The organism is Actinoplanes sp. NPDC023714, assembly GCF_040639855.1.
GTDB lineage: Bacteria > Actinomycetota > Actinomycetes > Mycobacteriales > Micromonosporaceae > Actinoplanes.
This window is the reverse complement of record NZ_JBFAAR010000012.1, coordinates 120,120-177,790: the sequence shown is the minus strand read 5'-3', so window position 1 is coordinate 177,790 and position 57,671 is coordinate 120,120. Positions and strand designations below refer to the sequence as shown.

Here is a 57,671-nt window from a genome sequence, read left to right as displayed (position 1 = left end):
GTGTGGCTGCCCACCAACTCACCGGGTTCGACGGTGCGGCGCAGCCTCGGCGTCACCGCCGGCGCGGTGGTCCGGCTCGAGGCCGGGGTTCCGGGTCCGATCCTCGCTGAGGGAGCAGCTCGATGAACGCGATTCTGGCGGCGCACGCCGTCGATCCCACCCTCGAGACGTTCGAGAACGACATCTGGTGGATCACGCTGATCAAGCTGTTCGGCGTCTTCGTGCTCCTCCTGCTGCTGACGCTGTTCACGATCAACTACGAGCGCAAGGTCGTGGCCCGGATGGCGGTCCGGCCCGGCCCCAACCAGGTCGGCCCGAAGGGGTGGCTGCAGAGCCTCACCGACGGCCTGAAGCTGCCGTTCAAGGAAGAGATCATCCCGAAGACCGCCGACAAGGTGGTCTACTTCATCGCCCCGGTGATCTCGGCGACCACGGCCTTCACCGCGTTCTCGGTGATCCCGTTCGGCGGGGTCGTGAACATGTTCGGCCAGCAGACGGCGCTGCAGCTCACCGACGTGCCGGTCTCGGTGCTGGTGCTGCTCGCCTGCTCCTCGATGAGCGTGTACGGCGTGGTGCTCGCGGGCTGGGCGTCCGGCTCGACCTACCCGCTGCTCGGCGGTCTCCGGTCCAGCGCGCAGATGATCTCGTACGAGGTCGCGATGGGCCTCTCCATCGTGGCGGTGTTCATGACCGCCGGCACGATGAGCACCTCGCAGATCGTCGCGGCCCAGGCCTCCGGCGAGCCGGTGAACATCTTCGGCGCCGACCTGACCGCCCCCGGCTGGTACGCCCTCCAGCTGCTCCCGAGCTTCGTGATCTACATGATCGCGGCGGTCGGCGAGACCAACCGGGCCCCGTTCGACCTCCCCGAGGCGGAGTCCGAGCTGGTCGGCGGCTTCCACACGGAGTACTCGTCGTTCAAGTTCGCGCTCTTCTTCCTCGCCGAGTACATCAACATGATCACCGTCTCGGCCTTCTGCACGACGCTGTTCCTCGGAGGCTGGCGGGCGCCCGCGCCGATCACCACGGTCTGGGAGGGCGCCAACTCCGGCTACTGGCCCCTGCTCTGGTTCTTCGGCAAGGTGCTGATCCTGCTCTTCGGCTTCATCTGGCTGCGGGCCACGCTGCCGCGGCTCCGCTACGACCAGTTCATGCGCTTCGGCTGGAAGGTCCTCATCCCGGTCAACCTGGTGTGGATCCTCGCGCTGGCGTACTTCAAGGTCGCCCGCAGCGGTGAGCTCTCCAGCGAGGTCCGGTGGATCTCCACCGGCGCCATCGCGCTCGTCGTGCTGCTGGTCGCCTGGGGCTGGCCGGCGCCGAAGAAGCCGAAGCCGGTCCCGATCGAGGAGCAACTGGCCGCCCGCCCGCCGGGCAGCTTCCCGGTCCCCCCGATGGACCTCCAGGTGCCGCCGAGCCCCCGCGCCCGCCGAGCCGTGGCCGAGCGTGCCCCGGCCACCGTCGGCGGCGACTCCGAGACGAAGGAGGTGTGACGTGGCCACACTGACCGGCTCCTTCAAGGGATTCGGTGTGACCTTCGCGCACATGTTCCGCAAGGTGATCACGACCGACTACCCGTTCTCGCCGCCGAAGCCGGCGCCCCGGTACCACGGCCGGCACATCCTCAACCGTCACCCGGACGGCCTGGAGAAGTGCATCGGCTGTGAGCTCTGCGCCTGGGCCTGCCCGGCCGACGCGATCTACGTCGAGGGCGGCGACAACACCGACGAGCAGCGCTTCTCGCCCGGCGAGCGGTACGCGAAGATCTACCAGATCAACTACGCCCGGTGCATCTTCTGCGGGCTGTGCATCGAGGCCTGCCCGACCCGGTCGCTCACCATGAGCAACGAGTACGAGCTGGCCCGGGACAACCGCCAGGACCTGATCTTCACGAAGAAGGAGCTCCTGGCGCCGCTGCTGCCCGGCATGGAGCAGCCGCCGCACCCGATGCGGCTCGGCGAGACCGACAAGGACTACTACGTCGGCGCGCTCACCAACCCCGGCACGTCGGTCGGCGCCGAGAAGGCGCCGTGGTCGGCGGACGAGGACGAGAAGGAGGCCGTGTGATGGACGCGGTCTCCACCGGCGAGCAGTTCGCCTTCTGGATCCTCGGCACGATCGCGGTGATCGGGGCGCTCGGCATGGTGCTGGCCCGCAATGCGGTGCACTCCGCGCTCTGGCTCGTCGTGACGATGCTCTGCCTGGGCTTCCTCTACGTGGTCAACGCGGCGCCGTTCCTCGGCATGGTGCAGATCATCGTCTACACCGGCGCGATCATGATGCTGTTCCTGTTCGTGCTCATGCTGGTGGGCCGGGACGCGTCGGACTCGCTGATCGAGACGCTGCGCGGGCAGCGGGTCGCCGCGATCCTTCTCGGCGTCGGCTTCGCCGCGCTGATCGCCACCGGCCTGGCCCGCTCGATCGGCGACATCGACGTGGTCGGCCTGACCGAGGCGAACCAGAACGGCAACGTCCAGGGCCTCGCCGCGCTGCTCTTCACCAACTACGTCTTCGCGTTCGAGGTCACCTCGGCGCTGCTCATCACGGCAGCGGTCGGCGCCATGGTGCTGGCTCACGTGGAGCGGGCGAAGGAGGAGAAGCTCGACCAGGTCACCCGGATGAAGGAGCGCTTCCGCCCGGGCAACTACCCCGGCCCGAAGCCCGGTCCCGGCATCTACGCGAACACCATGTCGGTGGCCGCGCCGGCCCGGCTCCCGGACGGCAACGGCGCCGAGCGGAGCATCTCGCCGATCCTCCCGGTCCGCGAGCTGACCGACTCGGAGGTCGCACCGAAGGGAACCGAGAAGTGACTCCCGACTACTACCTGGTGCTGTCGGTCATCCTCTTCACCATCGGTGCGGTCGGGGTGCTGATCAGGCGTAACGCGATCGTCCTGTTCATGTGCATCGAGCTGATGCTGAACGCGGCGAACCTCGCGCTGATCACCTTCAGCCGGATCAACGGTGGCCTGGACGGCCAGATCATCTCGTTCTTCGTGATGGTCGTCGCGGCGGCCGAGGTCGTGGTCGGCCTCGCCATCATCATGTCGATCTTCCGCACGCGACGCTCGGCGAGCGTCGACGACGCGAACCTCCTCAAGTACTGAAGGGCCTTCACATGGAACGAACTGTGGAGTTCGCCCCAGCGACGGGAGTGCTGAGCAGCATCTGGCTGCTCGTCGCGATCCCGCTCGCCAGTGCGGCCATCCTGTTGCTGCTCGGCAGGCGGGCCGACAAGTGGGGTCATTGGCTCGGCGTCCTGTCGGTCGCCGCTTCGTTCGTACTCGGTCTGGTCTTCTTCTTCGAACTCGGCGGTCTCGACGGGGACCGGCGATCGGCCGAGCTCAACCTCTGGGACTTCATCGTGGTCGGCGGCCTGCACGTCGACTTCGGCCTGCTCTTCGACCCGCTCTCCGGCGTCTTCGTCCTGTTGATCACGGGGGTCGGTTCGCTGATCCACCTGTACGCGGTCGGATACATGGAGCACGACCCGGGCCGGCGGAAGTTCTTCGCCTACTTCAACCTCTTCGTCTCGGCGATGTTGCTGCTGGTCCTGGGCAACAACTACGTGATGCTCTACTTCGGCTGGGAGGGCGTCGGCCTGGCGTCCTACCTGCTGATCTCCTTCTGGTACACCCGCCCCTCGGCCGCGACGGCCGGCAAGAAGGCGTTCCTGATGAACCGGGTCGGCGACGCCGGCCTCGCGATCGCCATCTTCATGATGTTCGCCTACCTGGGCACCACGAACTACGCCGAGGTCTTCAACGGCGTCGGCTCGCTCGCCGCCGGAACCGTCCTGGTGATGGGCATCCTGCTGCTGCTCGGTGCGGCCGGCAAGTCCGGTCAGTTCCCGCTGCAGGCCTGGTTGCCGGACGCCATGGAGGGCCCGACCCCGGTCTCCGCGCTCATCCACGCGGCGACCATGGTCACCGCCGGCGTCTACCTGATCGCCCGGTCCAACCCGGTCTTCTCGGCGAACACCACGCTGCAGTTGATCGTGGTGAGCGTCGGCGCGCTCACCCTGCTGATGGGCTGCATCATCGGCGCGGCGAAGGACGACATCAAGCGTGTCCTGGCCTGGTCGACGGTCTCGCAGATCGGCTACATGTTCCTCGGCGTGGGGCTCGGCGGCGCGGCGTACGCGCTCGCCATCGTGCACCTGCTGGCGCACGGCTTCTTCAAGGCGAACATGTTCCTGGGGGCCGGCTCGGTCATGCACGGGATGCACGACCAGGTCGACATCAGGCGGTTCGGCGCCCTGTCGAAGCACATGAGGATCACCTGGATCACGTTCGCCACCGGCTGGCTCGCGATCATCGGCATCCCGCCGCTCTCCGGCTTCTTCTCCAAGGAGCCGATCATCGCGGCCGCCTTCGAGCGGGACGTGACCTGGGAGTCCTGGGTGTTCGGCATGGCCGCGCTGATCGGCGCCGGGCTCACCGCGTTCTACATGACCCGGCTCTTCGTGCTGACGTTCCACGGCCCGGCCCGCTGGACCGACGACATCAAGCACCCGCACGAGTCGCCGCCGATCATGACGATTCCGCTGATCCTGCTGGCGGTGGGATCGGTCGCGGCCGGCTGGCTGATGAGCACCAGCGTGCCGGACTGGCTCACCCCGGTCTTCGGCGAGGAGCAGGCGGAGGCGCACGGCGTGCTCTCGCACACCGTCATCACCATCCTGTCGCTGCTCGTCACGGTGCTCGGCGCGGGCCTGGCCTGGGCGCTGTTCCGGAAGGGGACGGCGACCGAGCCGCAGCCCGCGGGCGTGCTGGTCACGGCCGCGCGGCGCAACCTCTACACCGACGCGTTCAACGAGGCGGTGTTCGAGCGGCCCGGCATCTACCTCACCCGGGCCCTGGTCTACCTCGACAACAAGGGCATCGACGGCGTCGTGAACGGCCTGGCGGCCGGGATCGGCGGGGGCTCCGCGCGCCTGCGGCGGCTTCAGACCGGATTCGTACGGTCCTACGCGCTCTCGATGCTCACCGGCGCGATGCTGGTCGTCGGCGCCTTCATCGCGATCCAGCTGGGGTGGTTGGCGTGACGGACTTTCCTTACCTGAGCGTTCTCACCTTGCTCCCGCTCGTCGGGGCCGCGGTGGTGGCGTTCATCCCGAGGGCCAAGGCCGAACTGGCCAAGATGATCGCCCTGGTCTGGTCGCTGATCGTTCTCGGACTCAGCATCGTGATGTGGGCCGCCTTCACCATCGACGGCGAGCGGTTCCAGTTCCGCGAGTCGTACGCGTGGATCCCGTCCTGGGACGCCCGTTTCACCTTCGCGGCCGACGGCATCGCGCTCGTCATGCTGATGCTGATCGCCGTCCTGTTCCCGGTCGTCATCCTGGCGTCCTGGCACGACGTCGACCAGAGCCGGCGGTCCGCCCCGGCGTACTTCGCCCTTCTGCTCACCTTCGAGTGCACGATGATCGGCGTGTTCGCCGCGGCGGACATCTTCCTCTTCTACGTGTTCTTCGAGGTCATGCTGATTCCGATGTACTTCATCATCGGGTCCTTCGGCTCCGGCCAGAAGCAGTACGCGGCGGTGAAGTTCTTCCTCTACAGCCTGGTCGGCGGCCTCTTCATGCTGGCCTCGGTGATCGGCCTCTGGGTCGTCGCGGGTCACACCTTCGACTTCACGAAGCTGGTCGAGGCGACCGGCTCGGTGGAGACGGAGACGGCGCGGTGGCTGTTCCTCGGCTTCTTCGTGGCGTTCGCGATCAAGGCGCCGTTCTTCCCGTTCCACACCTGGCTGCCGGACTCCGGTGGCGCCGCCCCGGCCGGCGCGGCCGCGCTGCTCGTCGGCGTGATGGACAAGGTCGGCACGTTCGGCATCCTGCGGTACTGCCTCTCGCTCTTCCCGGAGGCGTCCCGCTGGTTCGCGCCGGCCGCGATGGTCCTCGCCGTGATCGGCATCGTGTACGCGTCTCTGCTCGCGGTCGGCCAGAACGACCTGAAGCGGCTGGTCTCGTACACGTCGATCGCGCACTTCGGCTTCATCGGCATCGGGATCTTCGCGTTCACCACGCAGGCCGGCACCGGCGCGGTGCTCTACATGGTCAACCACGGCCTCGCGACCGGCCTGCTCTTCATCGTGGTCGGGATGTTCGTGGCCCGGCGCGGCTCGGCCCTGGTCAGCGACTTCGGCGGCGCCGGCAAGCTGGTCCCGGTGCTGGCCGGCGTGCTCTTCTTCGCCGGCCTCGCCTCGCTGGCGCTGCCCGGCACCGCGCCGTTCGTCAGCGAGTTCCTGGTGCTGATCGGCACGTTCAGCACCCACAAGGGATTCGCCGTGGTGGCGACCCTCGGCATCATCCTGGCCGCGGCGTACGTGCTATGGATGATTCAGCGGACCACGCAGGGCACGCTCAACCCGGCGCTGGAGGAGGTCCCGGCCATGCGCAAGGACCTCAGCCTGCGCGAGAAGTTCGTGGTCGCCCCGCTGATCCTGCTCATCGTGGTGCTCGGCTTCTACCCGAAACCGGTCACCGATGTGATCAACCCGGCGGTGCAGGCGACCCTGCAGGACGTCGGCACCACCGACCCGGCCCCGGCAGTGGTCGCGGATGGAAAGGCAGGCGGCTGAGCCATGGGAGAACTGCAACTGCCCGCGATCGACTACGGCGCGCTGCTGCCCATGTTGATCCTCTTCGGAGCGGCGTGCGCCGGCGTGCTGGTCGAGGTCCTCGTACCCCGGAAGGCGCGCAACGGGGTCCAGCTCTCGCTGTCCCTGCTCGCCGTGGTCGCGGCGCTGGTGGCCGTGGTGCTCCAGCGGGACACCCGGGTCACCACGATCGGCGGCGCCGTGGCGATCGACGGCCCGTCGCTCTTCCTCCAGGGCGCGATCCTGGTGCTCGGCGCGGTCTCGCTGCTGCTGATCGGTGAGCGGTCGATCGAGAAGGGCGGCGCGTTCGTGTCGCAGGCCGCGATCACCGTCGGCTCCGACAAGGACCTGCGGCAGGCCGGCGGCGCTCCCGGCGCCACCGAGGTCTACCCGCTCACCTCGTTCGCGCTCGGCGGCATGATGCTCTTCGTCGCGGCGAACGACCTGCTCACCATGTTCGTGGCGCTCGAGGTCTTCTCGCTGCCGCTCTACCTGCTCTGCGCGCTGGCCCGCCGCCGGCGTCTGCTCAGCCAGGAGGCGGCGCTGAAGTACTTCCTGCTCGGCTCGTACGCCTCGGCCTTCTTCCTGTTCGGCGTGGCCTTCATCTACGGCTTCGCCGGCGGGATCCAGCTCGAGACCGTGCAGGCCGCGGTGGCGAACCCGCAGCGCAGCCAGGTGCTGCTCTACGCCGGCTTCGGACTGATCGCGATCGGTCTGCTCTTCAAGGCGGCGCTCGCCCCGTTCCACGTCTGGACGCCGGACGTCTACCAGGGCGCCCCGACGCCGGTCACCGCGTTCATGGCGGCCGTCACCAAGGTCGCGGCGTTCGGCGCGCTGCTGCGCATCCTGTACGTCGCGTTCGCCGGCGTGCAGTGGGACTTCCAGCCGGTCCTCGGCGCGATCGCGGTACTGACCATGTTCGTCGGCGCGATCCTGGCCGTCACCCAGACCGACCTGAAGCGCCTGCTGGCCTACTCGTCGATCGCGAACGCCGGATACCTGCTGGTGGGCGTGCTCGCGATGAACGAGGAGGGCCTCTCCAGCACGCTCTTCTACCTGGTCGCGTACGGGTTCTCGGTGCTCGCGGCCTTCGCGATCATCAGCCTGGTGCGGGACGCCGACGGCGAGGCCACCCACCTGTCCCGGTGGGCCGGCATCGGCCGGAAGAGCCCGCTGCTCGCCGCCACGTTCACGTTCATCCTGCTGGCCTTCGCCGGCATCCCGCTGACCAGCGGCTTCATGAGCAAGTTCGCGGTCTTCGGGGCGGCGATCGAGGGCGGGCAGACCTGGCTCGTCATCTTCGGCGTCATCTCCAGCATGCTGCTGGCGTTCCCGTACCTGCGGGTCGTCGTGCTCATGTGGCTGTCCGAGCCGGGGGAGACGACGCCTGCCGTCTCCATCCCGGGCTTCCTCACCGCCACGGCGCTGGGGCTCGGTGTGATCGCCACGGTGGCGCTGGGCGTGGTCCCGGCGCCGCTGCTGGATCTGACCGAGCAGGCGGGCCAGTTCGTCCGCTGACCGGTTTCAGTCAGAGGGGCCCCGGCGACGTGCCGGGGCCTCTTTGTCATTCCGATGTCAATCGATTCGCCTGGATCGCGACCGGGTGGCCGGCGGGCGTGCGGGGGTGGCCGGGAGATGCCGCTTCCACCCGTACAAATGCTGTCGGATTTTGGATCTTGTCGCACGCCACCCTGGGACTGATTCCGTCGGACCGGTATGGCATCGTGAGATGCGTGGTGAGCACCGGTGATATGACGCTGTCGTCGCTGGGCCTCGACGTCGATCCCGCGATGGACGCGTCGGTGTCGGCGACGCTGGTCGCCGTGGAGGAAGCGCTGCGTGGCCATGTCGCCAGCGCCGACCCGCTGGTGGCCGAGGCCGCGCGCCATCTCGCCGACGCCGGGGGCAAGCGGTTCCGGCCGCTGCTGGTGGCGCTCGGGGCGCAGTTCGGCGACCCCTCGTCGCCGCAGATCGTGGACGCCGCCAACGTGGTCGAGCTGACCCACCTGGCGACGCTCTACCACGACGACGTCATGGACGAGGCCGCCGTGCGCCGGGGCGCGCCGAGCGCGAACGCGCGCTGGGGCAACTCGGTGGCGATCCTCGTCGGCGACTACCTCTTCGCCCAGGCCGCCGACCTGGCGGCCCAGCTCGGCGTGGAGGCGGTGCACCTGCAGGCGCAGACGTTCGCGCGGCTCGTGCACGGCCAGATCGCCGAGACCGTCGGGCCGCGCGACCGCGACCCGATCGAGCACTACCTGCACGTCATCTCGGAGAAGACCGGGTCGCTGATCGCCACGGCGGCGCGGTTCGGCGGTCTCTTCTCCGGAGCGCCGGCCGAGCATGTCGAGGCGCTCGCGCAATACGGCGAGACCATCGGCATCGCCTTCCAGCTCTCCGACGACCTGCTCGACATCGCCTCCGAGTCGGTGCAGTCGGGCAAGACGCCCGGCACCGACCTGCGCGAGGGCGTGCCGACGCTGCCGGTGCTCTACGCGCTGGCCGGCGACGACACCGACGCCTCCGCGGTCCGGCTGCGCGAGCTGCTCTCGGCCGGCCCGATCACCGACGACGCGCTGCACGCCGAGGCGCTCACGCTGCTGCGCGAGTCGGCCGCGATGAAGCAGGCGCGCGAGACGGTGCGGACCTACGCCGAGGAGGCGCGGGCGCGGCTGGCGCCGCTCCCGGCCGGCGAGCCGAAGAGGGCCATGGAAGCCCTCTGCGACGTCATCGCCGACCGGACGAACTGAGCCGGGCCCTCACGCGGTCGTGTGCTGCCGCAGCAGACGGCTTCCCAGCAGCATGAGGGCGGCCGCGCTCAGCATCGCTGCCGCTCCGGCCGTCCACATCGCCGGGTAACCGGCGTAGTGGGCCACCGCGCCCAGGCCCAGCGGTCCGACGCAGCCGCCCGCGTAGACGCCGGTCTGGGTGATCGAGGTGGCGGCGGCCGGGGCCTGCGGGTGCAGCCGGACCACCGCGAAGTTCATCAGGCCGGGCCAGGCCCAGCCGAAACCGAAGCCCAGCACGATCCCGGTGACCAGCGCCACCGGTCCCGGCACGGCGAGCAGGGCGAGGCCGCCGGCGCCGGTCGCGAGCAGGGCCGCGATCACGCCGACCTGGCGGTCCGGGTTCCGGTCGGCCTGCCAGCCGCCGGCGATCCGGGAGATCGCGCAGACCGCGCCGCCGAGGGTGAGCGCGAGGCCCGCCGGGCCGGGTTCGATGCCCCGGTCCACGGCCGAGGCCACCACGAAGGTGCCGAGGGCGTTCGCCGAGCCGGCCGCCAGGGTCGCGGCCACGCCGATGACGACGAGCGCCGAGGTGGCCTGCCCGGTCTCGGCCGTGCGCCGCCGGTGCCCGGAGTCGTGGGGGACCAGCGGGATGGCGGCCGCGGCGGCCAGCGCGGCAGCGACGAACGCCCACCGCCAGCCGACGGTCAATGCCACCACCGGCACGGCCGCGCCGGCCAGCAGCGTGCTGACCGGGATGGCGGCCTGCTTGATGCCGAACGTCAGCCCCTGCCGCCGGGCCGGCACGTGCCGGGACAGGCTGGTGTTGCTTGCCAGCTGGCCCATGGCGTTCGCGGCGGCGCCGAGGGCGAGGATCGCCACGAGCGTCCACAGTGAGCGAGCGAGGCCCGCGACGGCGATCAGCGAGAGGGCGGCGAGGGCGATGCCGGCCCGGGCGATCCGGGTGGATCCGTACCGTTCGACCAGAGCGCCGGCCGGGACCGAGGCGAGCGCGCTCGCTCCGAAGTAGGCGGAGACGGCGAGACCGAGGCCCGCCGGCGAGAAATGAAGCTCGTCGCCGACCTGAACGGCGAGGCCTCCCACCAGGAAGACGGGTATCGAAACAGCGATCGTCGTGGTAAGTGCACCGGCCGTGGCCCGCCCCGCATTCACGCTGGTTAAACCGGTTCCGTTCGGTTCGATCTTCGCCTTTCGCACTCGACGCAGACTAAGCCAGCGACCGCGCGTCCGGCTGCGGACAGTCCTATTGATCACACCCGCTGTGCAAATCGATCGTGATCCACATGGTTTTGGCATTCCGTCGACGAACGTTTCTTCATATGGTGTAAGTCCCTGGCCTCGGAGGTAGCTGTGCGTGACCCCCTAGCGGAGCCGTCAGATCTCATCCGGAGCGTGTCGCGTGCCCTGCGCGTGCTGGAGTCGGTCGGTCGTGCCCCGCGTGGACTCACCGTCAAGCAGATCGCCCGGCGATGCGAGCTGACCGTCGCGACGACCTATCACCTCGTGCGAACCCTGGCCTACGAGGGCTACGTGATCCGTCGGGAGGACGGGACGTACATCGTGGGACTGGAGATCGCCGATCGGTACCGCGAGCTGGTCTCCGCGTTCCGGGGCCCGCCCGCCGTCGGAGAGGCGCTGCGCCGGGCCGCGCTGGACACCGGGTACAGCCACTACCTCGGCCGCTTCGTCGGCGGACGGATCGCCGTGACCGCGTCGGCCGAGGGCGCGCGGTCGCCGTTCCTCGACGACATCGCGCCCGGCTTCGACGAGGGCGGCCACGCCACCGCGCTCGGCAAGGCGCTGCTCGCCACGCTGACGCCGGACCAGCGCTCGCGCTATCTGCGGGACTACGGCATGCGCGGCTTCACGCCGGCGACGCTGACCACCCCGGAGGCGCTCGAGGCCGATCTGGCGGCTGGCGAACGACGCGGCATGCAGATTGAAATGGGACAGTTCCGTCAAGGTCTGGCCTCCGCCGCCGTGGTCGTCGTCGCCGATCGGGACATGGAACGGCGGCTCGTGCTGGCCTGCTCGATGCCCGCCGCCGAGATGCTGACCTCGGCACGAGTGGTCCGGGCGAAGCTGACCGCGGCGGCCCGCAACGTCGCCGAAGCCCTGTCCGGAGGCGAGTCCGCGACCGCCTGACTCTCCGCATCGAGGCCGCCACGGCCTGACCGGCGACTCTAAGGAATCGTTGAACCTTCCTGCTGCATACCGCGTACCAGAGACCGGACGGACGATCCGGCTGGAGGCGGTGCGAGATGCGATGCGAGGACGGGCACGATGACGCCGCCTATGTCCTCGGCGCGCTGTCGCCGGCGGAGCGGGCCGCGTACGAACGTCATCTGGCGACGTGCTCGTTCTGCCGGGAAGCGGTCGCCGACCTCGCGGCGGTACCGGACATGCTCGACCGCCTGGACGCCGACGAGTTCGCGAAACTGCTCGACCCGACACTCACCGGGCCGCCGCCCCGGGTCGCCTTCAACCCGGCGATCTCGTCGTCCCCGCCCCGGCCCTCGCGACGCCGGAACTTCTCGATCCGCCTCGCCAGCACGGCGGCTGCCTTCGTACTCGTGCTGTTGATCGGTGGTGGGGTCGCGGCCTGGACCCTCGGCCAGGAGGCGCCCGGGACGCCGCCACCGGGCCCGGCCGTCGCGATGAAGCCGGTCGAGGACGTCTCCCCGATCACCGCGACGGTCCGGCTCACCAGCACCGCGGGCGGTACGAAGGTCGAGATGAACTGCGCCTACAGCGAGTCGGCGGACCAGGCCTACACGTTCCGGCTGATCGCCTACGGCCCGGACGAGGAGAAGGAGCAGCTCGGCTCCTGGCTGGCCCAGCCCGGCACCGAGTTCCGGATGCCCGGCGCCACGCATTTCGGCGAGGGCAGCCTCTCCCGGCTGGAGATAGTCCGCTTCGACGGCAAGGCGATGCTGACTTACGAGCCGCCCGGATTCGACTAGCTCCCCCCGACCTTGCTCCCCCTGCCCCGATCTTGCTCCCCCCTGCCGCGATCTTGTGAAATCCCGCAGCGACGGGCCTGCACGATTCCACAAGATCGCGGTGAAAGAGACTCCTTCCGCGATCAGCGATCAGCGGGAGGGTAGGGCGGCGGTGGCCGGCCCGGCGGTGGCGGCCGCCGCGCCGGCCGCCGCACGTTCCCGGGCCAGCGACCGGGCGTTCCGGATGCCGTCCACCGTGAAGACGATCAGCGCGATCCAGACCAGCCCGAAGCCGGCGATCCGGGCCGGCGGCATCGGCTCGTGGTAGATCAGGATTCCGCAGGCGAGCTGCAGGATCGGCGCGACGTACTGGAGGATGCCGAGGCCGACGAGCGGCACCCGGTTCGCCGCGCCCGCGAAGAGCAGCAGCGGCACCGCGGTCGCGATCCCGGAGAGCAGCATGAGGGCCGTGTGCGTGCCGGAGACGTGCCCGAACTCGGCGCCACCGGCGAGGTTGAGCCAGGTCAGGTATCCGAGGGCGGGCAGTGCCAGGACACCCGACTCGACGAACAGGCCCTCGGCCGGCGGCAGCGACATGCGCTTCTTGATCAGGCCGTAGCAGCCGAACGAGGCCGCCAGGGTCAGTGCGACGTACGGCAGGTGGCCGTAGTCGACGGTGAGGATGCCGACCGCCAGCGCGCCGAGGCCGACCGCCACCCACTGCCACACCCGGACCCGCTCGCGGAGCACGGTGACGCCGAGCAGGATGCTGACCAGCGGTGTGATGAAGTAGCCGAGCGCGGTCTCGACGACCCGGGACGAGTTCACCGCCGCGATGTAGGTGCCCCAGTTGATGCCGATCAGCACCGCGGCCAGGGTGATCCCGCCGAGCAGCCGGGGCGTGCGCAGCAGCCGGCCGAGGAACGACCAGTTGCGGACCACGGTGAGCAGCAGCGCCACGAAGAGCACCGACCAGACGATCCGGTGCGCGAGGATCTCCAGGGGCGGGGACGGCTGCAACATCTTGAAATAGATGGGGAAGAAACCCCAGAGCGTGTACGCCGTCAGGCCGTACAGATATCCACGCCGCTCGTCGCTCATAGCCCTCACCGTAAGGTCGGCCAAGGGGAGCGGTCCTTGCTTTTATGGGCCAGGCCACAAGGCCAATTCCGGGTGGCTGGCCTGCTCCGAGTGTCGAAGGGCGCCCGAATGGGCGCCCTTCGTCAACGTCTCGGTTCGGGCGTCCTAGTCGTCGCCGTCTGGGACGAGCATGTTGAGCACCCAGCTCACGACGCCGACCAGCAGCGCGCCGAGCAGCGCGGCCGGCCAGAAGCCGTCGACGTGGAAGCCGAGCCCCAGCTCGCCGGCGATCCAGCTGGTGAGCATGAAGAGAAGGCCGTTCACGACGAGCGCGATCAGGCCGAGCGTGAGGACGTAGAGACCGCAACCGAGGACCTTGATGATCGGCCGCAGAATCGCGTTGACCACACCGAAGATCACCGCGACGGCGATCAGCGTGCCGGCCTTACCGGCCGTGGTGTCGGAGGTCAGGTCGATTCCGTCGATCACCAGGGTCGCGATCCACAGCGAGACGGCCGTGATCAACAGCCTGATGAGGATGCCCATGGCAGGGGATCGTGCCACGCCGGTGCCAGGGTTGGGAGCGACACCCCGCGATCTTCATCCAGGCGCGATCAAGGAATGCGGTCAAATTGAGATTTGTCGCTTATTTTGCTGTAGGGCCATGTGGCGCGCGGGGTTTCCGATCAGGACTTTCTCGACGGAGGTCGGTGTCAGCACGGCCCAGCGGATCGCCCGACCGGTGACGACGGCGATCATGTCGGACGGCATTTCGGTCAGTGCCCTGGCGGTCTCTTCGGATTTGAGGGCCGGGCCGAGCGTCGCGGCCTCGACCGGGCCGAGGGTCTGCAGGAGGAGAAGGTCGGCGGCGCCGGCCGAGGCCGCATCGGCCTGGTCGAGAACGGTCAGCGTGCTGGTCCACGGATCGGTCACGTCCGCCGCTCTGTCCGCGGCCTTCCCCGATCTGTCCGCGGACTTCGCCGATCCGCCTGCGGCCTCCCCGGATTCGTCCCGGACCAGCAGGGTGGGCCGCAGCGGCGATCCGGGTGGGACGTCCCGGAAGCCCGGCGGGTGCAGGGTGAGTTCCTCGTCGCCGGCGCCGTGCCGCATCGTCGCCCAGGCGGCCGGGCGATCCGTGCTGACCAGCACCCGCACCCCAACGCCGAGGGCCCGGAAGGCGATCAGCTGGGCGCACCGGGCGCTGCCGACCAGGACCACCCGGCACGGGCCGTCCCGGAACGGGCGGATCAGCACGGCTCGTCCGCGAGGACTGTGCCCGAGCGGCAGGCCGTGGTCGATCGGGGGCAGGGTGAGCTCCGCGGCGAACGTCGCCGGCGCAGTCCGGCCGGCGCCCGTCCGGCCGAGCGCCGGGGAGAGGCCGTGCGCCGGGGAGAGGCCGTGCGCCGAGGAGAGAGCCGAGGAGGGCTGAGCCCGCCCGGAGAACGCCGGGGAAGCCGGCCGGGGGATGCCGAGGGGCAGTGTCGCGGCCAGCGCCGGCAGCTGCTCGCCGTCGCACCGGTCGGCGGTGATCCGCTCACTCGCCAGCAGGCGGCGCAGGGCCAGGACCGTCGGTTCACTGGCCGGCCGGCCTCGTCTCCGGCCCTGCTCCGGACCCGGATCGGCCGGCACTGTCAGCCGGACCAGCATCGTGACCGGGTCGAGGGTGAGGGCGATCGTCGTCACGGTGGCGGGCAGGTGCAGCAACCGGTGGAGCAGGCGTGCGGAGACCGCGGCGCCGGGCTGCGGGCGGCACCGGAACGTCACCGTGGTCAGGCCGCCGGCGGTCACCCCACTCCACGACTCGTGCAGAACGTCATCGTGGTCGAGGTGGGCGAGGTCGGCGGTCACGCGTACGGTCGCTGTCTCCTCCAACGGCCCGGCGGCATGATCACGCAGGTCTCGCCGCAGCGTGCGGGTCGCGGCCGCGAGGTGGCGACGCAGATCGTCCTCGGACACGGCCCTCTCGCGCAGCGGCCGGATCGCCAGCACCGCGCGGAAGTGCACGAGCGGGACGTCGCGGTCTTCGGAACTCGGCGGCGCAGGCACCCCGGTCAGCACGAGTTGCAGGTGAACGGGCTGATCGACACGCAGCAGATCCGCTGGAGGCAGCGTGTGCAGATCGAGGAGCGTGAACGGGCCCGGGTCGTCGAGCATCGCGGCGACGGTGAGGCCGGCGAGTCTGGTGGTGCGCCGGCGGAGGGTGAAACCGGTCAGGGTGGCGAGCCACTCGTAGGCCCATCGATCGCGGACCCGGACCCAGGTGATCGCCAGCAAGCCGGCGGCCGCGCAGGCGGCGATCATTCCGCCGCCTGCGGCGCCGAGCAACATCAGTGCGGCGGCGGCTTGGGTCGCCACGAGCTGATTCAGATGTACGCCGAAAGGCAGTCCACTGCGCACAAGCGGATGGTAGGTCGCGCCCGGCTTTGTCCACAGGTGTTGTCCACAGGCCGCAATTCGCGAACCCGGCACCGGCCGGAATGTCGCTAGCGTCGGGCCGGCGATTGACACCTAGTGATCTGCGTCAATGCCGTGCGACAGTCCACAAGTGAGAAAGGGGTAATCGGACATGACCGGAACGCAGGCCGAAATGGCGATCATGGCGCGTACCGCGGCGCGGTTCGAGCAGGTGAACGACGGGCTTCAGGGCACCCTGCAGAGGTTGATGTCCGAGCTGTCGGTGCTGCAGGAGGCCTGGCGCGGGCAGGGTGCCCTGGCGTTCGAGCGGGTCAAGACGGAATACGCGGCCGATCTGCGCCGCCTCGGCGAGGCGCTGACCGAGACCGCCGCCGCGATCCGGGCCACGGGCGAGGGCTACCGGGCCGCCGACGCCGGCGCCGCCGCCCGGGTCGGCCGGGCCGGCTCCGCGGCCGTGCCGCCGTCATGAGCTACGACGGCGTGCTCCGGGTCAGCTTCGGGGCGCTGATGCAGGCCGGGGCCGACATCGACCGCGCGCTCGCGGCCCTGCGGAGCCAGCTCGACCAGCTCGAGCGGGATGCCGGGCCGCTCGTCGCCACCTGGTCCGGCGAGGCCCGTGAGGCCTACGAGCAGCGGCAGGCCCGGTGGCGTGCCGCCTCCGAGGATCTTCAAGGTCATCTGCGCCGGATCAGGCTCGCGCTGGAGGACTCGGCCATCGATTACGCCGAGACCGAGCGGGCCGCGACCGAGCGGTTCCGATGACCGTTTCGTCCGGTGCTGAAGGGTCGCCCGTTCGCGTTATGGACCTGGCCACTTGCGCAGCTACCATCGGTGGTTGGATGATCGCGCCCGGCGATCAATAGTGGCTTGCGAGGTCCGCCGGATCTCGTGCCGGGAACGCTGCGAATACGTGTCCAGCAGTCAGCCTGCCGCCGCCCATTGTGATTGCGGCCTGACCTTGTAGGTTATACGCGTTGAGTTGGCCCGTTCGCAGCGTGGGGAGAGGTGGACGTGTCCGAGTGGGAACCGGCTACGGACGCCGAGGTCGCGATGCGCGATGCGTTGCGCACCGACGACCAGGAGTCCTACTTCCGCATTCTCGCCGGTGTCGACCTCCTGTTACCGGTCTCCGCCGACGCGCTCGCGGGTCTGGCGCCACTGGGCTGGGGGACGTGGAGCACCGGTGGGCGTACTCATGTGCTCGCCTTCACCTCCCAGGCCGCGCTGAAGTCCTGCCTCGCTGACTACAGCGGCTCGGCGCGCCGCGTGCCCTACGCCGAGCTCGCCAACACCTGGCCGAACCTCGAGTGGTGGCTCGCCGTCAACCCCGGCCTGCCCATCGAGGGATACCTCCCCGCCTGGTTCGTGGCCCAGCTCGCCCGCGGCGACCTGCGCCTGCCGACGCGCGGCCCGGGCCGCGAGGCCCAGGGCAGCACCTCGAAGATCCAGGAACTCGGCGCGGCGGCGCTCGCGGCCAGCCGGGGTGCCGACGCCGGCACCCCGTCGCCGGCGCCGGTGGGCGCTGGTGCGCAGTTGCCGGGTGCCGGTGCTTCCGGGCCTCAGATTCCTGCCGGTGTCGGTGGTCAGGCCGCCGGTGCCGCCGGTGTTGGTGGCCAGGCTGGTGCTGGTGCTGGTGCTGGTGCTTCGGGCGCTGGGTCTCCGCTCGCGCCGGCTGTGGCGCCTATCCCGCCGTTCGGCTCGCCGTCCGGGCCGGGTGGGTTGTCGACCGGGCCGGGTGGGTTGTCGACCGGGCCGGGTGGGTTGTCGACCGGGCCGGGTGGGTTGCCGGTCCGCACCCCTGGGACCACCGCGCCGGGTGGGCTGCCGGTCCGCACGCCCGGGACGACCGCGCCGGGCGGTGCCGCTCCGGGTAGCGCGGCCGCCGCGGCGTTCGCTCCGCCTGCCTCCGCTCCGCCTGCCCCTCCCGCTTCCGCTCCGCCCGCCTCCGCTCCTCCTGCGCCGCCTGTGCCTTCCGCGCCGCCTGTGCCTTCCGCGCCGCCCGTGCCTTCCGCGCCGCCCGTGCCCTCTGCTCCGGCCGCGCCGGCTTCGACGCCCGCAGGCCTGCCGCTCCGCACTCCCGGGACGGCCGCTCCGGGCGGAAACCCGGCCGGTTACCAGCCGCCCGCCGGCTACCAGACTCCCGCCGCTCCGGGCGCCTACCAGGTTCCGGCCGTGCCCGGCGCCTATCAGACTCCCGCCGTGCCGGCGGCCTACCAGCACCCGTCGCCCGCTTCGCCGGCCTCGGCCATCCCGCATGCGCCGCAGTCACCGTCCGGTCCGTCCGGTTCGCAGCTGCCCACGCGTACGGCGGGTCCCGCGATCGGTGGTCCCACTCCGGGCGCCGGCCTCGCCACGCCGGGCTGGGACAAGCCGGCCATGCCGTTCAACGCCGAGGAAGACCCGCGCGGGCCACTTCAGGACCCGAAGGCGCCGCTGCCCGTCCGGACGCCGATGGCCAACACGCCTCCGGTACCCGAACACGTAGCGCCCTACGACCCCACCGAGACCCCGTTCGCCCCGAGCTGGTCCGGTCAGCGCCCACCCGGCGCCCCGGCCTCCGCCGCCCCGATCTCCGCAACCCCGGCTTCCGCCGTTCCCGCTCCCGGTGCTCCCGGTCTGGGCGGTCTGGCTTCGGGTGCTCCTGGCCTGGGCGGTCCGGCTTCGGGTGCGCCCGGCCTGGGCGGTCCGGCTTCGGGTGCTCCCGGCTTCGGCGGTCCGGCTTCGGGTGCTCCGATGTCGGCTGCTCCGGCTGCCGGCTCGGGTGCCGGTTCCGCTCTGCCTCGTCGTCAGCCGGGGCAGACCGCGGCGGGTGCCGGTCAGGGCGGTGCCGCAGCCGCGTTCACCAGCTTCCCGGGCTTCGCGCCGGCCGGTTCAGCGCCGGCCGCCCCCGCCGTGCCCGCTGCTCCGTCCGCGCCGCCCGCTGCTCCGTCCGTGCCCGCTGCTTCGGCCGTGCCCGCTGCTTCGGCCGCGCCGGCCTTCCCAGCTGCGCCGCCGGCGCCCGCCTTCCCACAGGGCCCGGCCTCTCCGCAGGCAGCCGCCGCACAGGCTTCCGGCGCGCCGGGTTCGCCCTACGGCCCCGGCCAAGGCGCCAGTCCCAGCAACGGCTTCGGCAGTGGCCCCGGCGCAGGCAACGGTCCGGGGATGGCGAGCGGACCCGACTCCGGGATCAATCCTCTTCCCCGGCGTCAGGTGACCCCGCCGTCGGAGCGGCCCGCCTCGATGGCGGCCGCCGCTCAGGCGCTCGAAGCGAACCGTCAGCCATCCGAGCAGGCCGGCGCCGACCGATTCGGGCCGTCGGGTCCGCCGCCCTCGATCCAGCCACCGGCCGCTCAGGCACCGGCGGTCCAGGCACCGGCTCAGGCTCCCCAGGCCCAAGGCCAGGCTCAGGGTCCAGCTCAGGCCCAAGGCCAGGAGCAGCGTCAGGGCCAAGCTCAGCCTCAGGGCCAAGCTCAGCCACAAGGCCAAGCTCAGGCTCCGGCCGCCTCCACCAGCCCGGCTCTCGCGCCTCCGGTCATCCCGGGCCCGCCGAACGCCCGGCAGGGGCTCTCCTCCGGCTACGGGCAGGCCGCCTACGCCACCCCGACCCCGGCGCCCTACTCGGCGCCGCCGGCTCCGCAGATTCCGGGCATGCCGCCACAGGGCAGCCCCGCCTCGGCGTACGCGGCTCCCGCCTACAGCGGAAACGCCTACACGACGCAGGTCATCCCGGTGACGCCGGCGGCCTACGGGAACAGCAACCCGGCCGCGTCGAATCTCGGGATCACCGGCTCGGCGACCGGTGGGCAGACGCCGCAGGACAACCCGGACGCCGTCGAGTTCGTGCCGGCCAACGACGTCGAGCGGGATCTTCAGGATGCGGCCGACGCGGGCAACACCGACGTCTTCCTCTCCACGCTGCTGCTGGCGAACGTCCTGGTGCCGGTCGCGAGCCACTCCCGCCCGGGCAGCGCCCCGGGGGAGTCGGGTTTCGCGTTCCTGCCCGAGGACGTCGACGGCGAGCGGTTCCTCATCGTCTTCACCAGCAAGGACCGGCTCTCCGACCACTTCGGTGAGCCGACCCGTACGGTCGGGGTCCGCTTCTACGAGCTGATCCGCAACTGGCCCGACCCGGCCTGGTCGTTCGCGGTCAACCCGGGTACGCCGGTGGGCGCGAAGTACCCGGGCGCCCAGATCATCCAGCTGGCGAACTGGGCCACCGAGGCGGGTCTCGGCGCCGAGCCGATCGAGGGCCCGGTCGCCGACGAGGCGGTCAGCCCGGTGCCGGCGCCGGAACCGGCGAGCGACGAGGCGCAGTCCGCCACCGTCATGCAGAAGACGATCTCGGCCGAGCAGGTCGACTACTACCTGGACCGCGGCTACGACCGGGTGGCCGGTTTCGTGCACCGGGCGTCCGAGGTGGAGCACCTGCGTACCCCGGGGGAGCTCTTCGGCGCGCTCGGCCTCTACTACGAGGCCTCGCCGTTCCAGCCGGACGCCAAGGAGGCGTTCGTGCTGCGCTGGCCGGCTTACCGGCCGAGCCTGTACCGGATTCCGTACGGCGGGCAGAACGAGCAGGCTCTGCGGGCCATGGACGGCTGGGTGATCGAGCGCCCGCCGTTCCGCGGCAACGGGTTCGCGCCCGGCGAGGGCCGGGACGTCATCGCCGAGTTCAAGGTGGACAGTGTCCGGCTGCCGCACGGCGCGCAGCTGTGGCGGATCGACGCGGACGGCAACGAGCGGATGCTGGCGATCTTCGACGCGGACGCTCCGCTGTGGCGCCGGGTGGGTGAGCAGTGATGCGTGACGGTTACGTGGTGACCTGGCAGGGCCGGGAGTTCGACGCGGCGCCCGACGGGGACAGGGTGCGCATCTACGCCACCGCCCCGCAGGACGGCTTCGAGGAGATCAAGCCGGGGCGCTTCGTCCGGGTGCTGGAGCCTGACGAGTACGAGGAGATCGCGTACGTCCGGACCCTCTGCACCTGGCGCGGCGAGCCGTTCATCGTGCTGGCCGAGGCGGAAAACTGGCTGCGCCTGGAATACACCGGCGGCCGCGCCCCGGTGGCCCGCCGCCTGGGTCTCGAGGAGTTCGACTACGGCGTCTACCAGGGCTGGGCCCCGGCCAACGAGGTCCGGGACCGCTACGAACACCGCATGTGACCATGCACGTGCTCAGTTTTCGGTAAGGGCGTAGTCAGGTAACCCGTGCGAAACGCCTGCCGTTGAGGAGGCACCTGGTTTTCCGACGCCGCGGGGTGTGCGGTGGCGGGAAAGCAGCTGCCTCCTCAACGGCGTGAAAAGGCGTTTCGCCCAGCGGAGCGAAGCGGAGCCAGAAGGCTCAGCTCGGCGTTTTGAGCCAGCGGAGGATTTCGCCGGTCACCACGTCGGGTGCCTCCCGGTGCAGGAAGTGGCCGGTCTCCGGGATGAGGCGCCATTCGTACGGGGCTGTCACGTACCGCCCGGAACCCTGCGCCGTCCGCGGCAGCACGGCGGTGTCGAGGGCGCCGTGCAGTTGCAGGGTCGGCACGCTCGACGGGCGTTGCATCAGCTTCACGAAACGGTATCCCTGCAGCCTGAGCGCGCTTCGCGCGACCCAGCGATATGCCTCCAGGGCGCAGAAGGCGGCCTGCGGGATCTGCATGGCCTGGCGGCAACGGTACGAGTAATCGCCGAATTCGTCGGTCGTCGCGAACTTCGGGCTGCTCCACTTGGTCATGAGCTCACCGACCAGGGCGGCGTCGTCGCGGGTCAGGACGTGCTCGAAGCGGGGCACCTGGAAGCGCAGGATGGCCGACGACGCGTTGAGCTGGCCTCGCGGGTCGGCGAACAGGGCCGCCCGCAGCCGCAGCGGGTGTGCCGCGCCGAGGACCACGAGACGGTTCACCAGTTTCGGGTGGAAGGAGGCGGCCGCCCAGCCGACCATGCCGCCCGCGCCGGCGCCGACCACCGTCGCCGAGCGCTCACCGAGGGCGCGGATCAGTCCGGTGACGTCGGCCGCCATCGTGTAGCCGTCGTACCCCCGGGGTGGTTTGTCGCTGGCACCGTAACCACGCAGGTCGATGGCGGCAGCGCGGAAGCCCGCGTCGGCGACCCGGATCATGATGTCGCTCCAAGCCCACCAGAACTCGGGGAAGCCGTGCAGGAAGAGCACGAGCGGGCCGGTGCCGACCTCGGCGACGTGGAAACGGCTGCCGTTGGCGCCGACGAAGCGATGGCTCCACGGCCCCTCCGCCAGTACGAACGACTCGTCCATCATGTGGTCAGCCTATGCGCCGCTGTCACGGGCGCCGGAGCAGACTCACTTGATCGGCTCGGCGGCGGTCATCGCCATGAGGTGGCCGGGCCCGCAGTAGATCCGGATCAGCGTGGTCTCCAGCTGTACCTTCATCCGGGCGCCCTGCGGGAGGTCGAGACCGTCGGCGTTGTAGAGGGCGTACTTCGTACCGTCGTCGGCGGTGAAGCCGTAGCACGGACCTTGACCACCGCGGGTGACCGAACCGGTCACCCAACCCGTCACGGGCGGCTTGTCGCCGGGCTCGCGGGGGATCTCGGACGGCTCGGCGCCGGGCGTGGTGGGCGGGGCGAACGAGGGGGAGAAGCCGGGGGAGTTCGGCGTGTCCGCCGTGGTCCCACATCCGGAAGAGAGCAAACCGGCGAGGAGGGCGGCAGCCGTGGCGACGATGAGCCTGCGCATCCCCCTGAGACGGTCCGCGGCGGCGAGCGGTTCCCGGGAACCGGAGTCCCCGGGAACCGCCCCGATCACTTCGCCGTCACCGTGCCCACGTCCAGCCGCTGGTTCGCGGTGGACGCCATGGGTTGCTTCACCTCCACGATGACGTTGTACTCGCCGGCCATCGGCACGTTCGTGAGCGCCTCGTAGACACCCTGCCGGCCGGACATCTCGGCCATCACGATCGGGCCGTTCTTGTGGGCCATCGGCATGGCCACCATGTCGGTGTACGCGACGACCTGACCCTTGGTGATCGGGTCATAGCTGTCGGGCGCGCTCACCTTCGCCTCGATCCGCACCTGGAGGTCGCCCAGGTGCTCACTGGTGATCGAGATGGCGGCCTTCGGTTCCGACTCGGCCTTCCGGTCCGCGGCGGCCGGCTCGGCGGCGACCGGCTCCACCGTGCGCGGGCGGGTGGCGAGGAAGCCGGCCACGCCGATGAGCAGCGCGGCCGTCATCCCGATGCAGACGCCCAGGATGAGGCCCTGCCGGAACGGCTTCGGCGCGGAGCGCCTCGGCTTTCCCCGGCGGGCCGACTTCTTGCCGTGCCGCATCTCGGCGGGCAGACGCCACTTCTCCTTCACCATGGTCATCACGACACCGGCTTGTCCGGCAGCGCGATCAGGCCGCTCTGTGCCGTGCCGTGCACCCGGAAGATGCCCCACTGACCGCTGACCAGATGCCGTGCCAGGGTCCCGGACCGGTAGAGGTAGTCGCCGGCCGCGGCCCGCCGCCCACCGGCGCCGCCGGTGACCGCCGGATCGAGGACGATCTGGTACGAGACACCGGGGTTGAACTGCCCCTGGGTGGCCGCCAGCTGCGACTGGGCGTCGTTCGGCGCCCGCCGCCACAGGTGGTCGTGCAACGCGAAGCTGGTCGACCGGGCGTCACCGACCGCCTGCCCGACGTGGAACACCGTCTTGTCTCCGGCGTACGCCTGGAACGTCGGCGTGGCCGGGTCCCCGTGCACGTACGTACTGAAGATGTTGGTGATGTTCTGATCGTTCGCGAAGCGATGTGACCAGGGTTCGTTCGTGTAGTTGACGGAGAACTCGCCCTGGTCCTCGGCGTCGTCGGCCTCGTTGCTCGGCGTCTGCGCCAGGTCCAGGTTGTCCGGCACCGGCTGATCGTCGGCCGGGTTGCCGTTGGTGTCCTTCCGGAACAGCGCCAGGTCGCTGTTCATCAGCACGATGTTCTCCCGGAAGTCCGGAACCGACGGGTTGGCGATCACCGCGCTGGTCCCGCTGGCGAGCGGAGCACCGGTGGCCGGGTTGAGGTACGTCGACCCCGCCGGCTCGATGATCAGCGCGCCGTAGAGTCCGTGTGCGGCGTGGTGCAGCGGGTCGGCCATGTCCCGCAGCATCGCCATGCCCGGCGCGGTGTTCAGGTACCACCGGTAGGTGACCTGCTCGCCGGGTCCGGCCGTCCGGTCGTACCCGCTCAGCCCGCCCACGTTGACCCCGGACGAGAAGCTGTAGTGGTCGGTCAGCTGCGGTTTCATCGACACCCGGTTGCTCACCTTGAGCGGCTGGAAGCCGGGGACGTTCACCTCGTTCCTCGGCGGCTGGTCCAGGCAGTCCGGGTAACTGAGGTGGCTGTAGCGGTATCCCAGCTGGCCGGGCTCGACCCCTTCGAAGCAGGTGGGCTTCATCTTGGCCGGGTCGAGCTTGTTCTTCAGCGTCACCTCGACGCAGTCGCCCTGGTTGGCGCGGATCACCAGCGGCTCGTTCTTGACCGTGTTGTTCAGCCAGTCCGACTCCAGGGCGTACTGGAGGCCGTTGGGATCGTGGTCGCCGGCCCTGTTGTAGGTGATATCCCGGTTGATCGCCACGACGTTGAACGCCTTGGTCGGCGCCCCGCTCGCGCACGGCGTGCCGGGCGGCTTGCTGACCGGGGTGGGCGGCGTGGTCGGCTTCTCGTTGATGCAGTTCAGCGCGTTCGCGGTGTTGTCCGGCAGCGGATAGATGGTCACCTCGGGCGGCGGTGGGCCGTCCGGTCCCGGTGCCACGGCGGCGCCGTAGTACTGACATCGCATCACCCGGAGCTGACCCCAGGCGCCCAGGAACAGGTCGTCGGAGCCGCCGAGGTAGTAGAGCTCGTCCCGGTCGACCGGATACGTCTTGTAGCCCTCCTTCTGTGGCTTCACCACCATCTCGAAGTATTCGAGGATGCCGATGTGCTGGGCCGAGACTATGTTCGAGCCGTCGTCCTTCGGCTCATGTCGCCACTTGGCGTCGATGTTGATGCCGTGCGACTCCTCCTGGGAGAGCTGGAATATTCGCCATTTCACCCGGTCGCCGGGGAAGGCCGCCGGCGTCGGCGTGTAGGGCAGGTTCCCCCACGGCGAGTCGATCTGCGCCTCCGCGGGCTGCGCCGTGAAGATCTGCGACGGATCCCGGTCCCGTCTTGCCTCGAAGGGTTCGAGGCGGTAGTTGATGCCCATGACGCCGTAGTCGTCGTTGCTGGACGGGAACTTCGCCGGGTAGATCGGCACCCCGTCCTTCGTGACGAACTGGTCGTCGTTGGTGGTGGTCGGGTCGGCCGGCTTGAACATCGGGACGTGGTCCTCGATGAACAGCGACACGTTGCGGTAGTCGTACCCGTCGGTCTGCGTGCCGTTGTAGTCGGTCGTGGCGTTGCAGTGCACCGAGACGATCGTGCCGACCTTGACGTCCTGGTTCGTCCTCGGATCCTTGAAGACGCACCCGGCGTCGTGGATCGTCCCGCCACCGAACAGGCCGGCGTCCTGGTGGACGTTGGCGTAGAAGTGGTCGTGGAACGAGTTGGTCGACGTGTTCTCGTGGACGAAGTTGCGGTACGTGATGGTCTGGCCGGTGCCGCCGGCCGCCCCGTCCGCGCCCTGGTCGTAGTTCCACCCGTTCGCCGCGCCGTCCGAGGAGAGCACGTCGAACTGCACCATGTGCTGGTGCAGGCCCACCTCGTTGGTGATCTGTCTTCGGTCGAAGGTGGTTCCGCCGTACTCCAGGGGCAGCCGGTTCGTCAGCTTGTAGATCACGCAGTCGCCGACGTTGAGCAGCGGGGAGAAGGGCTCCGGTTTCTTCCCGGCCAGCACCGCGTCCCGTTCCGAGTCGAGGACGTAGACCCGGGACTGCGGGTTCGCCCACTTCACCGTCGGGTTGTAGACCTGGTTGAGCTGGATCGCCGATATCGCGAACTCCTTCTCCGGCCGGCCGGCCGGGCAGGGGTTCTGGAAGAAGCCGCCCGGCACCTGTGCGCCCGCGTCGGCGGCGGCCTGCTCCTTGGCGGTCGGCGGGAACGTGCCGGTGGCGCTGCGATCGGAGACGCCGAGCGGCGGTTTCGGCGCCTTGAACCCGAATCTGCCGGGCACGAAGTGCGGGAAGCCGGCCTTGGTGGCGTCCGGGGACGGCGGAGCGCTCGCGTCGGCGACCGCGGGCTGGTAGTCGAAGTCGGTGAGCGGCTCCAGGCGCGGGATCGGCGTACCGTCGGGGTTCTTCCTCGTCCCGTCCTCGAGCTTGTCGAACGTCCGGTTCAGCCCCCACATGCCGGTCGCGAAGTGCGGATAGAGGTGGCAGTGGAAGATGATGTCGCCGAACGTCGCCTGCTTGTTCTTGTGCGCCGATCCGGCTCCGCCCTGCACCACCAGGTCGTAGTGCGCGCCGGGGGAGACCGACTGCACGTCCAGGATGTTCGTGGTGCGGGTGATGTGGTTCGGGCTGCTGATCGCGTCCAGCCCGCCCTCGTCCTGCGGGTCGTACGCCCACCGGTTCACGTGCCAGTGGAAGGTGTGCGTCTCGAACTCCGCGGCGTGCATGAGCCGCACCTGGGACGGCTCGCCCCGGTAGTTCGGGAAGACCAGGTCGCCGCCGCCCGGGTCGCCGTAGACCCAGGACGACAGCGAGGTCTCCTCACCGACGCACTCGTTGGCCTTGTAGCCCTGCCCGGACACGGTGGCCGCGGGACAGCCGAGCTCCTCCCGGTTGAAGGTCGGCTCGGCCCGGTAGTTGAACGCGAACCACTCCAGCTTGATCGGAATCTGCTCGTGGTACTGGACGATCGCGTCGGCGTCGCCGCCGCCCAGGCCCGGCAGCGTGTCCTTGGTGAGGACCGCCAGCTGGGCCGCGGTCGGCTCGAGGCATTCGGTGCCGACGTTCTCGTCGTCGCCGTCCCCGCCACCGCGGCAGTACCGGGTGAGGATGCCGGGCTCGGCCTCCACCTCGTCGTGCATGAAGAGCACGTTCTCGCGGAAGTCCTTGTGGTTCGGCCGCTTGATGATCGCCCGGGTGCCGGAGGCTATCGGGCCGCCGGTCCGCGAGTGGACCCACGTCGCGTCGCTCGGCTCGACGACGATCGCGCCGAACGCGCCGAAGCTGTGCGAGCCGATGTACTGCTTCGCGCCGCCGGGCTGGGTCTGTACGGACGAGAAGTCCGCTCCGTCCTTGAACTGGAACTCGCCCTCGGCCTGCGCGTACAGCAGGTAGGTGAGGGAGGCGCCGGGCGCCGCCGTGGAGTCCGGGTTGTTGCCCACCACCGTGCCGTCGGCGGTCTTGACGTCGTAGTCGAGGCCGTCGAAGTGCATCGAGGCGTTCGGCGCCTTGGCCGGATCAAAATCATTCTTGGGTACGGTCAGTGCCGGCGCGAACTCGCGGGCGCCGAGCGTCGACGAGCCCGCCGCCTTCTTGATCTCACCGGGCAGGGTGTAGATGGCCGAGTCCCGCACCGTCCGGTCGAGCTGCGGCGCGGACTCGTTCAGCCGGTTGGTGAACTTGACCGAGACGCAGTCGCCCTTGTTGGCGCGGATCGTGAGCGGCTCGATCAGGTCGTCGACGTTCGCCCTCGACGGGTCGGCGGCGTACTTGAAGTTCTGCCGGACCGTCGCGATGTTCGCGTCGAGGACGTACATCCGGCCCTCGGGGACGACGTCGCCGAACCTGTTCAAAAAGATCGGCAAGTTGATCAGCGAGACGTCGAACGTCTTCGTCGGCGCGCCGGCGACGCACGGGTTGACCGGCGCTCCCGCCTTGGGCGGCACCGTCGCCGCGGCGGTGGCCTGGCTGACCATCCACATGGCGCCGCCGACCAGGCCCATCCACAGGCCCGCTCCGACGGTGAGGGCGACCCGGACCGGGCCGCTGGGCCGCCGCCGCGCGCTGAGCAGCACGTACGCGGCGAAGGTGGTGACCAGTAGTAGGGGTATGAGATCGATGGGTGTTGACACGCCACCTCCTGGACGCAGGGACGCGAGGCCCCTCCCAGGCGTGTTCCAACCCAGTGGCGTGGCCCCGTTCCACAGCTACTGTCGATCGCAAACTAATTGACTTATCTGAATGTGTCTATGTGATTTACGCGAAAGAGGCCCGCCCGGGCCAATCCCGGACGGGCCTCTGGAAACGTGCTGACTAGTCGGTGACGGCCGTGATGGCGACCGAGCCGCGGCCGACGACCGCGCCCTCGTCCGTCACGATGGACACCTCACCGAACATCTTCCGGCCGGCCGGCGGCACCGAGGCCGCGGTGACCGAACCGGTGACCGTCGCGCTCTTCCCGTTGGCCAGGGAGAACGGCGTGCTCTGCGTGGCGACGCCACCCAGGGCCGGGCTGTAGTAGACGTCCAGGTAGTCGTACGCCGTGGAGCCGCTGGGCACCGCGTAGCCGTCCACCAGGACCGTGTAGGTGCCGGCGGCCGGGCCGGCGACCGAGACGGCCTCCTCCGAGTCGCCGTCGGCCTGCTGGGCGACGACCTGCCCGGCCTCGTTGTAGAGGACCAGGTCCAGGTCGGCGGCCGCGTCGCTGGTGTTGCCGATCGACACGTTCAGCCGCTGGACGCCGGCCGGCACCACGACCTCGTACTCCTGCGACTCGTGGTTGGCGATCGTCGGCCGCGCCTGGAAGCCGCTGCCGAGCGGGCCGCCCTGAGCCGTGAGGTTCAGCGGGCCGAAGTTGTTCGTGACCGTCCAGGTCAGCGGGTTCGCCACGCCGGCCTTGACGCTGGGCAGCGTCACGGCGGCCGGGTCGACGGTGACCCCCTGGACCTTCGCGGTCAGCCGGTACGGGTTGTTCAGCGACGGCGACGTACGACGGGACTCGACCTCGAGCTCCCAGATGCCCGGGATCGGGTTCTCGTACGACCGCTCCTGCGGCTTGCAGGCGTTCACGTCGGAGAAGTTGGTGTAGCAGGCGGTGCTGGCGGTCGACTCGACCGGGACGCCCCACGGGTTGATCGCGATCCAGCGGGTCTGCGAACCGGTCGCGATGCCGGCCAGGTTCACCTGGAGCGCGGTCGCGCCCTCCGGCACCACCACGAAGTACGACGTCGTCGAGTTGCGGTCCACCGAGCCGGAGAAGGTCTCGGTGTACGACGGCTTCTTCGTCTCGACGCCGGTCACCACCGTGTTCAGCACCTCGAAGTCCACGACCGGGGTCTTCGGGTCGTCGACCTTGAGGATCGCGCTGCTCACGCCCTGGCCGGGCTTGACCTTGACCTTGACGCTGACGGTCTTCTTCAGCGGCAGGTCGACCGAGCCGGCCGAGGAGAACACCTTGCGGTCGCCGATCCAGCTGAGGTTGTGCTTCACGGTCTTGTTCGGGCCGCTGGTACGGGTGAGCTTGACCGTGACGGTCTTCTCCTTGCCGACCGCGTAGCCACCGTCGCCGACGGCGCAGCGGTTGTAGATGCCCTTGCCGGTGTTCGCGGTCGCCAGCTGCTCGGAGAGCGGCGTGCAGACCGGGGCCGACGAGGTGTAGGTCCGGGTCTCCGACTCCTTGGTGAGCAGCTTCCAGGCGGCCGGGACGTCCATCTGGCCGTAGCCCTGCGCGTGCACCTTCTCGCCCGGGATCGGGTCCGCGGTCGTGTAGAGCGCCCGGCGCAGGCCGGCCGGCGTGACGCCGAGGTCGTTCTGCTTCGCGGCGGAGAGCAGCAGCGCGACGCCACCGGTCGTCTGCGGCGCCGACATCGAGGTGCCGTTCTGCATCGAGTAGCCGGCCGGCAGGGTGTAGCCGACCGTGTCGAGACCGGCCATCGGCTCCCAGGTCGGGACCGTCGAGATGGCCGAGCCGGGGGCCGCGAGGTTCGGCTTGAAGCCGCCGTCCTCACGCGGGCCGCGCGACGAGAAGTTGAACAGCTGGAGGTCGCGGCGGGTGACCGAGCCGTAGTTGGCGAGCCAGGTCTCCTTGCTGATGCTGGCCGCCGAGCTGATCACGTCGGTCGCGACCGACGGGTCGCCGATCGTGTTGGTGCCCGGGCCGGAGTTGCCGGCCGAGATCACGATCTGCACGCCGTAGACGTCGATGAGCTCGTCGTAGAGCTCGGCGCGGGCGTTGTTGCCGTCGTTCAGGGCCGGGAGGCCACCGATCGACACGTTGACCACGTCGACGCCGCGGTTCGCGACCAGGTCGATCATGCCGGTGGTCAGCGAGGCCGCGGTGCAGCCGCCGCCCCACGAGCAGGACCGCGCGGAGACGATCTTCGCGCCCGGCGCCTGGCCGTCCAGGTTCTTGTTGCCGAACAGGTCGTTGCCGGCCGCGATGCCCGCGACGTGCGAGCCGTGCATGCCCTCGACGATGCCGATGTTGACGAAGTCGGCCGTCTCCGGCAGCGAGGGGTCGTCGTACGGCGCGAGCGAGACGTCCTCGCGGTACTCGACGACGAACGGCATCCGCTCGGCGATGTCGGTCGCGGGGTTGTCGGTGCCGAAGTAGCCGACGTCGTACTTCTCCTTGTACGGCCGCATCACGGCGTCGTCGGTGAAGTCGAAGTTCTGGTTCGTGTCGACCCGGATGTCGTGGGTGGCCGGGTCGTAGAGGACGCCGAACTGGTCGGTGGTGTCACCGTCCCGGTTCACGTCACCGCCGGGCTCGGAGGCCGCCGTGATCGACTCGATGAAGCGGTTGACCTGGTACGTGCCCGCCGGGGCGGTCCAGGTGGCGCCGTTGTAGGTGAAGGTCGGCCCGGTGACCGAGCCGAGCATCCGCCGCCAGGTGCCGTCGCCCTCGGTGATCGGGTCGGTCGCCGTCACCCAGTCGACGATCTTGCGCTCGCCGGTGGTGGTCTTCTGCAGCGCCGGGTGCGCGAGGTCCACACCGGAGTCCATGATGCCGATGGTGACGCCACGGCCGTCCCACTTCGGGTTCTTCTTCTTGAAGTCGACCGAGCCGGTCTCCCCGGTGGGCATGTACGGGTTGTCCGCGGGCGTGTTCGCACCCGGGCCGGACGGCAGCGCGGCCTGCTTGGCGGCGTTGCGGCTCGCCGGCAGGTCGGTCTCGGGCAGCTTGATGGTCTCGTCCAGGTCGACGGCCGAGACGCCGGGCAGCTTCGCGGTGCTCAGCACCTTGGCGGTCGGCACGCTGGCCAGGACGTACCCGACCTGGTCGAAGCGCCGGCTGATGCTGCCGCCGAGGCTCTTCACCTTGGCCGCGACGTCACCCGCCTTGCCCTTGTCGGTGGAGATGATGACGGTGACGCGCGGCTTCTTCTGGGCTTCCGCGTCGGCCAGCAGGTCGGCGTCGTGCGAGCCGAGGGTCTCGGCCGGCGACTCCTTGGGGGTGGCTGGCTCCTGCGATGCGGCGGGAATCGTGCCTGTGCCCGGTTCCGCCGAGGCGGGGAGAGGGCTGCTCAACGTCGTCACACCGGCGGCGACGCCGAGAGCGAGGACAGAGGTGACGGTTCGCCGGCCCCAGGTGATTTGTTGTGTCACGTACGGGTCCTCCGGAGGGAACAGCGCCCGAGGGGTGATCGGGCTGATCCCCGTGATCCTGCGATCGATCCGGATGAAAGTCACTACGGTCGATGACGTTGTGACCGGGCCGTGACCTTGTGACATCGAATGGGTTTCCGGCTGATTGAGTGACATGTAAAAAGCCGGTGACGTCCAGCGCGTCACCGGCTTTTCCTGGCCCTACCGGGCCAATGTCAGTCGTCGGACTTCGACGTCTTCATGCCGGAGGAGATCAGGTCCATGACCGTCGAGTCCTGCAGCGTCGTGACGTCGCCGAGCGACCGGTTCTCCGCGACGTCGCGGAGCAGGCGCCGCATGATCTTGCCGGACCGGGTCTTCGGCAGCTCTGTCACCAGCATGATCTGACGCGGCTTGGCGATCGGGCCGAGCGTCTTCGCCACGTGGTTGCGCAGCTCCTTGATCAGCTCTTCGCCGGCCGTGCCCTCGGTGTCCACATTGCCGCGCGGGATGGTGAACGCGACGATCGCCTGACCGGTGGTCGGATCGGTCGCGCCGACCACGGCGGCCTCGGCCACCGACGGGTGCGACACCAGCGCCGACTCCACCTCGGTGGTGGAGATGTTGTGGCCGGAGACCAGCATGACGTCGTCGACCCGGCCGAGCAGCCAGAGCGCGCCGTCGGAGTCCTTCTTCGCGCCGTCGCCGGCGAAGTAGATCCAGCCGTCCTCCGCGTTGCCGGCGCCGGCCCCGAACCGCGACCAGTACGTGTCGAGGAACCGCTGGTCGTCGCCCCAGATCGTGCGCAGCATCGACGGCCACGGGTCGCGCAGCACCAGGAAGCCACCGCCGCCGTTCGGCACCGACTGCGCCTGGTCGTCGACCACGTCGGCGCTGATGCCGGGCAGCGGGGTCATCGCCGAGCCGGGCTTCGTCTCGGTGACGCCGGGCAGCGGCGAGATCATCACGGCGCCGGTCTCGGTCTGCCACCAGGTGTCGACGATCGGGGTGCGCTCCCGGCCAACGTGCTCCCGGTACCACATCCAGGCCTCGGGGTTGATCGGCTCGCCCACGCTGCCGAGCACCCGCAGCGACGACAGGTCGTACTTGGCGGGGATGTCGTCGCCCCACTTCATCATGGTGCGGATCAGCGTCGGGGCGGTGTAGAGGATCGACACCTTGTACTTGTCGACGATCTGCCAGAACCGGCCGCGGTCCGGGGTGTCCGGCGTTCCCTCGTACATGACCTGGGTCGCGCCGTTGGAGAGCGGGCCGTAGACGATGTAGGAGTGGCCGGTCACCCAGCCGATGTCGGCGGTGCACCAGTAGACGTCGGTCTCCGGCTTCAGGTCGAAGACCGCATGATGCGTGTACGAGGTCTGCGTGAGGTATCCGCCGGTGGTGTGCAGGATGCCCTTCGGCTTACCGGTCGTGCCGGACGTGTAGAGGATGAAGAGCGGGTGCTCCGAGTCGAACGGCTGTGCCTCGTGCGTGGGCTCGGCCTGCTCGACCGTCTCGTGCCACCACTTGTCCTTCTCGGTCCAGGCGACCTCCTGGCCGGTCCGCCGGACCACGAGGACGTGCTCGATGCCCTCGGTGCGGGCCACGGCCTCGTCCACGGTGGGCTTGAGCGCCGACGGCTTGCCGCGCCGGTAGCCGCCGTCCGCGGTGATCACGACCTTCGCGGCGGCGTCCTGGATCCGGGTCGCCAGGGCGTCCACCGAGAACCCGCCGAACACGACGCTGTGCGTCGCGCCGATCCGGGCGCAGGCCAGCATCGCGACCGCGGCCTCCGGGATCATCGGAAGGTAGATCATCACGCGGTCGCCGGCGGTCACGCCGAGGCCGGTCAGCGTATTGGCGGTCTGGCTGACCAGCTTCAACAGCTCCGCGTACGTGACGTCGCGGCTGTCGCCGGGCTCGCCCTCCCAGTGGATCGCGACCTTGTCGCCGTTGCCCGCCTCGACGTGCCGGTCCACGCAGTTGTAGGCGATGTTCAGCTCGCCGCCGACGAACCACTTGGCGAACGGCGGGTTCGACCAGTCCAGCACCTGGTCCCACTTCTTGGCCCAGGTGAGGCGCTCGGCCTGGCTCGCCCAGAAGGCGAGACGGTCGGCCCCGGCCTCGTCGTAGGCCTCGGCCTTGACGTTCGCGTTCGCCGCGAGTTCGGCGGGCGGCGGGAACTTCCTCGTCTCCGAGGACAGGTTCTCCAATGTCTCGCTCATGAGGGCGGCTCCTCTGCCTGACCGGGGTTCTTCGTTGCACACTAGTTCGGCCGGAGTGTCCGGCGAAGAGTTGCGCGGCAGGGCGCGCCCGGCGGTGCCGTATGCGCGCCGACTGGTGGTCCGCTGCTCGCTTCTGCGCGAATCTTGCCAGTTCCACGCTTATTTGTGCACCCCATGTTTCCGACCTTTTACCGGTTACCGTGTGCTTGTGGATCCACTTGCCCCGTTGCTCGACCTCGCCGACGTCGCGCCCGCCTTCGCCCAAGCCCGTGACACCGTGGACGCCGCGATGCGGCACCGCGCCCTGCGCCGGCACGGTGGTCAGGTCGCGGCCGAGGCGAGCCTGCGCGCCGCCGTCGCCAGCGCCGCCCTGGAGGGCAGCAGGTACGACCTCGACGAGGTACGCGGCGGAACCGTCACCGATCCGGTCGTGCAGGGCGCCCTGCGGGTCGCCGAGTCGCTCGGCGGGCTCGTCGACCTCTGGCCCCGCGCGCCCCGCCAGGTCCTCGCGAAGCTGCACGTGCTCGCCGCCCGCGGCGTCGTGCACGACCACGACCTGGGCCGGCTCACCACCGGCGCCGAGCGCATCGACGCCCTGGCCGGCCTGGTCGCCGGCAACGAGGAGACCCCGCCGCTGCTGCTCGCCGCGATCGTGCACGCCGAGCTGATCACCCTGCGTCCGTTCGCCGGCCCGGCCGGCGTGGTGGCCCGGGCCGCGGCCCGGCTCACCCTGATCAACCGCGGGTTCGACCCGCGCGGCCTGGTCGGCGTCGAGACCGGCCACCTCGAGCGCGAGCCGGAGTACGTCGGCTCGGCCGGCGCCTACGCGACCGGCACCCCGGACGGCGTGCGCTCCTGGCTGCGGCACTACGCGTCGGCGATCGAGGCCGGCGCCGGGGAGATCGCCGTGATCGGGGACGGCGTCCTGGCGGCGGTCTGAGCGGGGGCATACTTTTCTGCGTGGGAGAGGACTGGGTCCGGCCGTACCCGGCGGGTTCCGGCCGGTGGGTCGTGATCGCCTGGGAGGCGGCCGCGCTGGCCATGCTGACCTGGACGACCATCGAGCACTTCGACCTGATGGGGATCGGTGTCCGGCTGACCGCGTGCGTCCTCGCGGCGGTCTGGGTGGTCGGCGCGTGGCGGATCCTGGAGCACGGCGTCTACGTGAGCTCCCAGGGCGTCCGGATCCAGGGGCTGCTGCGGTCGCGCACCATGCGGTGGCGCGAGGTCGCCGGCGTACGCCTTCACCACGCCACCCACAAGGTCGGGCCGTGGCGGATCGAGAGCGGCATGACCGTGCTGCTGGAGCGGCACGACGGCGCCACCGTGAACACCGAGCTGTGGGCGCAGGGCGTGGACTTCCACGCGCGGCCCAAGCTCTTCCGGGCGGTCTACCAGGAGATCCGCAGCCGCCATCAGCAGGCCGGAAAAGGATAGAGCCGGCGTCCCTTGAGGGGCGCCGGCTGTGCGCGTCCGGACCGGGTTATCAAGCGTGCACCTGGGTCGTTGTCGACGGTCCTGGCACCCCCTCGCGGAGGCGGAGGTCCCGCCGCAACGTGCCTGCCGTGGCTGATCGCGCGTGGGTTCCCGGTGGCCGTGCACGGTGCCCGTTCGCACGGGCCCGCGACTTCTTTCTACGCCCCTTCGCGCATGATCGCCAGGTATGCCCGATTACTCAGACCATTGGCATTTACGCTGGTCATCACGCAACAGCGGCGCGGGTGCGCCGGTGCCGGCCGTAGATGGCGAAGCCGATCGCCACCCCGACGCCCACGCCCAGCGCGGCCGCCGCCACCGGGACGGCGGGCCGGTCGCGGAGGCGTCTGCCCAGCGGAACGGGGTTGCGGAACTCCAGGATCGGCCAGGAGCGCTCGGCCGCGACCCGGCGCAGGGTCCGGTCCGGGTTGACCGCGCTCGGGTGCCCCACCGCCTCGAGGAGCGGCAGGTCGCTGCTGGAGTCCGAGTACGCGAAGCACTCCTCCAGGTCGTACCCGCGGGCCTCGGCGAGCTTCCGGATGCCGACCACCTTGTTCGGGCCGGCCGAGTAGAAGTCGACGTCCCCGCTGTATTTCCCGTCGACGATCGCCATCCGGGTCGCGATGATGTCGGTGATGCCGAGCAGCGCGCCGATCGGACGCACCATCTCGTCACCCGACGCCGAGACCAGCACCACGTCACGGCCGGCCGCCTGGTGTTCGGCGATGAGAGCGGCGGCTTCGGCGTACACATAGGGGTTGATCAGGTCGTTGAGGGTTTCCGCGACGATCTGTTGAACCTGCTCGACCCGCCAGCCCTTGCTGAGGGCCGCCATGTAGTCGCGGGTGCGTGCCATGGCCTGCTCGTCGGTGCCGCCGCCGAGGCGGAACATCAGCTGCGCATAACCGGACTTGACCACGTCACGGCGGCTGATCAGGCCGTCACGGTAGAACGGCCGTCCGAAGGCCAGGGCGCTGGACTTGGCGATGACGGTCTTGTCGAGGTCGAAAAACGCGGCGCTCGGGCCCACGGGCCGAAAGTGTAGCCGCACCGCGCCCGGCCCCGCCGAACCGTCCGGCCGACGCGCCCGGCCGTGACTCCCCGTGAAAACGGTCAGACGGGCAGGGAGCGTGGCATCGGGTTACATTCGGTACTCGACGGAACGGCAGAGTCTGAGGCAGACTTGTGTTCGCGACTGTGATGCGTGTTGTTACGACCGCGTCCAGTGAAGCTGGCCCTCGGTGATTGCGCCCCCCGCGATCACCGAGTCGATTCGGCTCGACCCCCCCCGGAGCCGAATCCAAGGACGGCCCCCGTCTCCCCCGACGGGGGTCGTTCCCTGTCTCTACGCCCCGGTGGCGTGCCGCTGCTGCTGCTCGTCGGCCGGCGCCTCGATCAGGCCGAAGAAGTCGGCGAGGCCGGTCACCACGAGTACGCGCCGGAACGTCTCGGTCGGGTTGACCACGGAGAAGGCGATGCCGCGCTCGGTCGCCTCGCGGTAACCCTCGATGAGGGCGCCGAGGCCGGTCGAGTCGATGAAGGACGCGTCCCGCAGATCCACGCGCAGCGCCGCGGGAGCCCAGTCGACGAGGGCGTCCCGGATGCCCTGGGCCACGTCGTCGGCGCTGGAGAAGTCGATCTCCCCCAGCACGGTGACGGTGACTGTCCCGTCGTCGGCGAGCGTGGTCCGGATCGAGTTGTCCATGCCAGCTCCATCGGTCCGTGTCGGCATCAAGATACCCAACCCGCCCAGGTTCATACTCCGGGCGTCGGCACGTACCTGATCGATACCTCGCAGTGGCGTCGTCCACAGGGTCGGAAGTCGTCCACAGGCTCGCCCCCGGCCGGTTGCCCGGCCCCGGCGTGACCCGCGACGGTGGGCGGCCCCGAGACCGCTGGAGGCCCGATGCCCGCCGCACGCCGTCCTCTCGTCGTGACCGCCGACCAGGAGCTGCTCGACGACCTGCTCCGGCTCGCCGCCGCCGGTGGCGTCGAGGTCGACGTGGCGCCCGACCCGGCCGCCGCCCGGGCGCGATATCCCGGCGCCCCGCTCGTGGTGATCGGCTCCGATCAGGTGCCCGCCTGCGTACGGGCCCGGTTGCCGCGCCGGCGCCGGGTGATCGTGGCCGGCCGGCACTCGGCCGTCGACGCGTCCACCTGGCAGCTCGCCGAGCCGCTCGGCGCCGAGCACGTCGCGGTGCTGCCCTCGGCCGAGACCTGGGTGGCCGAGCAGCTCGCCACGCCGCCCGAGCCGGAGCCGGTGTCCCGGACCGTCGCCGTGATCGGCGGCCGGGGCGGCGCCGGCGCGAGCATCCTCGCGGCCGGGCTGGCGACCACTGCCGTGCGGTCCGGGTACCGCACCCTGCTCGTCGACGCCGACCCGCTCGGCGCCGGCCTCGACCTGCTGCTCGGCTGGGAGGACGTGACCGGCCTGCGCTGGCCGGGGCTCAGCGACGCGGACGGCCGGGTCGACCCGGCCGCCCTGCTGCGGGCGCTGCCCCGGCGCGGCGACCTGGTGCTGCTCTCGTTCGACCGGGAGGAGCTGCCGGGCGTGCCGGCCGCGGCCATGGCGGCGACGCTCGACGCGGCCCGCCGCGGCCGGGACGTCATCGTGGCCGACCTGCCCCGGCAGCTCGACGACGCCGCGGTGCTGGCCCTCCAGGCCGCCGACCGGACGCTGCTGGTGGTCCCGGCCGAGCTGCGGGCCGCCGCGTCGGCCGCGCGGACCGCCGCCACGGTCCGGATGCACTGCGAGGACGTCGCGGTGGTGGTGCGCGGCCCGGCGCCCGGCCGGCTGCGGGCCCGCGAGGTCTCCGACGCCCTGGGGCTGCCGCTGGCCGGCACGCTGCGCCCGGAGCCCGCCATGTGCCAGGCGGTGGAGAGCGGGACCGCGCCCGGCGCGGACGGCCGGGGGCCGCTCGCCGAGCTCTGCCGCCGGCTCGTCGACGAGCTCATGGCGGCCCGGTCATGAGCATGCTGAGCAGCCGCGTACGCCGTCAGTTCGCCCACGACGGCGTCGAGGCCACCCCGGCCGCGGTCGCCGACGCCGTCCGCCGGGACAACGTGGTCCTCGGCGGCCGGGCCGTGCTGCGCCTCGCCGGGCAGGTCCGCGACGAGCTGCTCGGCGCCGGCCCGCTCGCGCCGTTGCTCGCCGACCCGGCGGTCACCGACGTCCTGGTCAACGGCGGCCGGGTCTGGGTCGACCGGGGCGCCGGGCTGGAACGGGCCGCGATCCGGCTGGACGGGCCGGACGAGGTGCGCCGCCTCGCCCAGCGCCTCGTCGCCGCCTGCGGGCGCCGGCTCGACGACGGGCAGCCCTACGCCGACGCGCGCCTGCCCGACGGCACCCGGCTGCACGCCGTCCTGCCGCCGGTCGCGGTGGACGGGCCGTACCTCTCGCTGCGCACCTTCCGGCAGCGCCCGTTCACGCTCGACGACCTGGTCACGCCGGCCGCCGCGGCGGTGCTCACGGCGGTGGTCGAGGCGCGGCTCGCCTACCTGGTCACCGGCGGCACCGGCAGCGGCAAGACCACCCTGCTGGCGACGATGCTCGGCCTGGTGCCGCCGGCCGAGCGGATCGTGCTGGTGGAGGACGCGGCCGAGCTGCGCCCGGTGCACCCGCACGTGGTGGCGCTGCAGGCGCGCACCGCGAACGTCGAGGGCGCCGGCGCGGTCGGCCTCACCGACCTGGTCCGCCAGGCGTTGCGGATGCGCCCGGACCGGCTGGTCGTGGGGGAGTGCCGCGGCGCCGAGATCGTGGACCTCCTGGCGGCCCTGAACACCGGCCACGACGGCGGCGCCGGCACGCTCCACGCGAACGCCCCCGGCGACGTGCCGGCCCGGCTCGAGGCGCTCGGCATGCTGGGCGGCCTGCCCCGGGCCGCGCTGCACGCGCAGGTTCTCGCGGCGCTGCAGGTGATCGTCCAGGTCCGGCGGACCGCACACGGCCGTGCCCTCGACTCGATCAGCGTCCTGGTCCCGTCGGCCGGCTCGCACCTCGCCACGGTGCTGCCGGCCTGGTCGGGAACGCCGGGTCCGGGCGCCGCGACCCTGGCCCGGATGCTGCACGACCGCGGCGTCCCGGTCCCGCCCGCGCTGCGCGGATGCTCGCCGTGAGCGGGATCCTGCCGGCGCTCCTGCTGCTCGCCGCGGTCTTCGTGATCATGGGGCCGCGGCGTGCGGCGAGGGCGAGGCTTCCGGGGCGGCGCCGGGCGATCGCGCTGGATCTCTCTCGGGTACGGGGGACCGCCGCCCGCTTCCTGACCGGACCCACCGGCCGGGTCGTCGCCGGCGCGGCGGCCCTGACCGGCGCGCCGGTCCTGGTGCTGGCCGGCCCGGTGGCCGCCGTGATCGTGGCCGTCTACGCCGCCCTCGGCGCCACCGAATGGGCCCGCCGGACTCGTCGCCGCCATGCCGTCGCCGCCCGTTCCGCCGAGCTGGACGCGCTGGCTGCCCTGGTCGCCGACCTCAGAGCCGGCCTGCCCCCGCAGTCCCTCGTTCCGGTAGCCGGCCCGTCCGGCGCTCTCGGTGGCTTCGGTGGCTGTACCGGAGAGCGACAATTCGGGCGCGAGGTGGGCTCTGGTGTACAGCCGGGCTCTGGTGTGCAGCCGGACTCCGGTGTGCAGCCGGGTTCCGGTGTGCAGGGGAGCGGCGGGGCCGGGCGGATCCGGGAACTCGCCGGTGCGGTCTGGCGGCTCGCCGAACAGACCGGGGCGCCCGCCGCCGACCTGCTCGACCGGATCGAGGCGGACGCCCGCTCGGCGGACCGTTCGGCCGCGACCGCCGCCGCCCAGGCGGCCGGCGCGCAGGCCACGGCACTGCTGCTGGCCGCGTTGCCGCTCGGCGGGATAGCCCTGGGATACGCGATCGGCGCCGACCCGATGGCCGTGCTGCTGCGTACCCCGATCGGCGCTGCCTGCGCCCTCGCCGCGGTGGTCCTGCAGGCGGGCGGCCTGCGCTGGGCCCAGCGACTCGTGGACGGCCCGAAATGACCGCCCTGGTGGCCGCCTGCGTCGGCCTGGCCGCGATCCTGCTGGTCCTCCGTCCACGGTTGTCCCGTCACCGGCTGCGGCATCTGTCCGGGCCTCTCCGGCAGCGGGCCGGCGCCGGGCATCCGTCCGGCGCCGTGCGTCCGGCGGGCGGCTCCGTGAGCGATGCGGGGCGTCCGGCGGGCGGGTTCGCGGGTGTTGCGGGGCGTCTTGCGGGCGGCTCCGTGGGCGTTGCGGGGCGTCTTGCGGGCGGCTCCCTGGGCGTTGCGGGGCGTCCGGCGGGCGTGTTCGCGGGCGTTGTGGGGCGTCCGGCGGGCGAGGCGCGGCGGCCGGCGGATGACGGGCGCCGGTCGCGGCTGGTGCTGGCGGGGCTGGCCGGGGCCGGGGTGGCGGTTTTCGTGGGCGGTGCTTACGGCGTACCCCTCGGGCTCTTCGCGGCGATCGGAGCGGAACGCGCGCTGCGGCGCCGGGAATCGCCCGCCTCGCGGCGTGAGCGTCAGCGAGCGGTCGCGGATCTCCCGCTCGGCGCGGATCTGCTGGCGGCGGCCCTGCGAGCCGGAGCGCCGGTGGATCGGGCCGCGGCGGCCGTGGCGGACGCGCTCGGCGGGCCCCTCGGCACCCGGCTGGAACGGGCGGCACGGTCGCTGCGCCTCGGCGCCGGACCCGCCGAGGCCTGGGCGCACCTGGACGGCCTGCCCGGATCGGAACGTCTCGTCGCGGCGGCGATCCGCTCCAGCGCCAGCGGCGGGGCGCTCGCCGGTGCGCTGGAACGCCTCGCCGCCGACCTCCGCTCCGACCGCACCATCGCCGCCGAGGCGGCCGCCCAGCGCGCCGGCGTCCTGATCGTGCTGCCGCTGGGCCTGTGCTTCCTGCCGGCGTTCCTGCTCGCCGGCCTGGTGCCGGTCCTGATCGCCGTCCTCGGTGACGTGCTGTGAAGCCGCCGATCCCAGACCCGGCGCGGTCGCCGCAGGCCGCCGCCCAAACCCGGCGCGGCCGTCGCAGGCCGCCGTGCCGTCCGAGACCCGGCGCGGTTCTCCGCCGCGCCTTCGCAATGCCGGCACGGCAGGTCGCCGTGCCGCCTATCCGAGGAGGATCACGTGCACAACCTCGTCACCCGCTTCCGGCGGCTCCGCACCGAGGCCGGCGACGCCGGAATGAGCACCGCCGAGTACGCCGTCGGCACGCTCGCCGCGGTGGCCTTCGCCGGCATCCTGCTCAAGGTGGTCTCGAGTCCGGCCGTGCAGCAGGCGCTCGGCGGCATCATCGAGAAGGCGCTGAAGTGAGCGGGCGCCGGCGGCCCGGCCGGGACCGGGGTGCGTTCACCGCCGAGCTCGCGGCCGGGCTGCCGGCGCTGATGCTGCTGTTCTACGCCGGGATCACGGCCGTCTCGGCGGTCATGGACCAGGCGCGATGTCTCGACGCGGCCCGCGAGGCCGCGGTGGCGGCCGCTCGCGGCGAATCGCCGGCCCCGGCGTCGCGGCTGGCGCCGCCGGGCGCCGAGATCCGGGTGGCCGAGGAGGGGGAGACGGTCACGGTGGTGGTGGAGGCGAGGGTACGGGTGCTCGGCGCCCACCTGCCGGCCATGACCCTGCGGGCCGAGTCCCATGCCGCCCGCGAGCCCGAGCAGGTCCGGGAATGAGCCCCGGACCGGGACGCCGTGATCGTGGCGCCGCGTCGATCCTCATCCTGGCGCTCGGTCTGGTCCTGCTCGCGGCCGGCCTGGCCGCCGCGGCCGTGGGCGCCGCCCAGGTGGCCCGCCGGGAGGCCCGCAACGCCGCCGACCTGGGCGCCCTGGCCGGCGCCCAGCAGGCGATCCTCGGCCGGGAGACCGCCTGCGCCGCCGCCGGGCGGATCGTCGAGCGCAACCGCGCCCGGATGTCCTCCTGCACCCTCGACGGCCTGCGGATCGTCGTACGGACCGAGGTGACGACCGGCCGGCTGGGCAGGGCCGAGGCGGCGGCCCGCGCGGGCCCGGTCTACGCCCCGGCGGCCGGGGCGGACTGAGCGGGGACCTGCGGCCGGGGTGCGGCGAGGGCGGCGAGGACGACGTCCAGGACGGTGACGGCCGCGTCCTTGTCGAGCGGGTTGTTGCCGTTGCCGCATTTCGGGGACTGGACGCAGGACGGGCAGCCTGCCTCGCACACGCAGGACGCGATCGCCTCGCGGGTGGCCTGGAGCCACTCGGCGGCCACCGCGTACGCCCGCTCCGCGAAACCGGCGCCGCCCGGGTGGCCGTCGTAGACGAAGACGGTCGGCATGTCGGTGTCGGCGTGGTTCGCCGTGGAGAGGCCGCCGATGTCCCAGCGGTCGCAGGTGGCGATCAGCGGGAGCAGGCCGATGCCGGCGTGCTCGGCGGCGTGCAGCGCGCCCGGGAAGTCGGCCGGTTCGATGCCGGCGCCGGCCAGGGCCTCCGGGGAGACGGTGAACCAGACGGCGACCGTGCTCAGCTCGCGCACCGGCAGGTCGAGCGGCCTCGTGTCGATGACCTCGCCGGTGCCGATGCGGCGGCGCTGGTAGGACACCACCTGGTTGGTGACGTCGACCTCGCCGAGGAACAGCCCGACCGGGCCGGCGTCCACGTACGACCGGACGTTCACCACGGACAGGTTGGTGACGTCGCGGGCGTGCGTCGTCCAGTCCGGTTCCTCCTGGTGCACGAGGGCGATCGCGTCCTCCAGGTCGAGTTCGTCGACCAGGTACGAGACGCCCTGGTGCAGGTGGACCGCCCCGGTGTGCAGCATCACGTGCGAGGAGCCGTGGTCGACGGTGCCGAGCAGCCGGCCGGTCGACGCCTCGACGACCGCGACCGGCGCGCCGCCGGTGCCGCGCAGGTCGACCTCGGGGCGGCCGCGATGCGTCCAGTAGAAGCCGGACGGCCGGCGCCGCAGCGCGCCCTCGTCGACCAGCGCCCGCACCGCGGCGGCCGCCGCCGGGCCGCCGAACAGCTCCAGGTCGGCGTCGGTGATCGGCGCCTCGGAGGCGGCGCAGCAGAGCTGGGGCCCGAGCACGTACGGGTTGGCCGGGTCGAGCACGGTCGCCTCGACGGACCGGCCGAAGATCGCCTCGGGGTGGTGGACGAGGTATGTGTCGAGCGGGTCGTCCCGGGCGACGAGCACGGCGAGCGCCTCCCCGCCGGCCCGCCCGGCCCGGCCCGCCTGCTGCCAGAGCGACGCCCGGGTGCCGGGGTATCCGCAGATCAGCACGGCGTCCAGGCCGCGCAGGTCGACGCCGAGCTCGAGCGCGTTCGTCGAGGCGAGGCCGAGCAGCTCGCCGGTGAGCAGCGCGCGCTCGATGGCCCGCCGGTCCTCGCGGAGGTATCCGCCCCGGTAGGCGGCGACCCGCTCGCCGAGACCGGGGACGGCCTCGTCGAGGGAGCGCCGGGTCATCGAGGCGACCACCTCGGCGCCGCGCCGGGACCGGACGAAGGCGAGCGTCCGGGTGCCGGACACGACCGCGTCGGTGAGCATGTCGGCGGTCTCGCGCAGAGCCGACCGCCGGATCGGAGGGAGTTCGACATCCACGAAGTCGTCCGCATCATCCGGAATGGAGATCGAGGACTGCGGCAGCAGCGGCGGCTCCCACAGGGCGAACGTCACGCCGCCGCGAGGCGACGCGTCCTCTGTGATCTCTGTCACCGGGAGGCCGGTCAGCCGGGACGCCGCGCCGGCCGGGTCGCCGGACGTCGCCGAGGCCAGGATGAAGGTGGGGTCGGCGCCGTAGCGGGCCGCCGTCCGGCGCAGTCGTCGCAGCACGTGGGCCACGTGGGAGCCGAACACGCCCCGGTAGGTGTGGCACTCGTCGATCACCACGTACGCGAGGCGGCGGAAGAAGACCCCCCAGCGTGCGTGTCCCGGCAGCATCGAGTGGTGCAGCATGTCCGGATTGGTGAGCACGAACCGGGAGTGCTGGCGCACCCATTCGCGCTCCTCACGGGCGGTGTCGCCGTCGAACGTGGCGGGACGCACGCCGTCCAGGCCGAGGCGGGCCACGGCCCGCAGCTGGTCCGCCGCGAGCGCCTTGGTAGGTGACAGATAGAGCACCGTCGCCTTAGGGTCCGTGGCGAGCGCGCTGAGAGCCGGCAGCTGGTACGCGAGGGACTTGCCCGACGCGGTGCCGGTGGCCAGCACGACGTGCGTGCCCTCCCAGGCGAGGGTGGCGGCGGCTGCCTGATGCTCCCACGGTGCGGTGATCCCCCGCGCGGTGAGCGCGTCGCGCACCCCGGGGTCGGTCCAGGCCGGCCACGGCGCCTGCCGTCCGGACCGGGGTGGCACCCGCTCGATGTGCGTGATCGGGGACGCCTCCGCCGCGGCGCCGCGAGCTCGCAGCCGATGCAGCAGCTCAGCAGGTCCGAAGGCGGTGGAGGTCACGCATTGCACTGTGACACCGGTATGCCCCGAACCTCAAACGGGTAGGACGGTGGGTGCCACGCGTCGCCCGCTACCGGTCGGTGGTTAGATTTCGCGGGGGGAGATCAGGGAGGAGGACCGATGGAGCTGTCGCTGGCGGACCGGACGGTCGCCGGGCACACCGTGCTCGAAGTCGGTGGTGAGGTCGACGTTTACACCGCTCCCCGGCTGCGTGAGCGGCTGATCGAGCTGGTGGACGCGGGTGCCCGGGACGTGGTCGTCGATCTGGAACGCGTCGAGTTCCTGGATTCGACAGGCCTCGGCGTGCTGGTCGGCGCCCTGAAGCGCCTGCGCACCGCGCACGGGAGCTTCGGGCTCGTCTGCGCGAAGGAGCCACTCCTCAAGATCTTCCGGATCACCGCGCTCGATCAGGTCTTCCCGATCTTCCCGACGGTCGAAGCGGCCACCGAGCGCGACGGCAGCGGTTCTGCTTCGTGATGGCTACTGTTCGGCTCTCCTTCTCGCCGGCCCCGGTGCACGTGCGCACCGCGCGGCTGGTCGGTGTCGCGGTCGCCCGCCGGGCCGGGGTCGCCGAGGAGCTGCTCGACGAGGTCCGGCTCGCCATCGGTGAGGCGTGCACGCGTGCCGTGACCCTGCACCGCCAGTACGGCCTCACCGACCTGGTGACCGTGGAGATGTCCGACTCGGACTCGTACACGGTCCGGGTCATCGACCACGCCCCGATCGAGGCGAGCGTGGGGCTGGCGAAGCTGCCCCCGGACGAGCTCGCCGACGAGTCGCTGACCGACGACGCGCTCACCACGGGTGTCGGTTTTGCCCTTCTTGCGGGTTTTGTGGATGATTTGCAGGTGCGTCCGGTGGATGACGGCCCGGGCACCGAGGTCCGCATGATCTGGCCGGTGGCCCGTCGCTGATCCCACAGCGGATCAAGCAGCGGCAATAGATCAACGAACCCCTATACCCACTTCTCCTGGCCGTAACACAACGGCAAACATCACCGCGACACGGCTGCATTGAGGTGTGACGACCGCCATATCGGCCCTATACAGTACGCGAGTTATCAGCTACTGCTGGTCCGCGTCCGCGGGCTTGAACAATGTGCCCGGAGGTCTCGTCCACCGTCCGGGTGCGGTCGGTGTGTACAGGAGGACATTGATGTCCGGGACCTCGATAGACCTCGCCGCCGAGGGTGGCGGGGTGTCCCTGAGTGGTGAGAACCTCTCCTACGTCGTCGTCGCGTTGGCGTTCGCGCTGGTGGCGCTCGGTTTCGCCGCGATGTTCGTGCAATCGGTGCTGCGTACCGGGCGTGGCACCCCGAAGATGCAGGAGATCGCCGGAGCCGTCCAGGAAGGCGCCTCGGCGTACCTGATCCGGCAGTTCCGGACCCTGGCGATCTTCGTGGTGATCGCGGTCGTTCTGCTGTTCCTGCTTCCGGTGCACGCCACCGAGAACGAGACGCTCGTCAAGATCGGCAGGTCGGCGTTCTTCATCGTCGGCGCGATCTTCAGCTCGTTCATCGGCGGCGCCGGCATGGCGCTGGCGACCCGGGCCAACCTGCGGGTGGCAGCGGCCGCCGGCGAGGAGGGCGGCCGGGAGAAGGCGATGGGGATCGCGTTCCGCACCGGTGGTGTGGTCGGCTTCCTCACCGTGGGCCTCGGCCTCTTCGGCGCCGCGCTCGTCGTCCTGATCTTCAAGGGGGACGCGCCGACCGTGCTCGAGGGCTTCGGCTTCGGCGCCGCGCTGCTCGCCATGTTCATGCGGGTCGGCGGCGGCATCTTCACGAAGGCCGCGGACGTCGGCGCCGACCTGGTCGGCAAGGTCGAGCAGGGCATCCCCGAGGACGACCCGCGCAACGCCGCCACCATCGCGGACAACGTGGGCGACAACGTCGGTGACTGCGCCGGCATGGCCGCCGACCTCTTCGAGTCGTACGCCGTGACGCTCGTGGCCGCGCTGATCCTGGGCCAGGCCGCGTTCGGCCAGGACGGCCTGATCTTCCCGCTCATCGTCTCCACGATCGGCGTGCTGATCGCGATCATCGGGGTCTTCATCACCCGGCTGCGGAAGAGCGACCGCAACGCCCTCACCGCCATCAACCGGGCCTTCTACATCTCGGCCGCGATCTCGGCGATCGCGGTGGCCGTGGTCAGCTTCGTCTACCTGCCGGACACCTTCGCCGGGTTCGGCGACACCGGCATCGCCGAGGACATCCTCGCCAGCGGCCAGAACCCGCAGCTCGTCGCGATCGGCGCGGTCGTCATCGGCATCGTGCTGGCCGCCGCGATCCAGGCGCTGACCGGCTACTTCACCGAGACGAACCGGCGCCCGGTGCAGGACATCGGCAAGTCGTCGCAGACCGGCCCGGCCACCGTGGTCCTGGCCGGCATCAGCGTCGGCCTGGAGTCGGCGGTCTACTCGGCCCTGCTGCTCGGCGCCGGCGTCTACGGCGCGTTCCTGCTCGGCGGCTCGTCGCTCACCCTGTCGCTGTTCGCCGTGGCGCTGGCCGGCACCGGCCTGCTCACCACGGTCGGCGTGATCGTGGCGATGGACACGTTCGGCCCGATCTCGGACAACGCGCAGGGCATCGCCGAGATGTCCGGCGACATCGACGAGCGTGGCGCGCAGACCCTCACCGAGCTGGACGCGGTCGGCAACACCACGAAGGCGATCACCAAGGGCATCGCGATCGCCACGGCGGTGCTCGCCGCCACGGCGCTGTTCGGGTCGTACACGAACAGCCTGGCCGACTCGATGGCCGACGCCGGGGTGACCGACACGGCCGCCGAGATCCTCGCGGTGCTCAACATCGCGAACCCGCGCAGCCTGGTCGGCCTGCTGGTCGGCGCAGCGGTGGTCTTCCTCTTCTCCGGCCTGGCGATCAACGCGGTCTCCCGCTCGGCGGGCGCCGTGGTGATGGAGGTCCGCCGCCAGTTCCGCGAGTTCCCGGGGATCATGGACTACTCGCAGCGCCCCGAGTACGGCCGCGTGGTCGACATCTGCACCCGGGACGCGCAGCGCGAGCTGCTCACCCCCGGCCTGCTGGCGATCACCGCCCCGATCGCGGTGGGCTTCGGCCTCGGCCCGGGCGCGCTCGCGTCCTACCTGGCCGGCGCGATCGGCGCGGGCACGCTCATGGCGGTCTTCCTGTCCAACTCCGGCGGCGCGTGGGACAACGCGAAGAAGCTGGTCGAGGACGGCGCCTTCGGCGGCAAGGGCTCCGAGGCGCACGCCGCCACGGTGATCGGCGACACGGTCGGTGACCCGTTCAAGGACACCGCCGGTCCGGCGATCAACCCGCTGCTCAAGGTGATGAACCTGGTGTCGCTGCTGATCGCCCCGGCGGTCGTGGCGGTCAGCTACGGCGACGACGCCAGCGTCGGCATCCGGATCGGTGTGGCGGTGCTCGCTGTGGCGATCGTCTCGGCCGCGGTGATCTGGAGCAAGCGTAAGCCGATCTCGATGGGTGACGACCCGGCCACGGCGTCGGCCGCCGGCGCCGCGGACACCGCGAAGGCCGTGCACGACACCCGCGAGACCTCCGCTTCGCGGGTGAAGGACAACGTCTGACCAGGACGAATCGCATCATGAAGGGCACCCGGTCACCGGGTGCCCTTCGCTATGACTCGATCGAGGCGTGTGGAGTGTCCGCCTGTGGCCGTACTCTGCTCCCATGCGCGCGGTCCGACCGATCTCCCTGGCTCTCGTCCTCGTGCTCGCCGTGCCGCTGAGCGCCTGTTCCGGCCAGCCCGGAGCGCAGGCCTGGGCGGCGTCGGTCTGCACCGCCCTGACCCCCTGGCGCAGCGAGATCGATTCGCTGACCAGCCGGGCGCAGGCGCAGATGACGGCGGAGACGACGCCGAGCCAGGCCAAGGAGAACCTGAGCCGGCTCTTCGACGGCGCCGCGTCGGCGAGCGAGGCGGCCCGTGCCGGGGTGGAGCGCGCCGGCGTGCCGGCCGTGGACGACGGCGAGCGGATAGCGGACGGCTTCCTGGGCTCGCTGGCCGGCATCCGGGACGCCTACGGCCAGGCCCGCACCGGCATCGAGGGCCTCTCCACCCGTCCCACGAAGACCTTCTACACCGAGGTGGGGAAGGTGCTCGACCGGCTCAACGCGGACTACGAGAAGAGCAACCTGGACACCACCGAGCTGGAGTCGGTGGAGCTGCGGCAGGCCTTCGACTCGCTTCCCGAATGTCAGTGAACCAGGGCCGGTGAGATGACCGACGCGGGGCAGCCGCTGATACCGCGCGAGATCCTTCCTCCGCCGGTGCCGGTGGCGAAGAGGGCGGTGCCGCGCGGTGTGCCGGGCCGGCGCGCCGGTCACCAGCTGCCGATGTTCGGCGCCGAGACCACCGAGCCCTCGCCGGCCGACCTGGCGGGTCTGCTGGCCGGTCCGGGCCACCTGGGCCGGATGGGTGGCACCGCGCGCATCTGGGTTCAGGTGGACGCCGCGTGGCGGGTCCATGTGCTGGTCGAGGAGCTGCGGACGCGCGGCCTGGATGCCACCTGGGCTTCGATCACCCCCGATTCCGTACGCCCGGAGCACCGTGGCGAGGAGTCCCCGCCGGACGAAGAACCGTCATCCGGGGAGGAAAACCCCGAAGCCGTCGAGCCGGAGCCGCCGCAGCCGGTGTTCGAGGTGCGTACCTCGTACTCCCGGAGGTTGAACGCCCTCGCCACCGGCTGGCCGCAGGCCGCCGCCCAGCTCTTCCTCAGCGGACCCCGGCTGCGGCTCTGGGTGGCCGCCGCAGGCGGGCCCCGAGCCGGCGGATACGGACTCGGCCTGGACCCCGCGAAGGATGCCGCTCCGGTGGAAGCCGCGCTGGTCCGGGCCGGTCTGGCGGGCCGTGTGTCGGATGACGGACGTGTCTATCTCATCACCGGGCGCCGCCGGGTGACGCGACTCGCCGAGCTGGTCGGCGAACGGCCGCCGGCAGCTCCGATCGAGCTCTGGCCAGGCGGCGCAGCTGCGTGATCTTCCTGGATTGTGTCCGACACGACACCGGTTTCCCGGTGTACGGTGTCGCGGTCGGACGCATGCGGTGGCCGGACCGTTACCATCCGACTGCGGGGTTCCCCGGGAATGCAGGCTTGTCCGGCGCGTTACGTTGAACGTCTGTGCCCCGCCGGGAGAGCCGGGGAGCGCCGAGTCTGATAGCAGCGCCGAGCCTTGCCGCTGCCGAGTTCGATAGCTGGGAGTGCCGTGCCGAGTAACGCCAGGACGACCCGTCTGGTCATCGTCGAGTCCCCGTCGAAGGCCAAGACGATCGCCGGTTACCTGGGCCCCGACTACTTCGTCGAGGCCTCCTTCGGCCATGTCCGTGACCTGCCGCGCAACGCCGCCGACGTCCCCGCCAAATACAAGGACGAGGCCTGGGCCCGGCTCGGGGTCGACGTCGACAACGGCTTCAAGGCGCTCTACGTGGTGTCGCAGGACCGCAAGCAGCAGATCGCCAAGCTGGTGAAGCTGGCGAAAGAGGTGGACGAGATCTTCCTCGCCACCGATGAGGACCGCGAGGGCGAGGCCATCGCCTGGCACCTGGTCGAGACGATCAAGCCCAAGGTGCCGGTCAAGCGGATGGTCTTCCACGAGATCACCAAGCCGGCCATCCAGGCCGCCGTCGCGAACCCGCGCGAGATCGACCGCTCCCTGGTGGACGCTCAGGAGGCACGCCGCATCCTGGACCGGCTGTACGGCTACGAGGTCAGCCCGGTCCTGTGGAAGAAGGTGATGCCGAAGCTCTCCGCAGGGCGTGTGCAGTCGGTCGCCACCCGGATCGTGGTCGAGCGCGAGCGGCAGCGGATGGCGTTCCGCTCGGCGGAGTACTGGGACATCCTGGCCTCCCTCTCCGTGCAGGGGCAGGCCGAGGGGGCCCGCAGCTTCCAGGCCACGCTGATCGCCCTGGACGGCGACCGCGTCGCCACCGGCAAGGACTTCGAACCCACCACCGGCCAGGTCAAGCCGGGCGCCGGGGTGGTGCACCTCGACGAGAGCGGCGCCCGCGGGCTGGCCGCCCGTCTGGAGGACCGGCCGTTCACCGTCACCCGGGTCGAGGAGAAGCCGTACCGGCGCAAGCCGTACGCGCCGTTCATCACCTCGACGCTGCAGCAGGAGGCGGCCCGCAAGCTGCGCTTCTCGGCCTCGCAGACGATGCGCACCGCGCAGAAGCTGTACGAGAACGGTTACATCACCTACATGCGTACCGACTCGGTGAACCTCTCCGAGACGGCCATCGCCGCGGCCCGCCGGCAGATCGCCGAGCTGTACGGCGCCAACAACGTGCCGCCGCAGCCGCGCCGCTACACCACCAAGGCGAAGAACGCGCAGGAGGCGCACGAGGCGATCCGCCCGGCCGGGGACAACTTCCGGACCCCGGGCGAGGTCGCCAAGGAGCTGAGCACCGACGAGTTCAAGCTCTACGAGCTGATCTGGCGCCGCACCATCGCGTCGCAGATGACCGACGCGGTCGGCAACTCGGTCTCGGTCCGGATCCGGGCGATCTCCACCTCGAACGAGGAGGTCGACTTCGCGGCCTCCGGCAAGACCATCACCGACCCGGGCTTCCTGCGTGCCTATGTGGAGTCGTCCGACGACGAGACCGCCGAGGCCGAGGACGCCGAGCGCCGGCTGCCCAACCTGGTGAAGGACCAGCCGCTGACCGCCGACGAGCTCGCCGCGGTCGGCCACCACACCTCGCCGCCGGCCCGCTACACCGAGGCCTCGCTGGTGAAGGCGCTGGAGGAGCTGGGCATCGGCCGCCCGTCGACCTACGAGTCGATCATGCGGACCATCCAGGACCGCGGGTACGTGGAGAAGCGCGGCCAGGCGATGATCCCGTCGTTCCTGGCGTTCGCCGTGATCGGCCTGCTCGAGGGGCACTACCCACGGCTCGTCGACTACAACTTCACGGCCTCGATGGAGACGCAGCTCGACGACATCGCCGGTGGCGACCACGCCGCGTCCGACTTCCTCACCTCCTTCTACTTCGGCAGCCAGACGCCCGGCGCGGACGACGCGATCGCGAAGGCCGGCGGCCTGAAGAAGATGGTCACCGACAACCTGAGCGCGATCGACGCCCGGGCGGTCAACTCCATCCCGCTCTTCACCGACTCCGACGGCCGCAACGTCGTCGTCCGGGTCGGCCGGTACGGGCCCTACCTGCAGCGCCAGACGCCCGGCGCCGAGGAGGAGTCGCCCGGCGACCGGGCCTCCATCCCGGAGGGCGTGGCGCCCGACGAGCTCACCCCGGAGAAGGTCAACGAGCTCTTCCTCGGCGGGGGCGGCGAGCGCAGCCTCGGCGACGACCCGTCGACCGGCGAGGCCGTGCAGCTCAAGTCCGGCCGCTTCGGACCGTACGTGCAGAGCGGTGAGCGCAAGGCGTCGCTGCTGCGCAACCAGGCGCCCGACACGCTCACCCTGGAGCAGGCGCTGAAGCTGCTGGAACTGCCGCGCAGCATCGGCAAGGACGCCGAGGGCAACGAGATCATCGCGAACAACGGCCGGTTCGGGCCGTACGTGAAGCGCGGCGACGACTACCGCTCGCTGGAGTCCGAGGACCAGCTCTTCACGGTCACCCTGGACGAGGCGCTGGCCCTGCTGGCCGCGCCGAAGACCCGTCAGCGCCGGGCCGCGAAACCGCCGCTGCGCGAGATGGGCAACGACCCGGCGACCGAGAAGCCGCTGATCATCAAGGAGGGCCGCTTCGGCCCGTACGTGACCGACGGCGAGTACAACGCCTCGCTGCGGCGCGGCCAGACGCCCGAGGAGCTCACCCTCGAGCAGGCGTCCGAGATGCTCGCCGAGAAGCGGGCGAAGGGCCCGGCCCCGAAGAAGAAGGCGGCGGCGAAGAAGGCGCCGGCCAAGAAGGCCGCCACGACCGCGGAGAAGAAGGCCGCGCCGGCCAAGAAGACGGCCGCCGCCAAGAAGACGACGGCCGCCAAGAAGGCCACTCCGGCCAAGAAGGCGGCGCCCCGCAAGGCCACCGCCGCCGCTTCGGAGTGATCTAGCTGCCCAGCACCCGGTCCAGGTATTCGTTCGTGAAGACCCGGGCCGGGTCGAGGCGGTCGCGGACCGCCACGAAGTCGTCGAACTTCGGATAGACCGGCCGCAGGTCCGCTGCGGTCCGGTAGTGCAGCTTCCCCCAGTGCGGCCGGCCGCCGAGCGGCTCACAGATCGACTCGACGGCCCGGAAGTACGGCTCGTACTCGGCGCCGATGAACTGGTGCACGGCGACGTACGCGGACTCCCGGCCGTACCCGTGCGAGAGCCAGATGTCGTCCGGGCCGGTGAACCGCACCTCGACCGGGAACTGCACCTTGAACGGCAGCACGTCGTAGATCCGCGGCAGCGCCTCCAGCACCTCGGGCAGGGCCGCGCGCGGGATCTCGTACTCCATCTCGGTGAACTTGACCCGCCGCGGCGAGCAGAAGACCTGGTCGGAGCGGCCGGTGTAGGTGCGCGGGCTGAGCGCCCGGGCCGCGAATCCGTTGAGTGCCGGGACCGTCCTCGGGATCCGCCGGCCCAGCCTGCAGACCTGCTCCCAGACGGTGTTGGAGAGGAAGTCGTCGTCGAGCCAGCCGCGGAACCTCGGCAGCGGCCTGTCGTCCGCCTCCGCGATCCGGTTGCGCTTGAGCAGCGCCCGATCGGTGTACGGGTGCCAGAAGAACTCGACGTGGTCGTACGCCGGGATCCAGTCGGCCATCCCGGCCAGCACGTCGGCGAGCGACATCGGACGCTCGTCGGCCTCCAGCACGAACGTGGGCACGCAGCGCAGCGTCACCTCGACCAGGATGCCGAGCGCGCCGAGCCCGAGCCGGACCGCCGGGAACTCCGGGGAGTCCACGGTGAACCGCTCGACCTTCCCGGCCGCGGTCACCATGGTCACCGCCTCCACGCAGGACGCCAGGGTGGAGTGGCCCGCACCGGTGCCGTGCGTGCCGGTCGAGATGGCGCCGGCGACCGTCTGTTCGTCGATGTCGCCGAGGTTCGGCAGGGCCAGCCCGTTCGCGGCTAGCAGCGCGTTGAGGGCGGAGAGCTTCATGCCGGCCTGCACGGTGACGAGCGGGCCGTCGATCGCGACGAGCTGGTTGAGCCGGTGCACGGTCATCCGCTGGTCGTCGGCGACCGCGATGGAGGTGAACGAGTGCCCGCTGCCGACCACTTTCACCCGCCGCCCGTTTGCCGCGGCCTGGTTCACTGAAGCGGCGACCTCGTCGATGCCGCCCGGGGTCAGAACCTCCGCGACGGATTCCTGGTTGTGTCCCCAGTTGGTCCAGCGCCGCGCGTTGACGGGTGTAGTCATTCCGGCTTTTGTCCTCCATCCGAGCGGACACCGGCACCTGGCGTCCCGTCGATGCGCCTCGCTCGTTGATCCGAGTAACGTTCGATTTAACACTGAGATTCATTCATGACCATCTGTAGTCCGTCATGAATGGGTCTCTCTGCTGAGAGGGAGTGGCGACGCGTGTCGACACCAACCGTCAGCACCGGACCGCTGAGGCGGGTTCCGGTGCAGGGCAGAAGCGTTGCCCGGGTACAGCGCATGCTCGACGCTTGCGCCGAGCTGGTGGACGAGGTCGGTTACGAAGGACTGACCACCACCCTGCTCGCCGAGCGCGCCGAGGTCGCCATCGGCTCGGTCTATCAGTTCTTCCCGGACAAGAGGGCCATCGTTCAGGCTCTGGCGCTGCGCAACATGGATGCGTACCTGCAGAGCCTCTCCGACCGATTCGCGAGCGAGACGTTCACCCATTGGTGGGACGCCGTCGACGCCGCGATCGACGGGTACATCCACATGCACCGCAGCGTCCCCGGCTTCCGGACGCTGCACTTCGGTGACGTGGTCGACCTGCACCTGCTCGACTCCGACCGCGACAACAACGCGGTCATCGCCGAGCGCCTGGCCGAGCTCCTGGTCGAGCAGTTCCAGCTGATCGACCGGGTACGCCTGCGGTTCGCGCTGCAGATCTCGGTGGAGGCGGCGGACGCGCTGATCAAGCTGGCGTTCCGGCGCGACCCCACCGGCGACGAGGCCGTGCTCGTCGAGGCGAAGGCCTTGATAAGGGAATACCTCCACCGCCACGTCGACGCCTGATCTTCCTCTAGCCAAGGAAGGCACGCCCTTCTCCGCGGTACGTAGGGGCCGGCGTCGCTGTGTCACCGTCGATCAGCTGCAACTCGTTGACGCGCTCGCACAGCTCGCCGGCCTTGGCATGCCGGAACCAGACCCGGTCGCCGGGGCGCAGCTCGTCGGCGGCCGCGCCGAGCAGGGGTGTCTGCACCTCACCGGCGCCCTCGTCGGCCTTGAACCGCAGTCCCTCCGGCAGGTACGGGGTGGGCAGCCGGGACGCCTCGGGCGGGCCGGACGCGATCCAGCCGCCGCCCAGCACGGTCGCGATCCGCGGCGCCGGCCGGCGGACCACCGAGAGCGCGAAGAACGCGGCCGGGGCGGGCTTCCAGGTGCGATAGGCGTCGAAGAGGGCCGGCCCGTAGAGGCCGGATCCGGCGGTCACCTCGGTGACGGACGGGTCGGCGCTGGTGGCGGCCACGCTCCCGGTGCCGCCGCCGTTCACGAACTCGAGCTCGGCGTGCTCGCGGATGGCGCGCACCGCGGCGGCGCGGCGCTCCAGCAGCTCCGGCAGCGCCCGCTTCTGCATGATCCGGATGGCCCGGCCCCGGAGTGCCTGGCCGGGCGGGTCGTCGCCGACGCCGGCGATGTGCGCCTCGTAGGACATCACGCCGACCAGCCGGAATCCCTCCCGCACGCTGATCTGCCGGGCCAGCGTGCCGGCCTGCGCGGCCGAGTGCACGGGGGAGCGGCGGACGCCGACGTGCAGCGGCCCGGCCGGCTTCCAGGAGGCGTCCACGTCGAGGCAGAGCCGGATCGGCGGGCGGCTGCCCGGCGCCGAGGTCTGGTCGATCAGGTCGAGCTGGGACGCGTGGTCGACCATGACGGTGACGGCCGCGGCCAGCTCCGGGTCGCCGGCCAGCTCGCGCAGCCCGGCCCGGTCCGCCGTCGGGTACGCCACCAGCACGTCGCCGGTCACGCCGGTCCGCACCAGCCAGATCGCCTCGGGCAGCGTGTACGCCATGACGCCCCGCCATCCCGGCCGGGCCAGGACGCGTTCGAGCAGGGCGCGGCACCGTACCGATTTGCTGGCGACGCGGATCGGCTTGCCGGCGGCGCGCCGGGTCAGCTCGGTGGCGTTGCCGTCGAACGCGGCCAGATCCACCGCGGCGACCGGGGTCTCCAGGTGGTCGGTGGCCTTGTCGAGTCGCTGGCGCAGGGCGATGCGGTCAGTGAGCACGCGAGTACGTTAACTGTTACCGAAGGCAACGCGAAAGACATTCATCTCTACGCCACCCGAACGTGCTGGTCCGCCCGCTGAGCCGCGGCCGGTTACAGTGCTCCGGGCAAGTGACCACGGGAGGTAGGGGCCATCAGTACCGACAAGCGCCAGGACAGCGGCCCTGTCGACCTCTCCGGGGCGGCAGCGCTGCGGTCCGTCCTGCGACTCCGCGGCTTCCGCCGGCTCTGGCTCGTCCTCGCGGCGGCCTCGTTCGGTGACTGGATCGGTATCCTCGCGACCGGCCTCTTCGCCTCGGCCCAGTTCGACAACCCGGCGGCTCAGGGAGCCGCGTTCGGCGGGACCATCGCCGTACGATTGCTCCCCGCTCTTCTCCTGGGACCCATCGCCGGTGTCATTGCGGACCGGTTCGACCGCCGCTACACCATGGTCATCGTCGACCTCCTGCGATTCGTGATCTACCTGTCGATCCCGCTCGTCCCGCTGTTCGGCGGCTCCCCGGCGCTGACCGTCGCGTGGGCCACGATCGCGACCTTCCTCGGCGAGACGATCACGCTGATCTGGATCCCGGCGAAGGAGGCCGCGGTCCCGAACCTCATCCCGAAGTCGCGGATCGAGATCTCCAACCAGCTCACGCTCGTCACCACGTACGGAATCACCCCGATCCTCGCGGCGCTCTCGCTCTCCGCGCTCACGGCGGGTCTCCAGCAGTCCGGCGCGACCCTGCCGGACTGGGCGCAGCCGGTGCAGATCGCCCTCTACATCAACGCGTTCTCCCGGCTGGCCACCGCGATCGTGGTGTTCTTCGGCATCAAGGAGATCGGCGGCAAGAGCCCGGCGCGCGAGATGGCCGCCGAGCAGAGCATGTCCAAGCAGTTCATGGCCGGCTGGAAGTACATCGGCAGCACGCCGCTGGTCCGCGGCCTGGTCGTGGGCATCTTCGGCGCCTTCGCGGCCGGCGGTGTGGTGATCGGCGCGGCCCGGACCTACGCGGTCTCGCTCGGCGCCGGTGAAGCCGCCTTCTACCTGCTCTTCGGCACCATCTTCATGGGCCTCGCGCTCGGCATCGGCCTCGGCCCGATGATCGTCCGGGAGCTCTCCCGCCGCCGCTGGTTCGGCATGAGCATCGTGCTCGCCAGCGGCTCGGTGATGTTCCTCGGCCTCGCCTTCCACCTGTCGATGGCGCTGGTCGGCGCGCTCCTGGTGGGCGCCGGCGCGGGCATGGCGTTCCTGGCCGGCACCACCCTGCTCTACGGCGAGATCGCCGACGAACTGCGCGGCCGGGTCTTCGCCGTCGTGCAGATCGGCGTCCGGATGGTCCTGCTCCTGGCGATCACCCTGGCCGGCTTCCTGGTCGGCCTCGGCAGCTCCCGCCGCGTCGACCTCGGCCCGGTCGGGTTCGACGTCTCCGCGACCCGGGTGCTGCTGCTGGTGGCGGGCGCGGTCGGCATCTGGGTCGGCATCGGGTCGTTCCGGCAGATGGACGACAAGCGCGGCGTACCGGTCCTCGCCGACCTCTGGGGCTCGCTGCGCGGGCGCCCGCTCTCCCCGGCCGAGTCGTTCGTGCAGGCCGGCGTCTTCGTGGTCTTCGAAGGCGGCGAGGGCGCGGGCAAGTCGACCCAGGTCACGCTGCTCGCCGAGGCGCTGCGCGCGCAGGGCCGGGACGTCGTGGTCACCCGGGAGCCGGGCGCCACCGACCTCGGCTCGCGGATCCGCGGCCTCGTGCTGAACAAGGGCGAGGACTCCCCGTCGGCCCGGGCCGAAGCCCTCCTGTACGCCGCCGACCGGGCCCACCACGTCGCCACCGTCGTGCGGCCGGCCCTGTCCCGCGGCGCCGTCGTGGTGAGCGACCGCTACGTCGACTCGTCGCTGGCGTATCAGGGCGCCGGCCGCACCCTGCCGGTCCAGGAGATCTCCTGGCTGTCGTCGTGGGCCACCGGCGGCCTCAAACCCGACCTGGTCGTGCTCCTCGACGTCGAACCCGGCGTCGGCCTCACCCGCGTCGACTCCCGGGGCGGCGACGCCGACCGGCTGGAGAGCGAGTCGCGCGCCTTCCACGAGCGGGTGCGCTACGCCTTCCTCGACCTGGCCGCCGCCGACCCGAAGCGATACCTGGTCCTCGACGCGGCCCAGCCGGTCGAGCAGATCTCAGCGGCGGTCACGGCGCGT

Annotated in this window: 46 protein-coding genes and 1 pseudogene (2 of these 47 cut by a window edge); 32 read left to right on the top strand and 15 right to left on the bottom strand. The window is 71.1% G+C overall.

The features are described 5' to 3' along the window. The 9 genes from AB0G10_RS37610 to AB0G10_RS37570 all read left to right on the top strand — a co-directional run. Positions 1-126 carry the 3' portion of an NADH-quinone oxidoreductase subunit G gene (locus AB0G10_RS37610; protein ID WP_360933229.1) on the top strand. 2,370 nt of this gene lie to the left of the window's left edge, so 126 of the gene's 2,496 nt are visible here — the last part of the coding sequence; its start codon lies off the left edge, out of view; its stop codon occupies positions 124-126. 8 nt (positions 127-134) lie between these two features. After that, positions 135-1,490 carry an NADH-quinone oxidoreductase subunit NuoH gene (nuoH, locus tag AB0G10_RS37605; protein WP_360933480.1) on the top strand — a complete coding sequence of 452 codons (1,356 nt, stop codon included), beginning with the start codon at positions 135-137 and terminating at the stop codon, positions 1,488-1,490. A 1-nt stretch (position 1,491) separates the two neighbouring features. Next, positions 1,492-2,064, top strand: a complete 573-nt coding sequence (gene nuoI / locus AB0G10_RS37600; protein ID WP_360933226.1) for an NADH-quinone oxidoreductase subunit NuoI — start codon at positions 1,492-1,494, stop codon at positions 2,062-2,064. Further along, complete coding sequence (locus tag AB0G10_RS37595; RefSeq protein ID WP_360933223.1) at positions 2,064-2,807, top strand: NADH-quinone oxidoreductase subunit J; 744 nt, start codon at positions 2,064-2,066, stop codon at positions 2,805-2,807. The genes nuoI and AB0G10_RS37595 overlap by 1 nt, the downstream gene beginning before the upstream one ends. Further along, the gene (gene nuoK / locus AB0G10_RS37590; RefSeq protein ID WP_360933220.1) at positions 2,804-3,103 is read left to right on the top strand and encodes an NADH-quinone oxidoreductase subunit NuoK; all 300 of its coding nucleotides are present in this window, start codon (positions 2,804-2,806) and stop codon (positions 3,101-3,103) included. The genes AB0G10_RS37595 and nuoK overlap by 4 nt, the downstream gene beginning before the upstream one ends. Positions 3,104-3,114: 11 nt before the next feature. Beyond that, on the top strand, positions 3,115-5,043 hold the full coding sequence (gene nuoL / locus AB0G10_RS37585) for an NADH-quinone oxidoreductase subunit L (RefSeq protein ID WP_360933217.1): 1,929 nt from the start codon (positions 3,115-3,117) through the stop codon (positions 5,041-5,043). Further along, a complete protein-coding gene (locus AB0G10_RS37580) occupies positions 5,040-6,578 on the top strand; it encodes an NADH-quinone oxidoreductase subunit M (RefSeq protein WP_360933214.1) in 1,539 nt (512 codons plus the stop codon). Before nuoL ends, AB0G10_RS37580 begins: the two co-directional genes overlap by 4 nt. 3 nt (positions 6,579-6,581) lie before the next feature. Further along, positions 6,582-8,114 carry an NADH-quinone oxidoreductase subunit NuoN gene (gene nuoN, locus AB0G10_RS37575; RefSeq protein WP_360933211.1) on the top strand — a complete coding sequence of 511 codons (1,533 nt, stop codon included), beginning with the start codon at positions 6,582-6,584 and terminating at the stop codon, positions 8,112-8,114. A 272-nt stretch (positions 8,115-8,386) separates the two neighbouring features. Then, complete coding sequence (locus AB0G10_RS37570; RefSeq protein ID WP_360933477.1) at positions 8,387-9,346, top strand: polyprenyl synthetase family protein; 960 nt, start codon at positions 8,387-8,389, stop codon at positions 9,344-9,346. A 9-nt stretch (positions 9,347-9,355) separates the two neighbouring features. On the opposite strand, the gene AB0G10_RS37565 is transcribed toward AB0G10_RS37570, so the two are convergent. Then, a complete protein-coding gene (locus AB0G10_RS37565; protein ID WP_360933474.1) occupies positions 9,356-10,525 on the bottom strand; it encodes an MFS transporter in 1,170 nt (389 codons plus the stop codon). A gap of 168 nt (positions 10,526-10,693) precedes the next feature. On the opposite strand from AB0G10_RS37565, the gene AB0G10_RS37560 reads away from it, so the two are divergent. Next, positions 10,694-11,488, top strand: a complete 795-nt coding sequence (locus AB0G10_RS37560; RefSeq protein WP_360429555.1) for an IclR family transcriptional regulator C-terminal domain-containing protein — start codon at positions 10,694-10,696, stop codon at positions 11,486-11,488. A gap of 116 nt (positions 11,489-11,604) precedes the next feature. Beyond that, complete coding sequence (locus tag AB0G10_RS37555; RefSeq protein WP_360933208.1) at positions 11,605-12,306, top strand: zf-HC2 domain-containing protein; 702 nt, start codon at positions 11,605-11,607, stop codon at positions 12,304-12,306. A 129-nt stretch (positions 12,307-12,435) separates the two neighbouring features. Here the strand turns inward: AB0G10_RS37555 and rarD are convergent, their stop codons facing one another. The 3 genes from rarD to AB0G10_RS37540 all read right to left on the bottom strand — a co-directional run bounded on the left by rarD (position 12,436) and on the right by AB0G10_RS37540 (position 15,762). Further along, positions 12,436-13,386 carry an EamA family transporter RarD gene (gene rarD, locus AB0G10_RS37550; protein WP_360933205.1) on the bottom strand — a complete coding sequence of 317 codons (951 nt, stop codon included), beginning with the start codon at positions 13,384-13,386 and terminating at the stop codon, positions 12,436-12,438. Between the two features lie 144 nt (positions 13,387-13,530). Further along, complete coding sequence (locus AB0G10_RS37545) at positions 13,531-13,911, bottom strand: phage holin family protein (RefSeq protein ID WP_360849211.1); 381 nt, start codon at positions 13,909-13,911, stop codon at positions 13,531-13,533. 81 nt (positions 13,912-13,992) lie between these two features. After that, positions 13,993-15,762: a hypothetical protein gene (locus AB0G10_RS37540; RefSeq protein WP_360933202.1), complete on the bottom strand. Its 1,770-nt coding sequence runs from the start codon at positions 15,760-15,762 to the stop codon at positions 13,993-13,995. 169 nt (positions 15,763-15,931) lie between these two features. On the opposite strand from AB0G10_RS37540, the gene AB0G10_RS37535 reads away from it, so the two are divergent. The 4 genes from AB0G10_RS37535 to AB0G10_RS37520 all read left to right on the top strand — a co-directional run bounded on the left by AB0G10_RS37535 (position 15,932) and on the right by AB0G10_RS37520 (position 20,918). Continuing rightward, positions 15,932-16,249 carry a WXG100 family type VII secretion target gene (locus AB0G10_RS37535; RefSeq protein WP_360933199.1) on the top strand — a complete coding sequence of 106 codons (318 nt, stop codon included), beginning with the start codon at positions 15,932-15,934 and terminating at the stop codon, positions 16,247-16,249. After that, a complete protein-coding gene (locus AB0G10_RS37530) occupies positions 16,246-16,542 on the top strand; it encodes a WXG100 family type VII secretion target (RefSeq protein ID WP_360933197.1) in 297 nt (98 codons plus the stop codon). The genes AB0G10_RS37535 and AB0G10_RS37530 overlap by 4 nt, the downstream gene beginning before the upstream one ends. A gap of 249 nt (positions 16,543-16,791) precedes the next feature. After that, positions 16,792-20,556 carry an SseB family protein gene (locus AB0G10_RS37525; protein ID WP_360933194.1) on the top strand — a complete coding sequence of 1,255 codons (3,765 nt, stop codon included), beginning with the start codon at positions 16,792-16,794 and terminating at the stop codon, positions 20,554-20,556. Further along, positions 20,553-20,918 (top strand): hypothetical protein, encoded by a 366-nt coding sequence (locus tag AB0G10_RS37520; protein WP_360933193.1) that lies wholly within the window; start codon positions 20,553-20,555, stop codon positions 20,916-20,918. Before AB0G10_RS37525 ends, AB0G10_RS37520 begins: the two co-directional genes overlap by 4 nt. Before the next feature lie 178 nt (positions 20,919-21,096). On the opposite strand, the gene AB0G10_RS37515 is transcribed toward AB0G10_RS37520, so the two are convergent. The 6 genes from AB0G10_RS37515 to acs all read right to left on the bottom strand — a co-directional run bounded on the left by AB0G10_RS37515 (position 21,097) and on the right by acs (position 33,364). Next, positions 21,097-22,011: an alpha/beta hydrolase gene (locus tag AB0G10_RS37515; RefSeq protein WP_360933471.1), complete on the bottom strand. Its 915-nt coding sequence runs from the start codon at positions 22,009-22,011 to the stop codon at positions 21,097-21,099. Between the two features lie 45 nt (positions 22,012-22,056). Then, entirely contained in the window at positions 22,057-22,452 is a 396-nt protein-coding gene (locus tag AB0G10_RS37510) for a hypothetical protein (protein ID WP_360933190.1), read from the bottom strand. Positions 22,453-22,517: 65 nt separating this feature from the next. Beyond that, positions 22,518-23,081, bottom strand: coding sequence for a FixH family protein (locus AB0G10_RS37505; protein ID WP_360933187.1), 564 nt, complete (start codon positions 23,079-23,081; stop codon positions 22,518-22,520). After that, a complete protein-coding gene (locus AB0G10_RS37500) occupies positions 23,081-27,685 on the bottom strand; it encodes a hypothetical protein (RefSeq protein WP_360933185.1) in 4,605 nt (1,534 codons plus the stop codon). Before AB0G10_RS37500 ends, AB0G10_RS37505 begins: the two co-directional genes overlap by 1 nt. A gap of 181 nt (positions 27,686-27,866) precedes the next feature. After that, the gene (locus tag AB0G10_RS37495) at positions 27,867-31,160 is read right to left on the bottom strand and encodes a S8 family serine peptidase (RefSeq protein WP_360933182.1); all 3,294 of its coding nucleotides are present in this window, start codon (positions 31,158-31,160) and stop codon (positions 27,867-27,869) included. A gap of 215 nt (positions 31,161-31,375) precedes the next feature. Next, entirely contained in the window at positions 31,376-33,364 is a 1,989-nt protein-coding gene (acs, locus tag AB0G10_RS37490) for an acetate--CoA ligase (RefSeq protein ID WP_360933179.1), read from the bottom strand. Positions 33,365-33,566: 202 nt separating this feature from the next. On the opposite strand from acs, the gene AB0G10_RS37485 reads away from it, so the two are divergent. Both AB0G10_RS37485 and AB0G10_RS37480 read left to right on the top strand, forming a co-directional pair. Further along, positions 33,567-34,304, top strand: coding sequence for an oxidoreductase (locus AB0G10_RS37485; RefSeq protein ID WP_360933176.1), 738 nt, complete (start codon positions 33,567-33,569; stop codon positions 34,302-34,304). Between the two features lie 20 nt (positions 34,305-34,324). After that, complete coding sequence (locus AB0G10_RS37480; RefSeq protein WP_360933173.1) at positions 34,325-34,801, top strand: PH domain-containing protein; 477 nt, start codon at positions 34,325-34,327, stop codon at positions 34,799-34,801. Between the two features lie 265 nt (positions 34,802-35,066). On the opposite strand, the gene AB0G10_RS37475 is transcribed toward AB0G10_RS37480, so the two are convergent. Together AB0G10_RS37475 and AB0G10_RS37470 are read right to left on the bottom strand one after the other, a co-directional pair. Next, positions 35,067-35,870 (bottom strand): HAD-IB family hydrolase, encoded by an 804-nt coding sequence (locus AB0G10_RS37475; protein ID WP_360933170.1) that lies wholly within the window; start codon positions 35,868-35,870, stop codon positions 35,067-35,069. Positions 35,871-36,185: 315 nt separating this feature from the next. Next, positions 36,186-36,545, bottom strand: a complete 360-nt coding sequence (locus AB0G10_RS37470; RefSeq protein WP_360933167.1) for an STAS domain-containing protein — start codon at positions 36,543-36,545, stop codon at positions 36,186-36,188. A gap of 201 nt (positions 36,546-36,746) precedes the next feature. Between AB0G10_RS37470 and ssd the strand changes: the two genes are divergently transcribed. From ssd to AB0G10_RS37435, 7 genes and pseudogenes are all read left to right on the top strand, one after another. Then, positions 36,747-37,811 (top strand): septum site-determining protein Ssd, encoded by a 1,065-nt coding sequence (gene ssd / locus AB0G10_RS37465; RefSeq protein WP_360933164.1) that lies wholly within the window; start codon positions 36,747-36,749, stop codon positions 37,809-37,811. Beyond that, entirely contained in the window at positions 37,808-38,956 is a 1,149-nt protein-coding gene (locus AB0G10_RS37460) for a TadA family conjugal transfer-associated ATPase (protein WP_360933162.1), read from the top strand. The genes ssd and AB0G10_RS37460 overlap by 4 nt, the downstream gene beginning before the upstream one ends. 575 nt (positions 38,957-39,531) lie before the next feature. Then, positions 39,532-39,831, top strand: a pseudogene (locus AB0G10_RS37455) (hypothetical protein); the annotation flags it as partial. Between the two features lie 296 nt (positions 39,832-40,127). Further along, entirely contained in the window at positions 40,128-40,763 is a 636-nt protein-coding gene (locus AB0G10_RS37450; protein ID WP_360933468.1) for a type II secretion system F family protein, read from the top strand. Positions 40,764-40,982: 219 nt separating this feature from the next. After that, positions 40,983-41,111, top strand: coding sequence for a DUF4244 domain-containing protein (locus AB0G10_RS37445; RefSeq protein ID WP_360933465.1), 129 nt, complete (start codon positions 40,983-40,985; stop codon positions 41,109-41,111). Continuing rightward, positions 41,108-41,467 carry a TadE family type IV pilus minor pilin gene (locus tag AB0G10_RS37440; RefSeq protein ID WP_360933159.1) on the top strand — a complete coding sequence of 120 codons (360 nt, stop codon included), beginning with the start codon at positions 41,108-41,110 and terminating at the stop codon, positions 41,465-41,467. The genes AB0G10_RS37445 and AB0G10_RS37440 overlap by 4 nt, the downstream gene beginning before the upstream one ends. Further along, positions 41,464-41,832, top strand: coding sequence for an Rv3654c family TadE-like protein (locus tag AB0G10_RS37435; protein ID WP_360933157.1), 369 nt, complete (start codon positions 41,464-41,466; stop codon positions 41,830-41,832). The genes AB0G10_RS37440 and AB0G10_RS37435 overlap by 4 nt, the downstream gene beginning before the upstream one ends. Here the strand turns inward: AB0G10_RS37435 and AB0G10_RS37430 are convergent. Next, positions 41,805-44,204: a DEAD/DEAH box helicase gene (locus AB0G10_RS37430; RefSeq protein ID WP_360933154.1), complete on the bottom strand. Its 2,400-nt coding sequence runs from the start codon at positions 44,202-44,204 to the stop codon at positions 41,805-41,807. The genes AB0G10_RS37435 and AB0G10_RS37430 overlap by 28 nt on opposite strands. Positions 44,205-44,315: 111 nt before the next feature. Here AB0G10_RS37430 and AB0G10_RS37425 point away from each other — a divergent pair, with 111 nt between their 5' ends. The 6 genes from AB0G10_RS37425 (at position 44,316) to topA (ending at position 52,197) form a co-directional block, all read left to right on the top strand. After that, positions 44,316-44,672 (top strand): STAS domain-containing protein, encoded by a 357-nt coding sequence (locus AB0G10_RS37425; protein WP_360933151.1) that lies wholly within the window; start codon positions 44,316-44,318, stop codon positions 44,670-44,672. Continuing rightward, positions 44,669-45,109, top strand: a complete 441-nt coding sequence (locus AB0G10_RS37420; RefSeq protein ID WP_360933148.1) for an ATP-binding protein — start codon at positions 44,669-44,671, stop codon at positions 45,107-45,109. The genes AB0G10_RS37425 and AB0G10_RS37420 overlap by 4 nt, the downstream gene beginning before the upstream one ends. 241 nt (positions 45,110-45,350) lie before the next feature. Then, a complete protein-coding gene (locus AB0G10_RS37415; protein WP_360933146.1) occupies positions 45,351-47,762 on the top strand; it encodes a sodium-translocating pyrophosphatase in 2,412 nt (803 codons plus the stop codon). Between the two features lie 103 nt (positions 47,763-47,865). After that, a complete protein-coding gene (locus AB0G10_RS37410) occupies positions 47,866-48,396 on the top strand; it encodes a hypothetical protein (protein ID WP_360933143.1) in 531 nt (176 codons plus the stop codon). A 15-nt stretch (positions 48,397-48,411) separates the two neighbouring features. Next, positions 48,412-49,170, top strand: a complete 759-nt coding sequence (locus tag AB0G10_RS37405; protein WP_360933140.1) for a hypothetical protein — start codon at positions 48,412-48,414, stop codon at positions 49,168-49,170. A 228-nt stretch (positions 49,171-49,398) separates the two neighbouring features. Continuing rightward, on the top strand, positions 49,399-52,197 hold the full coding sequence (topA, locus tag AB0G10_RS37400) for a type I DNA topoisomerase (protein WP_360933137.1): 2,799 nt from the start codon (positions 49,399-49,401) through the stop codon (positions 52,195-52,197). 1 nt (position 52,198) lies between these two features. Here the strand turns inward: topA and AB0G10_RS37395 are convergent, their stop codons facing one another. Beyond that, on the bottom strand, positions 52,199-53,497 hold the full coding sequence (locus AB0G10_RS37395) for a D-arabinono-1,4-lactone oxidase (protein WP_360933134.1): 1,299 nt from the start codon (positions 53,495-53,497) through the stop codon (positions 52,199-52,201). Positions 53,498-53,659: 162 nt separating this feature from the next. On the opposite strand from AB0G10_RS37395, the gene AB0G10_RS37390 reads away from it, so the two are divergent. Beyond that, positions 53,660-54,289: a TetR family transcriptional regulator gene (locus tag AB0G10_RS37390; RefSeq protein ID WP_127545064.1), complete on the top strand. Its 630-nt coding sequence runs from the start codon at positions 53,660-53,662 to the stop codon at positions 54,287-54,289. Between the two features lie 7 nt (positions 54,290-54,296). Here AB0G10_RS37390 and AB0G10_RS37385 read toward each other — a convergent pair whose 3' ends face one another. After that, on the bottom strand, positions 54,297-55,502 hold the full coding sequence (locus AB0G10_RS37385) for an amino acid deaminase/aldolase (protein ID WP_360933131.1): 1,206 nt from the start codon (positions 55,500-55,502) through the stop codon (positions 54,297-54,299). Between the two features lie 189 nt (positions 55,503-55,691). On the opposite strand from AB0G10_RS37385, the gene tmk reads away from it, so the two are divergent. Next, positions 55,692-57,671, top strand: partial view of a dTMP kinase gene (gene tmk / locus AB0G10_RS37380; protein WP_360933463.1) — the 5' portion only. 60 nt of this gene lie beyond the right edge of the window; only the first 1,980 of its 2,040 coding nucleotides appear in the window; the start codon lies at positions 55,692-55,694; its stop codon lies beyond the right edge, outside the window.

What these genes read in the sequence shown, in the direction of transcription:
- AB0G10_RS37595 (WP_360933223.1), top strand. Translation starts at nt 2,064, where the DNA reads ATGGACGCGGTCTCCACCGGCGAGCAGTTCGCCTTCTGGATCCTCGGC.
- nuoL (WP_360933217.1), top strand. Translation starts at nt 3,115, where the DNA reads ATGGAACGAACTGTGGAGTTCGCCCCAGCGACGGGAGTGCTGAGCAGC.
- nuoN (WP_360933211.1), top strand. Translation starts at nt 6,582, where the DNA reads ATGGGAGAACTGCAACTGCCCGCGATCGACTACGGCGCGCTGCTGCCC.
- AB0G10_RS37570 (WP_360933477.1), top strand. Translation starts at nt 8,387, where the DNA reads ATGGACGCGTCGGTGTCGGCGACGCTGGTCGCCGTGGAGGAAGCGCTG.
- AB0G10_RS37555 (WP_360933208.1), top strand. Translation starts at nt 11,605, where the DNA reads ATGCGATGCGAGGACGGGCACGATGACGCCGCCTATGTCCTCGGCGCG.
- rarD (WP_360933205.1), bottom strand. Translation starts at nt 13,386, where the DNA reads ATGAGCGACGAGCGGCGTGGATATCTGTACGGCCTGACGGCGTACACG.
- AB0G10_RS37545 (WP_360849211.1), bottom strand. Translation starts at nt 13,911, where the DNA reads ATGGGCATCCTCATCAGGCTGTTGATCACGGCCGTCTCGCTGTGGATC.
- AB0G10_RS37535 (WP_360933199.1), top strand. Translation starts at nt 15,932, where the DNA reads ATGACCGGAACGCAGGCCGAAATGGCGATCATGGCGCGTACCGCGGCG.
- AB0G10_RS37530 (WP_360933197.1), top strand. Translation starts at nt 16,246, where the DNA reads ATGAGCTACGACGGCGTGCTCCGGGTCAGCTTCGGGGCGCTGATGCAG.
- AB0G10_RS37515 (WP_360933471.1), bottom strand. Translation starts at nt 22,011, where the DNA reads ATGGACGAGTCGTTCGTACTGGCGGAGGGGCCGTGGAGCCATCGCTTC.
- AB0G10_RS37510 (WP_360933190.1), bottom strand. Translation starts at nt 22,452, where the DNA reads ATGCGCAGGCTCATCGTCGCCACGGCTGCCGCCCTCCTCGCCGGTTTG.
- AB0G10_RS37505 (WP_360933187.1), bottom strand. Translation starts at nt 23,081, where the DNA reads ATGACCATGGTGAAGGAGAAGTGGCGTCTGCCCGCCGAGATGCGGCAC.
- acs (WP_360933179.1), bottom strand. Translation starts at nt 33,364, where the DNA reads ATGAGCGAGACATTGGAGAACCTGTCCTCGGAGACGAGGAAGTTCCCG.
- AB0G10_RS37470 (WP_360933167.1), bottom strand. Translation starts at nt 36,545, where the DNA reads ATGGACAACTCGATCCGGACCACGCTCGCCGACGACGGGACAGTCACC.
- ssd (WP_360933164.1), top strand. Translation starts at nt 36,747, where the DNA reads ATGCCCGCCGCACGCCGTCCTCTCGTCGTGACCGCCGACCAGGAGCTG.
- AB0G10_RS37460 (WP_360933162.1), top strand. Translation starts at nt 37,808, where the DNA reads ATGAGCATGCTGAGCAGCCGCGTACGCCGTCAGTTCGCCCACGACGGC.
- AB0G10_RS37445 (WP_360933465.1), top strand. Translation starts at nt 40,983, where the DNA reads ATGAGCACCGCCGAGTACGCCGTCGGCACGCTCGCCGCGGTGGCCTTC.
- AB0G10_RS37435 (WP_360933157.1), top strand. Translation starts at nt 41,464, where the DNA reads ATGAGCCCCGGACCGGGACGCCGTGATCGTGGCGCCGCGTCGATCCTC.
- AB0G10_RS37425 (WP_360933151.1), top strand. Translation starts at nt 44,316, where the DNA reads ATGGAGCTGTCGCTGGCGGACCGGACGGTCGCCGGGCACACCGTGCTC.
- AB0G10_RS37415 (WP_360933146.1), top strand. Translation starts at nt 45,351, where the DNA reads ATGTCCGGGACCTCGATAGACCTCGCCGCCGAGGGTGGCGGGGTGTCC.
- AB0G10_RS37410 (WP_360933143.1), top strand. Translation starts at nt 47,866, where the DNA reads ATGCGCGCGGTCCGACCGATCTCCCTGGCTCTCGTCCTCGTGCTCGCC.
- AB0G10_RS37405 (WP_360933140.1), top strand. Translation starts at nt 48,412, where the DNA reads ATGACCGACGCGGGGCAGCCGCTGATACCGCGCGAGATCCTTCCTCCG.
- AB0G10_RS37395 (WP_360933134.1), bottom strand. Translation starts at nt 53,497, where the DNA reads ATGACTACACCCGTCAACGCGCGGCGCTGGACCAACTGGGGACACAAC.